General features: G+C 72.7%; 51 protein-coding genes (2 of these 51 only partly in view). 22 read left to right on the top strand and 29 right to left on the bottom strand.

The window, feature by feature from the left end; genetic code table 11:
* From AOM09_RS06255 to AOM09_RS06210, 10 genes are all read right to left on the bottom strand, one after another.
* Positions 1 to 544: the 5' end (the start) of a bifunctional 2-methylcitrate synthase/citrate synthase gene (locus tag AOM09_RS06255; protein ID WP_062385711.1), read on the bottom strand. The gene continues 632 nt to the left of window position 1, outside the view; 544 of the gene's 1,176 nt are visible here — the first part of the coding sequence; the start codon lies at positions 542 to 544; the stop codon falls past the left edge of the window.
* A 50-nt stretch (positions 545 to 594) separates the two neighbouring features.
* On the bottom strand, positions 595 to 1,497 hold the full coding sequence (gene prpB / locus AOM09_RS06250; protein ID WP_062385709.1) for a methylisocitrate lyase: 903 nt from the start codon (positions 1,495 to 1,497) through the stop codon (positions 595 to 597).
* Positions 1,498 to 1,505: 8 nt separating this feature from the next.
* Entirely contained in the window at positions 1,506 to 3,038 is a 1,533-nt protein-coding gene (locus AOM09_RS06245) for an MmgE/PrpD family protein (RefSeq protein ID WP_062385707.1), read from the bottom strand.
* Positions 3,035 to 3,691, bottom strand: a complete 657-nt coding sequence (locus AOM09_RS06240) for a GntR family transcriptional regulator (RefSeq protein ID WP_062385704.1) — start codon at positions 3,689 to 3,691, stop codon at positions 3,035 to 3,037. Before AOM09_RS06240 ends, AOM09_RS06245 begins: the two co-directional genes overlap by 4 nt.
* An 86-nt stretch (positions 3,692 to 3,777) precedes the next feature.
* Entirely contained in the window at positions 3,778 to 5,208 is a 1,431-nt protein-coding gene (locus AOM09_RS06235; RefSeq protein ID WP_082098897.1) for a cytochrome b/b6 domain-containing protein, read from the bottom strand.
* Positions 5,205 to 6,170, bottom strand: a complete 966-nt coding sequence (locus tag AOM09_RS06230; RefSeq protein WP_062385968.1) for an electron transfer flavoprotein subunit alpha/FixB family protein — start codon at positions 6,168 to 6,170, stop codon at positions 5,205 to 5,207. The genes AOM09_RS06235 and AOM09_RS06230 overlap by 4 nt, the downstream gene beginning before the upstream one ends.
* A 10-nt stretch (positions 6,171 to 6,180) precedes the next feature.
* Positions 6,181 to 6,957 carry an electron transfer flavoprotein subunit beta/FixA family protein gene (locus tag AOM09_RS06225; RefSeq protein WP_062385699.1) on the bottom strand — a complete coding sequence of 259 codons (777 nt, stop codon included), beginning with the start codon at positions 6,955 to 6,957 and terminating at the stop codon, positions 6,181 to 6,183.
* A complete protein-coding gene (locus AOM09_RS06220) occupies positions 6,954 to 7,976 on the bottom strand; it encodes a phosphotransferase family protein (RefSeq protein ID WP_062385697.1) in 1,023 nt (340 codons plus the stop codon). The genes AOM09_RS06225 and AOM09_RS06220 overlap by 4 nt, the downstream gene beginning before the upstream one ends.
* Entirely contained in the window at positions 7,973 to 9,175 is a 1,203-nt protein-coding gene (locus AOM09_RS06215) for an acyl-CoA dehydrogenase family protein (RefSeq protein ID WP_062385695.1), read from the bottom strand. Before AOM09_RS06215 ends, AOM09_RS06220 begins: the two co-directional genes overlap by 4 nt.
* A complete protein-coding gene (locus AOM09_RS06210) occupies positions 9,172 to 9,960 on the bottom strand; it encodes an SDR family oxidoreductase (RefSeq protein WP_062385693.1) in 789 nt (262 codons plus the stop codon). The genes AOM09_RS06215 and AOM09_RS06210 overlap by 4 nt, the downstream gene beginning before the upstream one ends.
* Positions 9,961 to 10,125: 165 nt before the next feature.
* On the opposite strand from AOM09_RS06210, the gene AOM09_RS06205 reads away from it, so the two are divergent.
* From AOM09_RS06205 to AOM09_RS06190, 4 genes are read left to right on the top strand one after another with little or no spacing between them, the layout of a single operon-like run.
* On the top strand, positions 10,126 to 11,313 hold the full coding sequence (locus AOM09_RS06205; RefSeq protein ID WP_062385689.1) for an acyl-CoA dehydrogenase family protein: 1,188 nt from the start codon (positions 10,126 to 10,128) through the stop codon (positions 11,311 to 11,313).
* A 26-nt stretch (positions 11,314 to 11,339) separates the two neighbouring features.
* Positions 11,340 to 12,548, top strand: a complete 1,209-nt coding sequence (locus AOM09_RS06200) for an acetyl-CoA C-acetyltransferase (protein ID WP_062385687.1) — start codon at positions 11,340 to 11,342, stop codon at positions 12,546 to 12,548.
* A gap of 12 nt (positions 12,549 to 12,560) precedes the next feature.
* Positions 12,561 to 14,750 carry a 3-hydroxyacyl-CoA dehydrogenase NAD-binding domain-containing protein gene (locus AOM09_RS06195; RefSeq protein WP_062385685.1) on the top strand — a complete coding sequence of 730 codons (2,190 nt, stop codon included), beginning with the start codon at positions 12,561 to 12,563 and terminating at the stop codon, positions 14,748 to 14,750.
* A gap of 9 nt (positions 14,751 to 14,759) precedes the next feature.
* The gene (locus AOM09_RS06190; protein WP_062385683.1) at positions 14,760 to 15,758 is read left to right on the top strand and encodes an NAD(P)H-dependent flavin oxidoreductase; all 999 of its coding nucleotides are present in this window, start codon (positions 14,760 to 14,762) and stop codon (positions 15,756 to 15,758) included.
* Here AOM09_RS06190 and AOM09_RS06185 read toward each other — a convergent pair.
* A complete protein-coding gene (locus AOM09_RS06185; RefSeq protein WP_062385681.1) occupies positions 15,733 to 16,374 on the bottom strand; it encodes a TetR/AcrR family transcriptional regulator in 642 nt (213 codons plus the stop codon). The genes AOM09_RS06190 and AOM09_RS06185 overlap by 26 nt on opposite strands.
* A 104-nt stretch (positions 16,375 to 16,478) precedes the next feature.
* Between AOM09_RS06185 and AOM09_RS06180 the strand changes: the two genes are divergently transcribed.
* Positions 16,479 to 17,981, top strand: a complete 1,503-nt coding sequence (locus AOM09_RS06180; RefSeq protein WP_062385679.1) for an aldehyde dehydrogenase family protein — start codon at positions 16,479 to 16,481, stop codon at positions 17,979 to 17,981.
* A 3-nt stretch (positions 17,982 to 17,984) separates the two neighbouring features.
* On the opposite strand, the gene AOM09_RS06175 is transcribed toward AOM09_RS06180, so the two are convergent.
* Complete coding sequence (locus AOM09_RS06175; protein WP_062385676.1) at positions 17,985 to 19,184, bottom strand: TetR/AcrR family transcriptional regulator; 1,200 nt, start codon at positions 19,182 to 19,184, stop codon at positions 17,985 to 17,987.
* 166 nt (positions 19,185 to 19,350) lie between these two features.
* Here AOM09_RS06175 and AOM09_RS06170 point away from each other — a divergent pair, with 166 nt between their 5' ends.
* The 4 genes from AOM09_RS06170 to AOM09_RS06155 all read left to right on the top strand — a co-directional run bounded on the left by AOM09_RS06170 (position 19,351) and on the right by AOM09_RS06155 (position 23,665).
* Entirely contained in the window at positions 19,351 to 20,928 is a 1,578-nt protein-coding gene (locus AOM09_RS06170; RefSeq protein ID WP_062385674.1) for a long-chain-fatty-acid--CoA ligase, read from the top strand.
* A 23-nt stretch (positions 20,929 to 20,951) separates the two neighbouring features.
* Positions 20,952 to 21,422: an acyl-CoA thioesterase gene (locus AOM09_RS06165; RefSeq protein ID WP_062385672.1), complete on the top strand. Its 471-nt coding sequence runs from the start codon at positions 20,952 to 20,954 to the stop codon at positions 21,420 to 21,422.
* Between the two features lie 36 nt (positions 21,423 to 21,458).
* On the top strand, positions 21,459 to 22,145 hold the full coding sequence (locus tag AOM09_RS06160) for a ZIP family metal transporter (protein WP_062385670.1): 687 nt from the start codon (positions 21,459 to 21,461) through the stop codon (positions 22,143 to 22,145).
* A 92-nt stretch (positions 22,146 to 22,237) separates the two neighbouring features.
* Complete coding sequence (locus AOM09_RS06155) at positions 22,238 to 23,665, top strand: basic amino acid/polyamine antiporter (protein WP_062385667.1); 1,428 nt, start codon at positions 22,238 to 22,240, stop codon at positions 23,663 to 23,665.
* An 83-nt stretch (positions 23,666 to 23,748) separates the two neighbouring features.
* On the opposite strand, the gene AOM09_RS06150 is transcribed toward AOM09_RS06155, so the two are convergent.
* Both AOM09_RS06150 and AOM09_RS06145 read right to left on the bottom strand, forming a co-directional pair.
* Complete coding sequence (locus tag AOM09_RS06150; RefSeq protein ID WP_062385665.1) at positions 23,749 to 24,813, bottom strand: T6SS phospholipase effector Tle1-like catalytic domain-containing protein; 1,065 nt, start codon at positions 24,811 to 24,813, stop codon at positions 23,749 to 23,751.
* Between the two features lie 74 nt (positions 24,814 to 24,887).
* Positions 24,888 to 25,595, bottom strand: coding sequence for a GTP cyclohydrolase II (locus tag AOM09_RS06145; protein WP_082098894.1), 708 nt, complete (start codon positions 25,593 to 25,595; stop codon positions 24,888 to 24,890).
* A 107-nt stretch (positions 25,596 to 25,702) separates the two neighbouring features.
* Here AOM09_RS06145 and AOM09_RS06140 point away from each other — a divergent pair, with 107 nt between their 5' ends.
* The 3 genes from AOM09_RS06140 (at position 25,703) to AOM09_RS06130 (ending at position 29,462) form a co-directional block, all read left to right on the top strand.
* On the top strand, positions 25,703 to 27,460 hold the full coding sequence (locus AOM09_RS06140; protein WP_082098893.1) for a glycoside hydrolase family 13 protein: 1,758 nt from the start codon (positions 25,703 to 25,705) through the stop codon (positions 27,458 to 27,460).
* 65 nt (positions 27,461 to 27,525) lie between these two features.
* Positions 27,526 to 28,560, top strand: a complete 1,035-nt coding sequence (locus tag AOM09_RS06135; RefSeq protein WP_062385660.1) for a LacI family DNA-binding transcriptional regulator — start codon at positions 27,526 to 27,528, stop codon at positions 28,558 to 28,560.
* On the top strand, positions 28,557 to 29,462 hold the full coding sequence (locus AOM09_RS06130) for a carbohydrate kinase family protein (protein ID WP_062385658.1): 906 nt from the start codon (positions 28,557 to 28,559) through the stop codon (positions 29,460 to 29,462). The genes AOM09_RS06135 and AOM09_RS06130 overlap by 4 nt, the downstream gene beginning before the upstream one ends.
* Here the strand turns inward: AOM09_RS06130 and AOM09_RS06125 are convergent.
* Genes AOM09_RS06125 through glnA form a run of 3 tightly spaced genes read right to left on the bottom strand, consistent with a single transcriptional unit; the run spans position 29,459 to position 34,678 of the window.
* A complete protein-coding gene (locus AOM09_RS06125; protein WP_062385656.1) occupies positions 29,459 to 30,334 on the bottom strand; it encodes a hypothetical protein in 876 nt (291 codons plus the stop codon). The two genes, AOM09_RS06130 and AOM09_RS06125, sit on opposite strands and share 4 nt — an antisense overlap.
* Positions 30,331 to 33,333: a bifunctional [glutamine synthetase] adenylyltransferase/[glutamine synthetase]-adenylyl-L-tyrosine phosphorylase gene (locus AOM09_RS06120; RefSeq protein WP_062385654.1), complete on the bottom strand. Its 3,003-nt coding sequence runs from the start codon at positions 33,331 to 33,333 to the stop codon at positions 30,331 to 30,333. Before AOM09_RS06120 ends, AOM09_RS06125 begins: the two co-directional genes overlap by 4 nt.
* A 10-nt stretch (positions 33,334 to 33,343) precedes the next feature.
* Positions 33,344 to 34,678, bottom strand: a complete 1,335-nt coding sequence (glnA, locus tag AOM09_RS06115) for a type I glutamate--ammonia ligase (protein ID WP_062385963.1) — start codon at positions 34,676 to 34,678, stop codon at positions 33,344 to 33,346.
* 74 nt (positions 34,679 to 34,752) lie between these two features.
* Between glnA and AOM09_RS06110 the strand changes: the two genes are divergently transcribed.
* Positions 34,753 to 36,399, top strand: a complete 1,647-nt coding sequence (locus tag AOM09_RS06110; protein ID WP_062385652.1) for an NAD+ synthase — start codon at positions 34,753 to 34,755, stop codon at positions 36,397 to 36,399.
* Between the two features lie 370 nt (positions 36,400 to 36,769).
* Positions 36,770 to 37,576, top strand: a complete 807-nt coding sequence (panB, locus tag AOM09_RS06105) for a 3-methyl-2-oxobutanoate hydroxymethyltransferase (protein ID WP_062385651.1) — start codon at positions 36,770 to 36,772, stop codon at positions 37,574 to 37,576.
* Positions 37,577 to 37,612: 36 nt separating this feature from the next.
* Here the strand turns inward: panB and AOM09_RS06100 are convergent, their stop codons facing one another.
* On the bottom strand, positions 37,613 to 37,813 hold the full coding sequence (locus tag AOM09_RS06100) for a hypothetical protein (RefSeq protein WP_062385960.1): 201 nt from the start codon (positions 37,811 to 37,813) through the stop codon (positions 37,613 to 37,615).
* 31 nt (positions 37,814 to 37,844) lie between these two features.
* Here AOM09_RS06100 and map point away from each other — a divergent pair, with 31 nt between their 5' ends.
* From map to AOM09_RS06085, 3 genes are read left to right on the top strand one after another with little or no spacing between them, the layout of a single operon-like run.
* Entirely contained in the window at positions 37,845 to 38,726 is an 882-nt protein-coding gene (gene map, locus AOM09_RS06095) for a type I methionyl aminopeptidase (RefSeq protein WP_062385649.1), read from the top strand.
* Complete coding sequence (ppgK, locus tag AOM09_RS06090) at positions 38,723 to 39,562, top strand: polyphosphate--glucose phosphotransferase (RefSeq protein ID WP_062385648.1); 840 nt, start codon at positions 38,723 to 38,725, stop codon at positions 39,560 to 39,562. The genes map and ppgK overlap by 4 nt, the downstream gene beginning before the upstream one ends.
* A 30-nt stretch (positions 39,563 to 39,592) precedes the next feature.
* Positions 39,593 to 40,195: a GNAT family N-acetyltransferase gene (locus tag AOM09_RS06085; RefSeq protein ID WP_062385646.1), complete on the top strand. Its 603-nt coding sequence runs from the start codon at positions 39,593 to 39,595 to the stop codon at positions 40,193 to 40,195.
* A gap of 22 nt (positions 40,196 to 40,217) precedes the next feature.
* Here the strand turns inward: AOM09_RS06085 and AOM09_RS06080 are convergent, their stop codons facing one another.
* Positions 40,218 to 40,871 carry a PadR family transcriptional regulator gene (locus AOM09_RS06080; RefSeq protein ID WP_062385644.1) on the bottom strand — a complete coding sequence of 218 codons (654 nt, stop codon included), beginning with the start codon at positions 40,869 to 40,871 and terminating at the stop codon, positions 40,218 to 40,220.
* Positions 40,872 to 41,119: 248 nt separating this feature from the next.
* On the opposite strand from AOM09_RS06080, the gene AOM09_RS06075 reads away from it, so the two are divergent.
* A complete protein-coding gene (locus tag AOM09_RS06075) occupies positions 41,120 to 42,931 on the top strand; it encodes an AMP-dependent synthetase/ligase (protein ID WP_082098891.1) in 1,812 nt (603 codons plus the stop codon).
* A gap of 3 nt (positions 42,932 to 42,934) precedes the next feature.
* Here AOM09_RS06075 and AOM09_RS06070 read toward each other — a convergent pair whose 3' ends face one another.
* From AOM09_RS06070 to AOM09_RS06060, 3 genes are all read right to left on the bottom strand, one after another.
* Complete coding sequence (locus AOM09_RS06070) at positions 42,935 to 43,948, bottom strand: GmrSD restriction endonuclease domain-containing protein (protein WP_082098890.1); 1,014 nt, start codon at positions 43,946 to 43,948, stop codon at positions 42,935 to 42,937.
* A 68-nt stretch (positions 43,949 to 44,016) separates the two neighbouring features.
* On the bottom strand, positions 44,017 to 45,069 hold the full coding sequence (locus tag AOM09_RS06065; RefSeq protein ID WP_062385640.1) for a zinc-dependent alcohol dehydrogenase family protein: 1,053 nt from the start codon (positions 45,067 to 45,069) through the stop codon (positions 44,017 to 44,019).
* A 24-nt stretch (positions 45,070 to 45,093) separates the two neighbouring features.
* Entirely contained in the window at positions 45,094 to 45,555 is a 462-nt protein-coding gene (locus tag AOM09_RS06060) for a MarR family winged helix-turn-helix transcriptional regulator (RefSeq protein ID WP_062385637.1), read from the bottom strand.
* An 81-nt stretch (positions 45,556 to 45,636) separates the two neighbouring features.
* Here AOM09_RS06060 and AOM09_RS06055 point away from each other — a divergent pair, with 81 nt between their 5' ends.
* Positions 45,637 to 46,074 carry a thioredoxin domain-containing protein gene (locus tag AOM09_RS06055; protein ID WP_062385635.1) on the top strand — a complete coding sequence of 146 codons (438 nt, stop codon included), beginning with the start codon at positions 45,637 to 45,639 and terminating at the stop codon, positions 46,072 to 46,074.
* 13 nt (positions 46,075 to 46,087) lie between these two features.
* Here AOM09_RS06055 and AOM09_RS06050 read toward each other — a convergent pair whose 3' ends face one another.
* Entirely contained in the window at positions 46,088 to 47,488 is a 1,401-nt protein-coding gene (locus AOM09_RS06050) for an O-antigen ligase family protein (RefSeq protein WP_062385633.1), read from the bottom strand.
* Positions 47,489 to 47,612: 124 nt separating this feature from the next.
* On the opposite strand from AOM09_RS06050, the gene AOM09_RS06045 reads away from it, so the two are divergent.
* Positions 47,613 to 48,488, top strand: a complete 876-nt coding sequence (locus tag AOM09_RS06045; protein ID WP_369346042.1) for an oxygenase MpaB family protein — start codon at positions 47,613 to 47,615, stop codon at positions 48,486 to 48,488.
* Positions 48,489 to 48,603: 115 nt separating this feature from the next.
* On the opposite strand, the gene AOM09_RS06040 is transcribed toward AOM09_RS06045, so the two are convergent.
* From AOM09_RS06040 to AOM09_RS06015, 6 genes are all read right to left on the bottom strand, one after another.
* Positions 48,604 to 49,506: an endonuclease domain-containing protein gene (locus AOM09_RS06040; protein WP_062385631.1), complete on the bottom strand. Its 903-nt coding sequence runs from the start codon at positions 49,504 to 49,506 to the stop codon at positions 48,604 to 48,606.
* Positions 49,507 to 49,726: 220 nt separating this feature from the next.
* Positions 49,727 to 50,962 (bottom strand): LCP family protein, encoded by a 1,236-nt coding sequence (locus AOM09_RS06035; RefSeq protein ID WP_228375074.1) that lies wholly within the window; start codon positions 50,960 to 50,962, stop codon positions 49,727 to 49,729.
* A 128-nt stretch (positions 50,963 to 51,090) separates the two neighbouring features.
* Positions 51,091 to 52,203, bottom strand: coding sequence for a hypothetical protein (locus AOM09_RS06030; RefSeq protein WP_062385629.1), 1,113 nt, complete (start codon positions 52,201 to 52,203; stop codon positions 51,091 to 51,093).
* A 50-nt stretch (positions 52,204 to 52,253) separates the two neighbouring features.
* Complete coding sequence (locus AOM09_RS06025; protein ID WP_062385627.1) at positions 52,254 to 53,027, bottom strand: CPBP family intramembrane glutamic endopeptidase; 774 nt, start codon at positions 53,025 to 53,027, stop codon at positions 52,254 to 52,256.
* Between the two features lie 112 nt (positions 53,028 to 53,139).
* Positions 53,140 to 53,799: a response regulator gene (locus AOM09_RS06020; protein ID WP_062385625.1), complete on the bottom strand. Its 660-nt coding sequence runs from the start codon at positions 53,797 to 53,799 to the stop codon at positions 53,140 to 53,142.
* A complete protein-coding gene (locus tag AOM09_RS06015) occupies positions 53,796 to 54,953 on the bottom strand; it encodes a sensor histidine kinase (protein ID WP_156162259.1) in 1,158 nt (385 codons plus the stop codon). The genes AOM09_RS06020 and AOM09_RS06015 overlap by 4 nt, the downstream gene beginning before the upstream one ends.
* A gap of 61 nt (positions 54,954 to 55,014) precedes the next feature.
* Between AOM09_RS06015 and AOM09_RS06010 the strand changes: the two genes are divergently transcribed.
* Complete coding sequence (locus AOM09_RS06010; RefSeq protein WP_062385621.1) at positions 55,015 to 55,746, top strand: patatin-like phospholipase family protein; 732 nt, start codon at positions 55,015 to 55,017, stop codon at positions 55,744 to 55,746.
* Positions 55,747 to 55,838: 92 nt separating this feature from the next.
* Positions 55,839 to 56,518: the 5' portion of a GTP pyrophosphokinase gene (locus tag AOM09_RS06005; RefSeq protein ID WP_082098886.1), read on the top strand. The gene runs 10 nt beyond the window's last position; only the first 680 of its 690 coding nucleotides appear in the window; its start codon is at positions 55,839 to 55,841; the stop codon falls past the right edge of the window.

Here is a 56,518-nt window from a genome sequence, read left to right as displayed (position 1 = left end):
TCGAGACGTCGAAGGCCTTCCTCACCACCTCGTCGGGCTCCTCGCCGCACGTCATCCACAGGAAGTTGGCCGCGTACCCCAGGTCCTCGCGCGGCGGGACGATGGGCAGCCCGCGCCGGTGGCGCTGGATGTACGCGACCACCGCCGGGACCTTCGCGATGAGCACGAGCGCCTTCTCGCGGATCTCGTCGGGGTCGGCGGTCCACGCCGTCGGGTCCTCGCCGCCCAGGACGCTCACCGCGGTGCGGAGCACGTCCATCGGATGGGCCGAGTCGGGAAGCCTCTCGATCACGCCCATGAGCCGATCGCCGAGGTCACGATGCGTGCGCTCGAGGGCGAGCGCCCGCTCCCGTTCCTCCGCGCTCGGCAGGTCCCCGTTCCACAGCAGATGCACCACGTCCTCGAACGAGCACATCGAGGCGAGCTCCTGCACCGGGTAGCCCCGGTAGAGCAGCGAGTTGGTCTCGACGTTGACCTGGGACACGGCGGTGCGGTCCGCGACCACGCCTACCAGGCCCTTCCTGATCTCGGGGCTGTCGCTCATGATCACTCCTTCGTGATGGGGCTCTGCGAGGGTCGGGGCGTGCGGCGCCGTCAGTCCTTGACGACGGTGAAGGTGAAGATGTCCGAGTCGAGGCGGCTGTAGCCCTCGTAGTCGAGGAGGTCGTAGAGCTCGGCGCGGTGCTGCATCTCGCCGACGTGCGGGGCGAGGGTGCCGTCGGCGTCCAGCGTGTCGAGCGCGCGCATCGCGGCGCCCATGGCGAGCCGCAGCAGCGACACGGGCCAGATCACGACGTTGACCCCGACGTCCCGCAGCGCCTCGACCGTGAACAGCTCGGACTTCCCGAACTCGGTCATGTTGGCGAGGATCGGCACGTCGACGGCGGCACGCATCGCCGCGAACTCCTCGAGCGTGGCCATGGCCTCGGGGAAGATCGCGTCCGCACCCGCGTCCACGAGCGCTCGCGCGCGGTCGACGGCCGCGGACAGCCCCTCGACCCCGCGCACGTCGGTGCGCGCCATGATGAGCAGGTTCGGGTCGCGCCTCCCGTCGACCGCGGCACGGATGCGGTTGACCGCGACGTCGAGCCCGACCACCTCCTTGCCGTCGAGGTGGCCGCAGCGCTTCGGGTTGACCTGGTCCTCGATGTGAAGGCCCGCGACCCCGGCGTCCTCGAGCTCCTGCACGGTGCGCGCGACGTTCATCGGCTCGCCGAAGCCCGTGTCGGCATCGACCAGCACGGGCAGCTCCGTCATGCGCGCGATCTGGCGCGTGCGGCCGGCGACCTCGGTGAGCGTGGTGAGCCCGATGTCGGGCAGCCCCAGGTCGGCCGAGAGCACCGCGCCCGAGACGTACACGCCTTCGAAGCCGCGCCGCTCGATCAGACGCGCGGACAGCGGGTTGAAGGCGCCCGGCATGCGCAGCAGCTCGCCCGTGGCGAGGCGCGCACGGAAGGCCTCGCGCCTCGCGGCGGGCGTGGTGGTCGCGTAGAGCATCGGTCCCCCTACAGGAGTCCGCGAGGCGCCGGCGCTGCGCCCCTGACGGCGTCGGACACGGTGAACGTGAGGTCGCCCAGCTCCTCGGGAGCGAGGGAGGGCAAACGCTGGGCGGCGTCGAGGAAGCGCTCGATCTCTGGCTCCTCGAGCACCCCCTCGGCGAGCGTGCGGAACTTCCGCACGTAGTCGGCGCGGGCGAACGGTCGGGCGCCGAGCGGGTGCGCATCGGCGACCGCGATCGAGTCCCGGTACACGCTGCCGTCCGTGAACGTCACCTCGATCGACCCGCCGAACGCCTTCTCCGCCGGATCGTGCGAGTGGTACCGCCGCGTCCACTCCGGGTCCTCGGTGGTGACGATGCGCCGCCACAGGGCGACGGTGTCGGGCCGGGCGGCGCGGTCGGGCTCGTACGAGCCCTCGTGATCGAAGCGGCCGTCCTGCAGCGCGACAGTGAAGATGTACGGCAGCGAGTGGTCGAGCGTCTCCCGGGTGGCCTCCGGCGAGTACTTCTCCGGGTCGCCCGAGCCCGAGCCGATGACGTAGTGCGTGTGGTGCGAGGTCGCGAGCACGATCCTCTGGACGCGCTCGGGATCGGCGATGTCGGGGCGCTCACGGTGGAGGCGGCGCGCGAGGTCGATCCACGCCTGGGACTGGTACTCGGCCGAATGCTCCTTGGTGTACGAGTCGAGGATGGCGCGCCGCGCCTCCCCCGCCTCGGGGAGCGACACCTCGTACGAGGCGTCGAAGCCGCCGAGCAGCCACGCGATCACGCCGTCCTCGCCCTCGTAGATGGGGGTGGGCGAGGTCTGGCCGCGCATCGCGCGGTCGACGGCCTCGATCGCGAGCTTGCCGGCCAGCGCGGGGGCGTGGGCCTTCCACGAGGAGATCTCCCCCTTGCGGGACTGACGCGTCGCCGTGGTGGTGTGGAGCGCCTGCCCGACCGACTGGAAGATCGTCTCGGTGCCCAGCCCGAGCATCGTGCCGATGCCCGCGGCCGCCGACGGCCCGAGGTGAGCGACGTGGTCGATCTTGTGCCGGTGCAGGCTGATGCCCTTGACCAGGTCGATCTGGATCTCGTACGCGGTGACGATGCCGCGCAGCAGGTCCTCCCCCGTGACGCCGCAGCCTCCGGCGTGCTGCGCGACGGCGGTCAGGGGCGGGATGTTGTCCCCGGGGTGCGAATACTCGGCGGCCAGGAACGTGTCGTGGTAGTCCAGCTCGCGCACCGCCACGCCGTTGGCCCACGCCGCCCACTCCGCGCTCACGCGCGTGCGGCGGGGCTCGCCGAAGACCGTCGCACCCCGCCCGCCGGACGATGCGCCGTGCGCGAGCGCCTGGGCCCTCGCCGCGGACGGGGCCGAGCGCGCGTACGAGGCCGCCGCGACCGCGGCGTTGTCGATCACCCGGTTGATGACCATGTCCTCGACGTCCGGGGTCACGGGCGCGGGATCCGCGGCGACCTCCGCGATCCGCCAGGCGAGCTGCTCCCAGCGAGGCAGCGCCTCGGCGGACGTGTGGGCACGGACGACGTACGTCTTCACGCGGGGTTCTCCTCGGGTCGGGCGTCGATCGAGCGCAGGATGCTGGTGAGGCTGCGGTGGAGGTGGAGCTCGGTGGCGTGCGCGGCCATGGTCGAGGAGCCCTCGATGATCGCGTCGACGATGAGCAGGTGCTCCTGCGTCGCGTCGCGCAGGCGGGACTCGTCGTCGCTCGAGATGCGGCGCAGGCGGGCGACGTGGGTGCGGACGCTGCGGAGCGCGGCCTTCAGGTAGGGGTTCGCCGCGGCCTCGTCGATCGCGGCGTCCATGCGCGCGATGAGCGCGTAGAAGTCCACGCGGGACGCGCCGGCGGACAGCTGCTCCCCCGCGCCCCGCAGCTCCTCGCGCAGGGCCTCGAACACGGCCGGGTCCCGACGCTGGGCCGCGAGGCCCGCGGCCTTGACCTCGAGCGCCTCCCGGATCTCGAACAGGTAGCGGACGTCCTCGAGCGACAGTCCCGCGACCACGAGGCCGCGTCCGCCGCGCGCCGCCACGAGCCCGTCTCCCTGGAGCCGCGAGAGCGCCTCCCGCAGCGGGGTCCTCGAGACGCCGAGGCGCTCCGACTGCTCGATCTCCGCGAGCGGGACGCCCGGCGCGAGGGTTCCGTCGAGGATCTCCCCCCGGAGCGCCTCATAGACCCGCTCGCTGGTTCTCACGCCGCCTCCTCGCGGTCAGTGGATACAGAAACCCGCCCAACGGAGCGAACATAGCACCGTTGGGCGGGTTCTGTATACAGAAACCGCTAGCGGCTCGTCACCGACCCGAAGCGGCCCGCGACGGGAGCGAGGAACAGCGGCCGCAGCGCGAACGACGCACCGGCGATGACCACGAGCGAGATCACGAACATCACCACTCCCAGCCATCCCCCGCCGTCGCTCGCCGCGTACATGTGCTGCAGGTTCGCGCGCGCACCGGTGGTGAGGACGAGCGCGACGTGACCGACGACGAAGGCCACGAAGTAGATCATCACGGGGAAGTGCAGCGCGCGCGCGACGGACTTGGGGTAGACGCGGTCCCACCGCGCTCCCCCGCGCCAGTACATGCTCATGCGCACGCCGGTCGCGATCGCGAGCGGGGCCGCGACGAACACGGCGAGGAAGTAGAAGATCTGCTGGAGCGAGTTGTAGTAGGCCCAGCTGTCGTGCGCCGGGAAGTCGAGCGACAGGTACTGGAGCACCGCGCTGACGGCGTTCGGGAAGACGTCCCAGCTGGTCGGCACGATCCTCATCCACTGCCCGGTGGCGAACAGCAGCACGAGGTACACCGCGCCGTTGACCACCCAGAAGATGTCGAGCGCCTGGTGCGTCCAGGACATGAGGCTGCTGCGGTCCTTGGGGTCGGACCGCGGCGCCCAGTACGCCTCGGGGCGCTGCTGGCGGCGCACCATGAGGCCCGTGCGCGCGATGAGCACGATGAGGAAGACGTTGAAGAAGTGCTGCCACGACAGCCACGCCGGGATCCCCACGGGCGCGTCCTCGGGCAGCGCGTACGTGCCCGGGTAGTCGGCGAGGAAGCCCTGCACGCCGTCGAGCGTCACGAGCCAGCGCGCGACCAGCACCACCGCCGCCACGACGGCGAGAAGCGCGATCAGGGCGACCGCGATGCGGCCGCCCCGACCCATGCGGCGCGGCGTCGGGATCGGGTCGGGTGCGGGGGACGATGCGGGCGCCTCGGCCAAGGCGGTCACGGGCTCGGCCTCCGGTGCGACCGCCTCGGGCGCGCTGTCGGGCGCGACGACGACCGCCCACGCCGGCGCGAAGCCTGCCGGGGGCCACGGCTCGCCGCCCTCGACGCGCGGCAAGCCGCGCCGCAGCGGCACGTCGCTGAACGCGACGGCGGGCGCCTCGATCGCCGCAGGAGCCTCGGCGGGCGCCGCTGCGGTCGTGACGACCTCCGCCGGCACTCCGAAGCGGGCGGGTGCGAAGCCCTCGGCGGGCCACGGCTCACCACCCTCGACGCGCGGCAGGCCGCGACGCAGCGGGACCTCGCTCAGGACAACGGTCGCCGGGGTGGGGACCGAAGGCGCGGGGGCCTCCTCGATCACCACCGCGGCGGTCACGGGCGCTGCCGCGCCGAACCGCGCATCGTCCACCGCGGACACGACTTCGCGCGCGGGCGGCCAGGGCTCCCCGCCCGGCACCCGCGGGAGGCCCCGCCGCACGATCCTGGTCACGACCTGCGAGCCTCGAGCGCGGCGATCAGCTGCGGCACCACCTCGAACACGTCGCCGACCACGCCGTAGTCCGCGATCTCGAAGATCGGGGCCTCGCCATCGGTGTTGACCACGACGATCGTCTTGGAGGTCTGCATGCCCGAGCGGTGCTGGATCGCGCCGGAGATGCCGAGAGCGATGTAGAGGTCGGGCGACACGGTCACGCCGGTCTGGCCGACCTGGTGCGACGAGGGCACGAATCCCTCGTCGACGGCGACGCGGGAGGCACCGACCGCCGCGCCGAGGGCGTCGGCGAGCTGCTCGACGAGCGCGAACTTCTCGGCGGACTCGAGTCCGCGCCCACCCGAGACGACCGTCTTGGCGGTGCGCAGGTCGGGCCGCGAGGACTCCTCGACGATCTGCTCGACGGAGGTGACCGTCACTGCGGGTAGACCTGAGGGCTCGATCGTGAGCTCCTCGACGGCGGGCGCGTCGACGGCGGCGGCGCGCGCGTCGATCGCGGCGGAGCGGACGGTGATGACGGGCGCGCCGAACGTGGGCGCCGCATCGACGAGGAAGGTACCGCCGAAGACGCTGTGGTGCGCGACGATGCCCTCGGCGTCACGGGACACGCCCACGGCGTCGACGGCGAGCGCGCTGCGGGAGCGTGCCGCGTAGCGGGCGGCCGCCTCGCGACCCTCGATCGAGTGGGCGGCGAGCACCGCGGCGGGGCGCACGTGCGCGGCGGCCGCCGCGAGCGCGTCGACCACGCCGACGCCAGGCGTGCCCGCGGGGGCGGTGAGCACCTGGGCGGCACCGGCCGCACCGGCCACGGTGGCGAGGTCGGCGGCGCCGTCGCCCACGACGAGCGCGACGGGCGTGCCGAGCGTGGACGCGGCGCCCATCAGCGCGGCGGCCGACGCGGCGAGGCCGCCGTCGGCGTCACGGTCGAGGAGCACTAGGATCGGAGCGTTGTCGGTCATGGTCATCCCCTCACACCAGCTTGTTCTCGAGCAGGTACGCGGCGAGCTGCTCGCCCGCGTCGCCCGTGTCGACGATCTTCACGCCGGCGACACGCGCGGGGCGCTCCTTCGCCGCGATCATGATGGAGCGCGCCTTGTCCGGGTCCTCGGCATCGACGCCCAGGTCAGCCAGCGACAGCGTGCCGATCTCCTTCTTCTTGGCGGCGATGATGCCCTTGAAGTTGGGCAAGCGAGCGCTCGGCAGCTGCTCGGTCACGGACACGAGCGCGGGCAGCGGCGCGGTGACGCTCACGGCCGCACCATCGGAGGCGCGCACGCCGCTGACGCCCTCGGCGGTGATCTCGACCGAGGCGAGGAACGTGGCGGCGGGGATCGCGAGCAGCTCGGCCATCGCGGCGGGGACGGCGCCGCTCGCGCCGTCGGTCGACGCGTTGCCGGCGACGATGAGGTCGAAACCGGCATGCCTCGCGGCCGCGGCGAGCACCTCGGCAGTAAGCATGGTGTCGGCGCCGACGAGCGCCTCGTCGACCACGTGCACCGCGTCGGTCGCGCCGATCGCGAGCGCCTTGCGGATGCTCGAGGGTGCCGACTCCGGCGCCATGGTGAGCGCGACCACCTCCGTGCCGGGGTTCGCGTCGGCGTAGGCGAGCGCAACCTCGAGGGCGCGCTCGTCGATCTCGTCGAGCACCGCATCGTCCGCCACGCGGGCGATCAGGCCCGTCTCGGCCGACAGCGACCGGTCCCGGTAGGTGTCGGGCACCACCTTCATCAGCACCAGGATCCTCATGGGCTTCCCTTCTCCATCCGTGACAGCGCCTCGTCCGCGGCGTCCGCCAGCGCGGGCACGCCGTCGGCAAGTCCTGGCGCAAACCTATCGTCGGGACGCTCCCCTGCAAGCCAGCGCGTGTACATCGCCTCGCAGAAGATCGCGGACTTCCACAGCGCGAGGGCCTCGTACCAGGCCAGCGCGGACAGGTCGGCTCCGGTACGGGCCGCGTACCGCGCCGCCAGGTCGGCGCGGGTGGGAAACCCCGAGGCCGCGGTGATGGGCGTGAGGTCCATGGGGGTCGCGGCGCGACCCCGCTCCGAGTACGTGGCGACCAGGTAGCCGAGGTCCGCGAGCGGGTCGCCCAACGCCGCCATCTCCCAGTCGAGGATGGCCGCGAGCGCACCTGGCGCGGCGAACATGAGGTTGCCGAGCCTGAAGTCTCCGTGGACCACCGTGCGCCGCCCGTCCGGCGGGAGCGTGTCGGCGAGGCGCTCGCCGAGCCGCGCGACGGCCGGCAGATCGCGGCGCGTGTTGAGCGGCCACAGCTGGGCGAAGCGCCGGACCTGGCGCTCGAGGTAGCCGTCCGGCCGCCCCAGCGCGGCGACGTCGCCCTCGAGCGGGACGGCATGGAGGTCCGCGAGCGCGTCGACCGCCGCGTCGACGGTCGCGGCGGAGGCGCCGGGCGCGTCGAACCCCGGCGGGAGCACGTCCGTGAGCACGTGGCCCTCGACGCGGTCCATCACGTAGAACGGGACGCCGAGCACCGCATCGTCCTCGCACACGGCCCGCACGCGCGGGACCGGGACGCCCGCGGCACCGACGGCCCGCACGAAGCGCGCCTCGCGCACCATGTCGTGCGCGGATGGCGGGAACGGCGGGCGCGGGCCGCGGCGCAGCACCATCGTGTGCCCGCCGCGGGTCACCTCGTACGTGAGATTGGCCTGGCCGTCGCCGATGCGCCGCCACGCGAGCTCGCCTGGGGGCACGCCGAGGCCGTCGAGGTACGCACCGAGCGGTGCGACCGGCAGCGGGATCACCGGGCTCCCTCGGGCGTATCGAGCGGGGTGGCGCCGTCCTGAACCTCGCGGCGCCTGCGCCCGACGGCGCGCCGCGCGATCGCCCACCGATGCGTCTCGCTCGAGCCGTCGTACACGCGGAACGGGCGGACCTCGTTGAGGAACGCCAGCAGGGGCAGCTCGAGCGTGACGCCGTCGCCGCCGCACAGCTGGACGGCGCGGTCGATGACCCGACCCACCGCCTCGGACACGTGGACCTTCGCGATGGACGATGCCGTCGCACCCTCGCGCCCGTCCCGCACCAGCGCCGCGGCCGCGTGGGCGATGATCGCGTCGCTCGTGGCGAGGTCGATCTCCGAGTCGGCGAGCAGGCCCTGCGCGAGCCCCAGCTCGCCCAGCGGAGAGCCGAACATCTCGCGCGAGCGCACCCGGTCCAGCGCCGTGTCCTGCGCACGCCGTGCGAGGCCGAGCCAGCGCATGCAGTGGGTGAGGCGAGCCGCACCGAGCCGCACCTGCGCGTGCCGGAAGCCCTCGCCCGGCGCCCCGAGCACATCCTTCTCGGGCACCGTCACACCCTCGAACCTCACGTGCGGATGCCCACCCGAGATCGCGGTCTCCAGGGTGCGGATCGCGTGCCCCAGCACGACGCCGGGCGCATCCATCCGCACCAGGAACATCGATGCCGCCCCGTCCCCCAGCTCGGGGGTGCGGGCCATCACGATCGCGAAGCCCGCCTCATCGGCACCGGAGATGAAGCGCTTCTCGCCGTCGAGCTGCCACCCGCCCGCCATGCGATGCGCGACCGTGGCGAGCGCGGCGGGATCGGAACCCGCGCCGGGGTGCGGCTCGGTCATCGCGAAGCAGGACCGCGTCTCGCCCGCCGCGAGCGGGGCCAGGAAGCGCTCGTGCTGGTCGGGCGTGCCGATGCGCTCGAGCAGCAGCATGTTGCCCTCGTCGGGAGCCATGCAGTTGAGCACCGCGGGCCCGAGGTGGGAGTAGCCCGCCTCCTGCAGGACGGCCGACCACGCGGTCAGCGGCAGCCCGAGGCCGCCGAACCGCTCCGGCACCGTGGGTGCGAAGACGCCCGCCGCGCGCGCCCGCGCCTGCAGCTTCGCGCGCGCGCCGGCCTCGAGCGCGATGCCGGCCGAGGGCTCGGCGGGGACCACCACGTCGCGCACGAACCGGCGCGTCCGCTCCGCGGCGCCCTCGGCGCCGCTCATGCCGCGCCTCCGGCCGCGAGCAGCCCGCCGTCGAGCGTGACCACCTGCCCCGTGATCCACGACGCCTCGGTCGAGCACAGGTACGCGGCGGCCGCGGCGACGTCCTCGGGCAGGCCGAGGCGCCGCATCGGGTACCGGGCGGCGACCTCGTCCTCGCGCCCCTCGTACAGCGCGCGCGCGAACTGCGTGCGCACCACGGCCGGCGCCAGGGCGTTCACCCTCACGCGCGGCCCGAGCTCCACCGCGAGGGTCACGGCGAGGTGCGCGACGGCGGCCTTGCTCACGCCGTACCAGCCGATCCCGGGCGAGGGCACCGCACCGGTGACGGAGGACATGAGCAGCACCGCCGCGTCAGCGCGATCGCCCAGACCGGCGGCGCACGCGGCCTGGACCCATCCCAGCGTGCCCAGCACGTTCACCTCGAACACCTTGCGCGCCGCGTCGTGCTCGAGCCCCAGCAGCGGGCCGTACACGGGGTTGATGCCGGCGTTGGCGACCAGCACGTCGATGCCGCCGAGCTCGCGCACGGCCACGTCGATCGCACGGGCGCGATGCTCCGGGTCCTGGGCCCGGCCGGCCACCAGCCTCACGCGCTCGGCCGGCATGGACGCGGCGGCCTCCTCGAGACCGTCCATGCGGCGCGCGGTGAGCACGAGCGAGGCGCCTTCGTCCGCGAGCCGCCGGGCGATGCCGAGCCCGATCCCCCGGCTGGCGCCGGTCACCACGGCGACCCTTCCCGCGAAGCGGCCGCCCGCATCGTCCCGCTGGGTACCAGGCTCCACCATCCCACGCCCCTTCGCTCGCGCTCCGTTGCGCATGCCGCTTAACGACGATTCGAATCTGCCGCCCTCAGTATGGCGGGAATCGCTCGCGACGCAAGGTCTGGCCATCGCGATTTCTAATGTGATATAAAAAATCCGTCGTCAAGATCAACGAGGATCGGAGACAGCATGACCGCCACGAGCACCCGGGCCGTGTCGACCGAGGTCGTCGGACCTCGCTCCCTCTACGAGGAGGAGCACGAGCAGTTCCGTGCGATGGTGGCGGCCTTCGTCGAGCAGCACGCCCGCCCCCACGCCGAGCGCTGGGACCAGGAAGGGAAGGTCGACCGCTGGCTCTTCACCAAGGCGGCAGAGGCCGGCATACTCGGCTTCTCCATCCCGGAGGAGCACGGCGGCGGCGGCTCCGACGACTTCCGCTTCAACGCGATCATGGGCGAGGAGCTCGCCCGCAACCCCGTGACGTCGGGCATGGCGGGGATCGCGCTGTCGAACGACATCGTCATCCCGTACTTCACCGACCTCACGGACGACGACCAGAAGGCGCGCTGGCTGCCGGGGATCGCGGCGGGCGAGCTCATCGTCGCGGTCGCGATGTCCGAGCCGGGCACGGGCAGCGACCTGGCGGGCATCCGCACCTCCGCGGTGCGCGACGGCGACGACTTCATCGTGACCGGTTCGAAGATCTTCATCTCGAACGGGCAGAACGCGGACCTGGTGGTCACCGCGGTGCGCACGGGCGAGGACCCTCACCGCGGCCTCAGCCTCCTGGTGATCCCCACCGGCTCCCCCGGCTTCTCCCGCGGACGCAAGCTCGACAAGGTGGGCCTGCACGCGCAGGACACCAGCGAGATCCACTTCCAGGGCGTGCGCGTGCCCGCCGCGAACCTGCTCGGCCCCGAGGGCAGCGGCTTCTTCGGCCTGGTGCGCAACCTCGCGCAGGAGCGCCTGTCGATCGCCGCCGCGGCCGTCGCCTCGAGCGAGGGCGTGCTCGAGCGCACGCTCCGGTACGTCAAGGACCGCTACGCGTTCGGGCAGCCCATCGGTCGGTTCCAGAACACGCGCTTCGAGATCGCGGACATGGTCACCGCCGTGCGGGTGAGCCGCTCCTACATCGACGACTGCCTGCGGCGGCTGGGGGACGGCACGCTCACCGCGGAGGACGCCGCGGGCGCGAAGTACTGGACCACCGAGCAGTACGTCGACGTGGTGGGCCGCTGCCTGCAGCTGCACGGCGGCTACGGCTACATCCGCGAGTTCCGCATCGCGCGGGACTACGAGGACGCTCGCATCACCACCATCTACGGCGGCACCACCGAGATCATGAAGGAGATCGTCGGTCGGGGGCTCGGCCTGTGACCCGGAAGGAACCGTGAGAGGAAGCCATGGCTGACGCATACATCTACGACGCCGTCCGCACCCCGCGCGGGAGGAACCGCGACGGCGCGCTGCACGGCACCAAGCCCGTCGACCTCGTGGTGGGACTGATCCACGCCCTCGAGGCGCGCAACCCGACGCTCGACCCGGGGCTCATCGACGACGTCGTGCTGGGCGTCGTGTCGCCCATCGGCGAGCAGGGCGGGGACATCGCCCGCACCGCGGCGCTGGTCGCGGACCTCCCCGAGACCGTGGCAGGCGTCCAGCTCAACCGCTTCTGCGCCTCGGGGCTCGAGGCCGTCAACACGGCGGCGCAGAAGGTCGCGAGCGGGTTCGAGGACCTCATCCTCGCCGGCGGCGTCGAGTCGATGTCGAAGATCCCGCTCGGCTCCGACGGCGGCGCCTACGTGCAGGACCCGACCACCAACTACGACCTCCACTTCGTCCCCCAGGGCATCAGCGCCGACCTCATCGCGACGCTCGAGGGCTTCACCCGCGAGGACGTCGACGCGTACGCCGTGGAGTCGCAGCGCCGCGCGGAGGTGGCATGGGCCGAGGGACGCTTCGCGCGCTCCGTGGTGCCGGTGCGGGACATGAACGGCGTCACGCTGCTCGACCACGACGAGCACCGCCGCCCCGGCGGCACCGTCGAGTCGCTCGGCGCGCTGCGCCCGGCCTTCGCCGCCGTGGGCGCCGAGGCGGGCTACGACGCGGTCGCGATGCAGCGGTACCACCACGTCGAGCGGATCGACCACGTCCACACCGCCGCGAACTCGTCGGGCATCGTCGACGGCGCCGCGCTCATGCTCATCGGCAGCGCCGAGATCGGCGAACGGCTGGGGTTGACGCCGCGGGCGCGCATCGTCGCCGCGGCCGTCACCGGCTCCGAACCGACGATCATGCTCACGGGACCGGCGCCGGCGACGCGGAAGGCGCTCGCGAAGGCGGGTCTCGGCGTGGAGGACATCGACCTCTTCGAGCTCAACGAGGCCTTCGCGTCCGTGGTGATGCGGTGGGAGCGCGAGCTCGGGATCCCGCACGCGAAGGTCAACGTCAACGGCGGCGCCATCGCGATGGGCCACCCGCTCGGCGCCACGGGCGCCATGATCCTCGGCACGCTGCTGGACGAGCTCGAGCGGCAGGACCTCACGCGTGGCCTCGCCACGCTCTGCGTGGGCGCCGGCATGGGCGTCGCGACCATCATCGAGCGGGTCTGAGAAGGGAACGCCATGAGCATCACCGACGAGAAGGCCGGCGTGGTCCACGTGTACGACTGGGCCGAGGACGTGGACGGCGTGGTCACCGTGACCATGGACGATCCGGACAGCGGCGCCAACACGATGAACGCGCACTTCGTCGCCTCGCTCGAGGCGACGGTCGAGCGGCTCGAGGCGTCGCGCGCATCCATCACCGGAGTCATCCTCGCCTCGGCGAAGAAGAGCTGGTTCGCCGGCGGCGACCTCAACCTCCTGCGCGCGGCCGATCCGTCGCGCGCCGCCGAGGAGACCGCCCACATCGACCACGTCAAGGCGCTGCTGCGGCGCCTCGAGCGGCTCGAGCGGCCCGTGGTCGCCGCGATCACGGGCACCGCGCTCGGCGGCGGGCTCGAGGTCGCGCTCGCGACACACCACCGGATCGTCGCGTCGGACGCGGCGGGCCTGCGCATCGGCCTGCCCGAGGTGTCGCTCGGCCTGCTGCCCGGCGGCGGCGGCGTCACGCGCACGGTCCGGATGCTCGGGCTGCAGAAGGCCCTCGCCGACGTCATCCTCCCCGCCACCAAGTTCACCGCGGAGGGCGCGCTCGAGGCGGGGCTCGTCGACGAGCTCGCCCCGGCCGCGGAGATCCGCGACCGTGCGAAGGCGTGGATCGCTGCGAACCCGGCGCCCGTCAAGCCATGGGACGCGCCCGGCTTCAGGCTTCCCGGCGGATCGCCGTCCTCGCCCGCGCTCGCGCCGATGCTCGCGGCCATGCCCGCGCTGCTGCGCAAGCAGACCAAGGGGGCGCCACTGCCCGCGCCGCGCGCGGCGATGGCCGCTGCGGTCGAGGGCGCGCACGTCGACTTCGACACCGCCTCCCGCATCGAGACCCGCTACCTGGTGCAGCTCACGCACACGCAGGTCGCCAAGAACATGATCAAGGCGTTCTTCTTCGACCTCGAGACCATCAACAAGGGCGCGAGCCGTCCCATCGGCTACGCGCCCACGCAGGTGCATCGTCTCGGCGTGGTCGGTGCGGGCATGATGGGCGCCGCGATCTCCTACGTGGCGGCACGCAGCGGCATCGAGGTGGTCCTCAAGGACGTGACACGCGAAGCCGCGGAGAAGGGCAAGGACTACTCGCGGATGCTCGAGGCCAAGGCGCTCGAGCGCGGGCGGACCACCCCCGAGCACAGCGCGGAGCTGCTCTCACGCATCACCACCACGGGCGACGCACGCGACTTCGGCGGCGTCGACTTCGTCATCGAGGCCGTGTTCGAGTCGGTGCCCGTCAAGCAGGGCGTGTTCCAGGAGATCCAGGACATGGTGGCGCCCGGCGCGGTGCTCGGGTCGAACACATCGACGCTGCCCATCACCACGCTCGCCGAGGGCGTGCACCGCGACGACGACTTCATCGGGGTCCACTTCTTCTCCCCCGTCGACAAGATGCCGCTCGTGGAGATCGTCCGCGGGGCGCGCACCAGCGATGAGACCCTCGCGAAGGCCTTCGACTTCGTCCTCCAGATCCGCAAGACGCCGATCGTGGTGAACGATGCGCGCGGCTTCTTCACGTCGCGCGTCATCGGCAGGTTCATCGACGAGGCGGTGGCGGCCGTCGGCGAGGGCGTCGAGCCCGCGTCCATCGAGCAGGCGGCGCTTCAGGCCGGCTACCCCGCGGGGCCCCTCCAGCTGCTCGACGAGCTGGCGCTGTCGCTCACCCAGAAGATCCGCGACGAGACCCGTGCCGCCGCCGAGGCGGACGGCGAGACCTGGGTCGCCCACCCCGCCGAGCCGGTGGTCGACTGGATGGTCGACGAGCAGGAGCGTCCCGGCCGCAAGGCGGGCAAGGGCTTCTACGAGTACGACGAGAACGGGCGCCGCACCCGCATCTGGCCGGGCGTGCGCGAGCGCTACGGCTCGGGACGCCTCGAGCTGCCGCTCGTCGACCTGCAGGAGCGCATGCTCTTCGCCGAGGCGCTCGATGCGATCGACTGCCTCGACTCGCATGTCCTCACGTCGGTGGCCGATGCGAACATCGGGTCGATCCTCGGCATCGGCTTCCCCGCGTGGACAGGCGGCGTGCTCCAGTACGTCAACCAGTACGAAGGCGGGCTGCCCGGCTTCGTCGCGCGGGCCCACGCGCTCGCCGACGCCTACGGCGAGCGTTTCCGGCCGCCCGCCTCGCTCGAGGCGCGCGCGGCCGCCGGCGAGATCTACGAGTAGGAGGCCGCCATGCTGTCCACGCGCTTCACCGAGGCGATCGGCATCGAGCACCCGATCGTGCAGGGCGGGATGATGTGGGTCGGCCGCGCCGAGCTCGCCGCCGCCGTGTCGGAGGCGGGCGGGCTCGGGATCATCACCGCGCTCACGCAGCCCACGCCCGCGGACCTGGTCGAGGAGATCGCGCGGGCGCGCTCTCTGACGTCCAAGCCCATCGGGGTGAACCTCACGATCCTCCCGTCGATCAACCCGCCGCCGTACGACGCGTACCGGCGCGCGATCATCGACGCGGGCGTGACCATCGTCGAGACCGCGGGCTCCAACCCCGAGCCCCACATGGACATGTTCCGCTCGCACGGCGTGCGCGTGATCCACAAGTGCACGAGCGTGCGGCACGCCCTCAAGGCCGAGGCCGTGGGCGTCACCGCCGTGTCGATCGACGGCTTCGAGTGCGCGGGGCACCCGGGCGAGGACGACGTCCCGGGCCTGGTGCTCATCCCCGCCGCCGCCGACCGCCTCACCATCCCGTTCATCGCCTCCGGCGGCTTCGCGGACGGGCGGGGCCTCGCTGCGGCGCTCGCGCTCGGGGCGGACGGCATCAACATGGGCTCGCGCTTCATGTGCACCCAGGAGTCGCCTGTCGCGCCCGTGGTGAAGGAGCGCATCGTCGCGGCCACCGAGCTCGACACCAACCTCATCTTCCGATCGCTGCGCAACACGGCCCGCGTCGCGAAGAACGCCGTGAGCGACGAGGTGGTCGAGATCCTCGCGCGGGGCGGCCGGTTCGAGGACGTGCGCGCGCTCGTCGCCGGCGCCCGCGGGCGCAAGGTGTTCGAGGACGGCGACCTCGATGCGGGCATCTGGACGGTGGGCCAGGTCCAGGGCCTCATCCACGACGTCCCGCCCGCGGGCGAGGTGGTGCGGCGCATCGTCGCGGCCGCCGAGGAGATCCTCCGTGCGCGGCTGGCGCTCTTCGGCGGCTCGCTCAGCGAGCCGCTGCTCCGTTCCTGACCATCGCCTGGGCCGTCGCGACCAGCTCGTCGAGCGACCGCGTGCGGGGGTTCCACCACTCGACCACCCAGTTCATCGCCCCGAGCAGGAGCAGGCGGAACACGTTGACGTCGAGATCGGCGCGGACCTCGCCCGCCTGCTGCGCCGCGACGAAGAGGTCGCGCCAGAGCCTGCTGTAGAGCGCCTCCTCCGCTGCGGGCCGCACGCGCAGCTGCTCGGGGACGTGGCCCGCGTTGCGGATCGACGCCGTCGCGTAGTCGGACAGCTGGAGCTCGAAGCGCAGGTGCGCATCGACCGCCACCATGAGGTGGTCCATCATCGGGGTCGCGTCGGGCAACGCCGCGAGCACCTCCTCGACGTGCAGGCGGACCAGATGCGCCCCCACCCACATCACCTCCTCGACCAGGTCGTCGCGCGAGGAGAAGTAGTAGTAGATCGCGGGCGCCTGCACGCCCGCGACCGCGGCGACATCGGCCAGCCGGGTGCCGGCGTAACCCTTCCGCGAGAGCACCTCGGCGGCCGCGTCGAGGATGCGCTGACGCGTCTGCGCCGACTTCGAGGTGGCGGTGGCGGGCGCATCGTCCGGGCGCTCCGTCGCTGGCGCGGGGGTCTCCATGTTTCTAAATCCTATTAGATTTCACCTTGCGCGCGACAGCACCCCGTCCTAGCATGTGAAGCGCGATTCACTTATCTGCTCAACGGAGAGTAGGAGACCCGGCGATGACCATCCTCGACCAGACCCCCGCCGCCACGACGCTGACCACGCGGAACCCGGTGGACGGCACGCCCGTCGCGACGTATCCGATCGCCGGTCCCGCCGAGCTCGCCGCCGCCGCGGCACGGGCGCGCGCCGGCGCCGGGTGGTGGCACGGCCTGGGCTTCGACGGGCGCCGCGCGCGGCTGCTCGCCTGGAAGTCGGCGATCGCCCTGCGCGCCGACGAGCTGGCCGGCATCATCGCCGCGGAGACCGGCAAGCCGCATGGCGACGCGGTGCTCGAGGTGATGCTCACGCTCGGCCACCTCGACTGGGCGGCGAAGAACGCGAAGCCGGTGCTCAGGCGCCGCAAGGTCAAGGCGGGCCTGGTCAACTACAACCAGCACGCGACCGTCGGCTACGAGCCCTACGGCGTCGTCGCCGTGATCGGACCCTGGAACTATCCGTTCTACACGCCCATGGGCTCGATCTCGTACGCCCTCGCCGCCGGCAACGCCGTCCTCTTCAAGCCCAGCGAGCTCACCCCCGGGCCGGCGGTGTGGATCGCGGAGCGCTGGGCCGAGGCCGTCGGGCACGACGTCCTCACGGCGGTCACGGGCGACCGCGGCACCGGGGCCGCACTGGTCGCCGCCGACGTCGACAAGATCGCCTTCACCGGGTCGACCGCCACCGCGAAGAAGGTGATGGCGGCCGCCGCGGAGCGGCTCGTGCCCATCGTCGCGGAGTGCGGCGGCTCCGACGCGCTGCTGGTCGCCGCGGACGCCGACCTCGACGCCGCGGCCGACTTCATCGTGTTCGGCGGGCTCGGCAACGCCGGCCAGACCTGCGCGGGCGTCGAGCGCGTCTACGTGGTCGACACCGTGCGCGACGCGCTCGTGGCGAAGGTCAAGGAGCGCGCGGACCGCGTGCGCACCGACGGGCCCGACGCCCAGTACGGCCCCATGACGCTGCCCGGCCAGGTCGACGTGGTCCGTCGCCACGTGGACGACGCCCTCCGGACCGGCACCGCCGTCGTGGGAGGGCGCGACAGCATCGGCGAGCGCATCGTCTCCCCCATCGTCATCACCGACGTGGCCGAGTCCTCGCTCGCCGTGCGCGAGGAGACCTTCGGGCCGCTCGTGGTCATCAACCCTGTCGCCTCGATGGACGAGGCCGTGCGCCGCGCCAACGCGGTCGAGTACGGGCTGACCGCCGCGGTCTTCACGCGCGACAAGACCGTCGCGAACCGCGCGGCGGCGGCGCTGAGGGTCGGCGCCGTCTCGATCAACTCGGTGCTCGGCTTCGCGGGCGTCGCCGCGCTCCCGTTCGGCGGCGTCAAGTCCTCGGGGTTCGGGCGGATCCACGGCGCCGACGGGCTGCGGGAGTTCTCCGTGGTGAAGTCGATCGCGCGCCAGACCCGGGGCGCCATGCTCGACCTGCTCACCCTCGAGCGCACGGAGAAGGACCTGCACACCGCGACGCGGATGATCCCGATGCTGCACGGCCGCTCGAAGCCCCCGAAGCCGTAGCGCTCAGACGCCGAGCACGGACTCCAGCACCGGCGCGATCCACTCCTCTGCCACCTCGGGCGCCGAGCGGCGCAGCGCGACGCTGAGGTCTGCGACCACATTGAAGCCGGCGTGCACGAGGCATCGCGCCTCGCGCGCCTCCAGCTCGGGACGCACCCTCATGAGGAGCTCCACCCAGTCGTCGACGTGCTCGCGCTGCAGACGGCGCAGGCGACGCTGGTCGTCGGGGTCGAGCGCGCCGACATCGGCGGCGTAGACGTCCATGAGCTCGCGATCGTCGACCGCGAAGCGGATGTACGCGCCTTCGAGGATGCGCAGCGCGGCCCGCGGGTCGTCGTGCGAGAAGGCCTCGGCGGCCGACGCGTCCAGCGCCGCGGCGGCGCGCCCGCACGCGGTCAGCAGGATCTCGGCCTTCCCTGTGAAGTGACGGTAGACGCCCGAGGGCGTGAGGCCCACCGCGGCCGCGATCTCCTCGAGGCGGACGTCGTGATAGCCGCGCTCCGCGAACAGCGCGATACCCGCCTGCGACAGCTGATTCTTGCGCCGCCGCGGCCGGGGGACGGGCTCCGGCTCGCCGCCGGGCTCCGGCGCCGGGGACCGCGCCTCGAGAAGCACCCTGACCGCCGCATCGTGCAGCACGGCACGCAAGGCGGCGGCGGGCATGGCGGTCCGATGCGTCGTGACGCTCGCGATGGCGCTGAGCGCCGCATACGCCGCGAGGTCGAGCGCGGCGGGCTCGAGATCGGCCCGCAGCACGCCCGCCGGCTCGGCGAGCCGGCGGCGCAACGCCACGAACCGGTCGCGCAGCGCGCGCCGGTCCTCGGGCTTCAGGCAGCGGCTCTCCCACCGGTAGATGCCGCCCGTCGCGCGCATGCCGATGGTCGCGCCGGCGACGGCGTCGAGGAGCGCGTCCACGGCCTCGCGCGCCTCCTCGACCGACGTCGGGGCGCCGCCGCCCACGTCCCGGGTCGCCTCGTCGAGGCGCCCGATGAGCCCCATCGCGACCTCTCGGAAGAGGTCGTACTTGGTGTCGAAGTGGCGGTACAGCGCCGCGGCGGAGATGCCGACCACGTCCGCGACGTCCTGCATCGCCACGCGGTGGTAGCCGTGCTCCGCGAACAGCGAGGCGGCGGCCGCCTCGATCGCCTGGCGCCGATCGCGCGGGCGCCTCCGGACCGGCTCCACCGCCGTCGTCTCGCTCACCCGAGTCACCCTAACGCCCCGCGACTTTCGGCGAAAGCGCTGGCGCACAAATGTGAATCGTGAGTAACATGCTGCTAGCTGGTCCCCACCGATGGCCGGCAGCGGAAGACGGGACGAGGCAACGGCGCCTCCCCCGGAGAGCTCGACGTACGAAGAGGTGCATGTCATGAGCGAGGCCACGCACGGCATCCCCGCGGGGATCCGCCGCCACCACTGGATGAACCAGGTCCTCACGCACGCCGCGATGAGGCCCGACGCGACCGCCTTCAAGCACCGCGGGGAGGTGACGACGTGGGCCGACGCGGCACGCCGGATGGACATCCTCGCCGCGGCCCTCGAGCGCCGCGGGGTCCGCTTCGGCGACCGCGTGCTCATGCTCACCCTCAACCACCCGCTGGTCATCGAGAGCGTCTTCGCGATCAACCGCCTGGGCGCGATCGCGGTGCCCATGAACATCCGCCTCTCCCCCGCGGAGCTGGCGTACATCATCGACGATGCGGATGGGGACATCGTCATGGTCGACCAGCCGCTGGCGCCGCTCGTGACGGCGGCGGGTCAGCTCACCACCCGCGTGAAGCAGGTCATCGTCTTCGGCGAGCCCGGCGAGGGCCAGGAGGGCATCGCCGACCTGCTCGCGGAGCCCATCGGCAGCTTCGAGGCGCCCGACGTCCCCGAGGACTCGACGTGCCTGATCATGTACACGTCCGGCACCACCGGGAAGCCCAAGGGCGCCATGCTCGACCACGTCAACATGGCCGCCCAGTCGCTCACCGTGCTGCGCGTCAACAGCATCTTCGATGAGAGCGACGTCTCGTTCCTCACCGCGCCGCTGTTCCACATCGCGGGGCTCGGCTCGATCGGCGCGAACTTCATCGTGGGCATCCCCACCGTGCTGCACCCGCTCGGCGCCTTCAACGCGGAGGAGATCATCGACGCGTGGGAGCGCGAGGGCGCGACCATCGTGTTCAACGTGCCGCAGCAGTGGCAGGCGATCTGCGCGGTACCGGGCATCCGCGACCGCGACCTCAGGCTGCGCGTCATCAGCTGGGGCGCAGCGCCGGCCTCGGACACGCTGCTGAGGACCATGTCGGAGACGTTCCCCGACGCGCTCAACGTCGCCGTGTTCGGCCAGACGGAGATGTCGCCCATCACGTGCGCGCTGCGCGGCGAGGACGCGATCCACCACCTCGGGTCCGTCGGGCGCCCGGTCCCCACGGTGCAGTGCCGCATCGTCGACGCCGATCTCCGCGACGTGGCCCCGGGCGAGGTCGGCGAGATCGTGTACCGCGGCCCCAACCTCATGAAGGGGTACTGGCGCAAGCCCGCCGAGACCGCCGCCGCTTTCGAGGGCGGCTGGTTCCACTCGGGCGACCTGGTCCGCCAGGACGAGGACGGCTTCGTGTGGGTGGTGGACCGCCTCAAGGACATGATCATCTCGGGCGGCGAGAACGTGTACTGCGCTGAGGTGGAGAACGCGCTCTTCGCCCACCCGGCCATCGTCGAGGCCGCCGTGTACGGGCGCGCCGACGAGCGCTGGGGCGAGGTGCCCGTCGCGGCCGTCGTGATGCGCCCCGGCGAGACCCTCGAGGTCGCGGAGCTCCAGGAGTGGCTGGGCGACCGCCTCGCGCGGTTCAAGCAGCCCAAGGACGTGGTGCTCGTCGAGGCGCTCCCCCGCAACGCGGCCGGCAAGGTCAACAAGGTCGCGCTGCGCGGCGCGGACCGCGTCACGGTGGGGGCGCCCTAAGGCGCCGGGGACCGGAGCACCGCATGCCGCGCCTGACCGTCCCCGTCGACCTGCGGTTCTCGGACCTCGACCTCAACGGCCACGTCAACAACGTCGCGTTCCTCACGATCCTCGAGGAGGTCCGCATCCGCGCGCTGCATCCGCTCATCCGCGCCGTCGCGGATACGAGCGGAGCGCTGCGGCGCACCGGATCGCCCGGCGTGGTGGTCGCGCGCCACGAGGTCGAGTACCTCGCGCAGATGCCGTGGTCCCCCGAGCCGATCCTCGTGGACCTCTGGGTGCCGCGCGTGGGCGGGTCGAGCTGCGAGGTCCACCACGTGCTGCGCTCCGGCACGCCCGGCGAGGATCTCGCGTTCGCCCAGGCCTCGACGGTGCTGGTCTACCTCGATCCCGCGACCCAGCGGTCGCGGCGCCTCACCGACGCGGAGCGCGCCGCGTTCACCCCGGTGCACGATGCGCCGCTGCGCTTCCGCCACGCGACGGTGCCGGCCTGAGCCACCCGCCGCGCCCGTCCGACCTAGGGTGGGCGTATGGGCGACGCGCTGATCGTCGGCATCGTGACGCAATCCTCGCTGCTGCTCGCGTGCCTGGTGGTCTACCGCGTCACGCTGTCCGACCGCGCGATCGGGTCCCTCGCGGGGCTCGGCTCGGGCGCGCTCCTGGGCGCCGCGTCCTTCCAGCTGGTGCCGCAGGCCCTCGCGTCGCTGGGCAACCTCGAGATCGGGCTGTGGCTCGTCGCCGGAGGCGCCGTCTACGTGGTCGCGGACCGCCTCGTCGAACGCCGGTTCGGCGAGTCGGGCGCGATGGGCATCGTGGTCGGCAACATCATCGACGCGCTGCCCGAGTCGCTCATCTTCGGCATCCAGCTCGCGGCGGGCCTCGCGGTGAGCCCCGCGCTCGCTGCCTCGGTCTGGGTCTCGAACATCCCGCAGGCCCTCGCACCGGCGGCCGACATGCGCGCGAGCGGGTGGCCCGCGCTCAAGCAGGTGACGCTGTGGGGCTCCGTGGTCGTGGTCGCGGGCGTGTGCGCGGCCCTCGGGTTCGCGGCGGCGGACGCGATCCGCGACGTCGACGGTGCGCGTCTCGCGGCGTTCACCACCGGCGCGCTCGTGACCATGCTCACCACCTCGATGATCCCGTTCGCCTACCGCAAGGCGCACGTGGCCGCGGGGATGTGGGCGGTGGTGGGATTCGGGCTCACGCTCGCCGGATCCTGAGCGGAGCCCCGAGCGTCCCGAGCCCGCGGGAGGCCCGCCCGGCGCATCGTCCCTGGCCTTGCTAGGTTTCGAGAGGGACGGGAGGAGGGCCGATGGCGGGGACCCCCGGGCGCGTGCCGGTCAAGCTGTCGCTGCTCACCATGACCACGATGGTGATCGGCACCATGGTGGGCGCGGGCGTCTTCACCCTCCCCCAGCGGTTCGCCGCGGCCACCGGCGTGAGCGGCGCGCTCATCGCCTGGGCCGTCGCGGGCTTCGGGACGCTCATGCTCGCCCTCATGTTCCAGGCCCTGGGCAACCGCAAGCCGCACCTCGACGCCGGCATCTACGCGTACGCGAAGGCCGGCTTCGGCGAGTACCTCGGCTTCTTCTCCGCCTTCGGCTACTGGGCGACCACATGCGTGGGCAACGTGTCCTTCTGGGTCCTCATCATGTCGACGATGGGCGGGCTGTTCCCCGCGCTCGGCGAGGGCGACACGGTGCTCGCGGTGATCCTCTCCAGCGCCGGGCTGTGGGGCTTCTACCTGCTGGTGCGCCAGGGCGTGAAGGAGGCGGCGGCCATCAACCGCATCGTCACCATCGCGAAGCTGGTGCCGATCATCGTCTTCATCGTGATCGTGCTCTTCTACGTGGACCCGCAGGTGTTCGTGGGCAACATGGCGGGCGCGTCCGGGCTGCCGCTGTTCGACCAGGTCAAGGAGACGATGCTCGTCATGGTCTTCGTCTTCCTCGGCGTCGAGGGGGCGAGCATGTACTCGCGGCACGCGCGCCGCCGCGAGGACGTGGGGCGCGCGACGGTGCTCGGGTACCTCAGCGTCTTCGCGATCTTCGCCTCGGTGACGATGGTCTCGTACGGCGTCATGCCCGCCGCCGAGATGGCCGAGCTCCGCCAGCCGTCGATGGCGGGCGTGCTCGAGTCGGTCGTGGGCGGCTGGGGATCGGCGTTCGTGAGCGTGGGGCTGATCGTGTCGATCCTGGGCGCCTACCTCGCGTGGACGCTCATCGCGGCGGAGCTGCTGTTCGTGGCCTCGAAGGACCACGACATGCCGCGCTTCCTCGGCCGCCAGTCCGACCGCGACGTCCCCACCACGGCGCTGCTCACCACCTCGGTGCTCACCCAGGCGATGCTGCTCGTGGTGCTGGTGTCCGCAGACGCCGTCAACTTCATGGTGGACCTCACGAGCGCGCTCTCGCTCATCCCGTTCCTCTTCGCCGCGGGCTACCTGCTCAAGATCGCGGCGCTGCGCGACGGCTACACCGAGGCGCAGGAGCGACGGCGGGAGCTCGCGCTGGGCGTGCTCGCGACGGCGTACGTGGTGTTCCTGCTGTTCGCCGCCGGGCTGACGTTCGTGCTGGTCTCATCGATCATCTACGCGCCCGCGTCGATCCTGTTCGTCATGGTCCGGCGCGAGCAGGGGCGGCGCTGGTTCAGCCCGCGCGAGCTGGTGATCCTGGCGGTGTCGCTCACGGCCGCGGTGGTCGGCGCGGTGGGCGTGGCGACCGGCTGGCTCACCATCTGAGGCGTGCCGCTCCTGCGAGGTTCCCGGTGCCCGTGTGAGCCGGATCCGGGCGCTCAGCACCTCACAGGGTGCCACCGAGGCGCTCAGACCTCCGTGACGCGGTGCGGCGCGGCGAGCGCGTCGATGAGGTTCTGCGGGTGATCCGTCGGTCGAGCGGCGTGACGGGCCACGGCGCTCGAGGACAGCGACTCCTGGCCGTCCTGCGCCTTGCCGATGGGCCTGATGAGCGCCTTCCACAGCTTGAAGAAGCCCGAGCGCGAGTTGCCGATGGTCCCCAGCGGGTCCGGCGCGAAGGGCACGGACACCGCGTCGCCCGCGCGCATGATGCCACCCTCGACGAACGCCTCGTCCGCGAAGACCAGGCCCTGCGCGGTCGCGCGCTGCGCCATCCAGCGCATCGTGATGTCCGACAGCGCCGTCCCGTCTCCCCCGCCCCCGCCGACGTTCGAGTGGCAGCCCGCGAACCACACCTGCTCGAGGATCTGGCCCGGCGCCGGCTCGGGAAGGTTCCACAGCGTCGGCGCGAAGGTGGTGCGCTGCTCGTCGATCGCCACCGCGTGGTGGGCCGCCTTGACCGAGCGCGACAGCTGGGTGTCGTGGAAGCTCCAGCGCCGGTTGAACCACTCGATCACGGGGATGCTCGTCCCGGGGATGCCGAGCGAGCCCACCGTGTCGAACACCCCGACGAACCGGATCTCGAGGACGTCGTGCGAGTAGCTGCGGCGGAACAGCTCCGCCTTGCGCGCTCCCGGCGCAGTGGTCTTCGATCGCGAGCGGTAGAGCGCGTAGGCCTCGCCCAGGCGACCCAGGTGCTCGGGCTTGAGGATGCCCGCGTTGCGCAGGAAGCCCGCGATCGATCGCGCGGTGTAGGCGCCGCGGCTGTAGCCGAACAGGTAGATCTCGTCGCCCGGCTCGTACTCCTCGGCGATGCGCAGGTAGCCCTCGCGGACGTTCTCGGACAGCCCCCAGCCGAACGCGCCGCCGAGCAGCTTGGGGCCCTCGGTGCCGACGCCGGCGACGTAGTGCACGTGCTGCGCGGTGTCGCCGTCGGCGGGAGCGACCGCCAGCGCCAGCTTGACGATGTTGGTCGGGTTGCCCTGGTCCGCCTTGCTCCATGTGCCGTCGCAGCACACCACGATGCGCTTCATCGCACCCCTCCCCGGGTCGCCTCAACGTCTCAATGAAACGCCTGGTGAGGGGGCACGTCAAACGGTGTGGGAGGTCACCCGAGCCCCGGCAGCACGAGGGTGTGCGCGGTGTGCTCGACCTTGGTCGCGAGGTAGCGCGCGTTCGCGTCGCTCAGGTGCACGCCGGTGGGGACGCGCTCCTCCACGGACACCCCGAGCAGCTCGAGCTGCGCAGCCTTGTCGGGGTTGTTGCTCAGCAGCCGGATCCGTCCGGCGCCGACGGCGGCGAGCATCTGCGCGGCGGGCGCGTAGTCGCGCTCGTCCTCGCCGTGGCCCAGTGCGACGTTCGCCTCGTAGGTGTCGAGGCCCGCGTCCTGCAACGCGTAGGCGTCGAGCTTGGCGTAGAGGCCGATGCCCCGGCCCTCCTGCCGGAGGTACAGCAGGAATCCGCCGACCTCGGCGATCCGCTCCACCGCCTCGCGCAGCTGCGGCCCGCAATCGCAGCGCTCGGAGCCGAGCACGTCGCCCGTGAGGCATTCCGAGTGGGGCCGCACGAGCGGCGCGTCGCCGCCGTCCGCCGAGCGTGCGAGCGCGCCCTCCCAGTCGCCGAGACCGATCGCGAGGTGCTCCTTGCCGTCGACGAGGCCGTCGAACGTCATGGCGCGACCCGTGGCCGCGAACCCGTCCGCGAATCGCAGCGGCACGGTCACCGCGGTGCGGACCGATGCGGCCGGCGGGTCGAGCGGGCGGGCGTCGGGAGCATCGTCCCGCGCCTGGCGGCGGCTGGGGCAGATCGCGGTCATGTGCGGCTCCTCGCGTGCGGGCGCCCACGTCCGGGCGCGATGGTTGACGCAACAACAACGTGCGGCGCAGGATTCCCGCGCCCTGGGGCTCGGTTTGCACGCGCCGGATGCAACCGCTTACATTGGGCGGCATCGCCGCCGCGGGACCCGCGCGCGGACCCGCGCACCACCGAGAGGACACCGTGGCCCAGACCGACGCCGCAACGCTCACCCCCACCGCGACCCGGCGCGACGAGTGGTGGCGGTCCTCCGTCATCTATCAGATCTATCCGCGCTCCTTCGCGGACTCGAACGGCACGGGCGTGGGCGACCTGCGCGGCATCACGCAGCGCCTCGACTCGCTCGCGGACCTGGGCGTCGACGCGGTGTGGCTGTCGCCGTTCTACCGCTCGCCGCAGAAGGACGCCGGCTACGACGTCTCGGACTTCCGCGACGTGGACCCGCTCTTCGGCACGCTCGCCGACTTCGACGCGATGGTCGCGCGCGCCCACGAGCTGGGCCTGCGCGTCATCGCGGACATCGTGCCCAACCATTCGAGCGATCAGCACCCCTGGTTCCAGGCCGCCCTGGCGGCGGGCCCGGGCTCGGCGGAGCGCGAGCGCTACATCTTCCGCGACGGCAAGGGCGAGAACGGCGAGGTGCCTCCGAACAACTGGGAGTCCGTCTTCGGCGGGCCCATGTGGACGCGCGTCACCGAACCCGACGGCACCCCCGGCCAGTGGTACCTGCACATCTTCGACACCTCCCAGCCCGACTTCAACTGGGAGCTCGAGGAGGTTCGCGCGGAGTTCGACGGCGTCCTGCGCTTCTGGCTCGACCGCGGCGTGGACGGCTTCCGCGTGGACGTCGCCCACGGCCTCATCAAGGCCGACGGCCTCCCCGACTTCGTCCAGTCCGACGAGGAGGCCTCGATGGGCGGCGCCGCCTCGGACGCCTCCCCCTACTGGGCGCAGGACGGCGTGCACGAGGTGTGGCGCCGGTGGCGTGCCGTGATCGACGAGTACGAGGGCGACCGGATCCTCGCCGCCGAGGCCTGGGTGTACCCGCTCGACCTCATGGCGAACTGGGTGCGCCCGGACGAGATGCACCAGACGTTCAACTTCGGCTACATGGAGACCCACTGGGACGCCGCGGACCTACGCGCCGTGGTCAACGACTCGATCGCGACGTTCGGCGCGGTGGGGGCGCCGTCCACGTGGGTGCTCTCCAACCACGACATGATCCGCCACGCCACGCGCCTCGCGCTCAGCAAGGACACCCCGCAGGGTCACGGCGTCGGCCCCGCGAGCCGTGGCCTGCCTGACGTCGACGAGGGCATCCGCCGCGCCCGCGCCGCCTCGCTCTTCATGCTCTCGCTGCCCGGCGGCGCCTACCTCTACCAGGGCGAGGAGCTCGGCCTGCCCGAGGCCATCGACATCCCGGACGATGCGCGCCAGGACCCGACCTGGTTCCGCACCGAGGGCGAGCGGTACGGCCGCGACGGCTGCCGCGTCCCCCTGCCGTGGGAGAAGGACGCGCCCGCCTACGGCTTCTCCCCCGTCGGCGAGTCCTGGCTGCCGCAGCCCGCGGTGTACGGTGCGCTCGCGCGTGACGCCCAGGCGGGCGTGGCAGGCTCGACGCTCGAGATGTACCGCGACGCCCTGCGCCTGCGCCGCGAGCACGGCCTCGGAACGGGCGTCGGCGAGGTGCGCTGGGAGGACTCGCCCGAGGGCGTCCTCATCCACAGCGTGGGCGGCCTGCGCGTCATCGCGAACGTGTCCGGCGCGCCGGTGCCGGTCGACGGCGAGGTGCTCGTGTCATCGGCGCCCCTGGTCGACGGCGCGGTACCCGCGGACGCGACGGTCTGGGTGCGCGTGCGCGGGTAGGATTCCCGCAGGTACCGGCTCCCGGCCCGCGCTCGCGGACGGGGCCGCGACGGAAGGAGCCGAGGGTGGCGACGATCCAGGGTGTCGCCGAGCTCGCGGGCGTGTCCACCGCCACCGTCTCCCGCGCGCTCGCCGGCAAGTCGACCGTCTCGGACACGACGCGGCGGAAGGTCGAGGACGCCGCACATCAGCTCGGCTACGTGGCCTCGGCCACCGCATCGTCTCTCGCCTCGGGCCGGACGCGGAACGTCGGCTTCGTGCTGCCCGTGCTGGGCAGCTGGTACTACGGGAGCGTCCTCAAGGGCGCGAACCGCGCGCTCGCGGACGCGGGCTACGACATCACGCTGTACCACCTCGAGGACACCGACCGGCATCCGGAGCGCCGCGAGCGGCTGTTCGCGGAGTTCCTCCAGCGCAAGCGCGTCGACGCCTTCATCGCGGTGTCGGTCGAGCTGACGGAGGCCGAGCTCACGCGCATCCACGGCCTTCGCAAGCCGATGGTCGGCGTGGGCGGCCCGCTCGCGGGCGTCACCACGTTGAGCCTCGACGACCGCGCGGTCGCCCACCTCGCCACCTCGCACCTGACGTCGCTGGGCCACCGCAGCATCGGCTACATCGGCGGCGAGGAGGCGGACAACCTCGACTTCCAGCTCCCCCGGCACCGCCGCGAGGGCTACGAGGCGGCTCTCGCGGAGGCGGGGATCTCCGCCGACCCGCGTCACCGCGCGATCGCGGACTTCACCATCCAGGGCGGCTACGAGGCCGCGAAGCAGCTGCTCGGCGACCCCCGCGTGCATCCCACCGCGATCTTCGCCGCGTCGGACGAGATGGCGATCGGCGCGATCCTCGCCGCCCGCGACCTGGGCCTGCGCGTGCCTGAGGAGCTGTCCGTCATCGGCATCGACGGGCACGAGCTCGGCGAGTTCTTCGAGCTCACGACCGTGGACCAGCACCCCGTCGAGCAGGGGCGCCTCGCCGCCGCCGCGCTCCTCGCGGAGCTGCGCACCGGCGCCGCCGGTGCCGCCGGCGTCGCCCTGGAGCTGCCGTACGAGCTCAAGGTGCGCCGCAGCACCGCGGTCCCCCCGGGCGAGCGCGCGTGACCGACCTCGACGTGCTCGTGGTCGGGCCGACCAGCGAGAACCTCATCGTCGCGCTCGACCGCCTCCCGCGTCCCGAGCCGCACACGGTGGTCGCCGAGTCCTCGACCACGGTGCTCGGCGGCACCTCCGCGGGCAAGGCGCTCCACCTCGCCGACCAGGGCGTCGCGGCGGCGTTGCTCACCACGCAGGGCGACGATGCGACGGGCGAGTCGCTCGTGGCGGTCCTGCGCGCGTGCGGGGTCGACGTGCGCGCGGTCCGCACGTCCGGGCCGAGCGAGCGTCACCTCAACCTCATGTCCGCCCGCGGCGAGCGGGTGTCGATCTACCTGCACGCGGCGGCCGAGGTCGACGACGAGGAGATGCGCCGCGCGCGAGCGACCGCGCGCGAGGCCCTCGCCCACGCGCGCGCCGTGTTCCTCGACCTCGCGGACCTGTCGCGGGCGCTCATCCCCGAGGTCACCGCGCTCGCGCGCGAGGTGTGGGTCGACGTCCACGACTACGACGGTGCCGAGGCGTACCACCGACCGTTCATCGAGGCCGCCGACGTGGTGCTGATGAACGGCGACCGCATGACGAACCCCTCGGTCTATCTGCGCGGCCTGGTCGAAGGCGGCAAGCGGCTCGCCGTCTGCACGCTCGGCTCGCGCGGGGCGATCGCGGTCGGCTCCGACGGCTCCTTCGCGCGCGTCGAGGCGCCCCGCGTCGACGTGGTCGACCCCAACGGTGCGGGCGACGCGTTCGCCGCCGGGGTGATGGCGCACGCGCTGAACCTCGGCGGTGCGGCGTCGCTCACGGGAGACGCCCTGTGGGAGGCGCTCGAGGCGGGATCCGCGCAGGCCGTGCGCGCGCTGGGCAGCCGCCAGCTCTCGCCGCTGCTGGAGCAGGCGCCGCCGGTCTCCTAGGCGTCCCGCCGGCGCGTGAGGAGCGCGAAGGCGAGCGCCAGCGCGCACACGGCGAGCCCGACCAGCGCGACCACGCCCAGGCGCGCCTCGAGCACCGCCATCGTCTCGTCGGTGACGATCTCGAGGAGGGCCGCGCCGGCGGAGCCGTCCGCTCCGCCGGGCAGCGCACGCGCGAACCCCTCGACGCCCCACCACTGGAGCAGCAGCCACAGCCCGCCGGCGATGACGCCGACGGCGAGACCCGCCTTCGCGACGAACCACCGGGTCCGATGCGTGACCACCAGCCCGACGACGATGCAGGCGATGCCCGCCACGAGCCCCCACGACTGCGCGAGCTGCGCGTACCTGTATCCCGTGCGCACGGTGTCGAAGGCGTCCGCGCTCATGACGCGCACCGGGATGGGTGCGACCACGACGTCGGGCGCCCGCTCCCCCACCACCGGGACGTCGTCGATCCGGCCGTTGACGTAGTCGGAGACGTCGACGTCGATGAGCAGCGGAGCGGACGCGCGGTCCTCGGCGGTGACCTCGGCCTCGAACTGCGCACGCGCGCCGTCGATCTGCGCGAGCACGGCCGCGTGGAAGTCGTCGGTGCTCGCCTCGTCCTCGAGCAGCCCCCGCACCGCGCCGTCGAGGCCCAGCCGCTCGAGGTCGACGCCCGCGTCCGCGAGCGCCTCGAGCGCGCCGTCGGCGACCGCACGGGCGATTCGCGCGGACACCGCGTCGTCATCGAGCGCGCGCTGGGCGATGCCGTGCACCACGGTGCCGTCCTCGACGGCGCGCACCACCACCCCGCTGACCGCCCACAGCGCGATGAGCGACGCGCCGAGCACGATGAGGAAGGCCGCGGCGACGGTCCGCAGCCCTCTCATCGCGCGTCCTCGTCCCACCCGAAGAACAGCCGCTCCGTGACCGCGCGGGCGCGCCTCGCGTTGCGTGAGTACTTCTCGTCGAGCTCGGAGCCCGTGAGCGAGGTGCCGAGGATCTCCGCGAGCACGCCGAGCTCGCGCAGGTCCGGCGGCAGCACATCGGTGTCCCGTGCGTTGCCGCGCAGCGCGAGCGCCCCCCGCAGGTCGGTCGCGAGCACCCATGCGGAGCGCAGCCGGGTCGCGTCCGGGCGCGCGATGAGGTCGAGCCGGGCCGCCGCCTCGAGCGCGTCGAGGGTGATGGTGGTGCGGAGCTCCGGGTGGGCATGGCCGTGCCTCAGCTGCGTGAGCTGGACCACCCACTCGACGTCGGAGAGCCCTCCCGGACCCAGCTTGAGGTGACGGCGCGGGTCGATGCCGCGCGGGAGCCGCTCGGCCTCCATGCGAGCCTTGAGCAGGCGCATCTGCTTGAGCGCGGTGGCGGGCAGCTCCACGGGGTAGCGCACCCCGTCGATCATCGCGAGGAACGCCTCCCGCAGCTCGAGGTCGCCCGCGCACGGGCGTGCCCGCAGCAGCGCCTGCGCCTCCCAGGGGTCCGACCAACGGCCGTAGTACTCGGCGCACGAGCGCAGCGAGCGCGCGAGCGGCCCGTTGCGGCCCTCCGGGCGCAGATCCGCGTCGATCGCGAGCGGAGGCTGCGGTCCCACCTTCTGCAGCAGGGTACGGATCTCCTGCGCCATCTGGACCGCGATGGCCTGGCCGTCGGGGGTGTCGCCGTCCCACACGAACTGGACGTCCGCATCGGAGGCGTAGCCCATCTCGAGGCCGCCGTAGCGCCCCATCGCGATCACGGCGAAGCGGATGGGGAGCTCGTCGAGGCCCCGCGCCTGGGCGACGGTGTGGCGCGCGACGCGCAGCGCCCCCTCGATGAGCATGTCCGCGCTGTGCGACACCGCGAGCGCGGCCGCCGAGGAGTTGATGAGGCCGAGCGTGTCGGCGGCCGCGACGCGCGACAGCTCGCGCCGGCGCAGGCCGCGCAGGGCCGTGAGAGCCTGCGCCGGGTCGTTCGACCGCCGCAGCACGGCGTCCGCCTCGCCCCACAGCCGCGCGTAGTCGCGCGGGACCAGGTCCTCGTCGCGGTCGAGCCACGTCACGGCCTCGCCCCCGGAGGCGAGCAGCGCCCGCGCCACGTACTGCGAGGTCGACAGCAGGCGGGCGAGCCGCTCCGCGGCCGTGCCCGAGTCCCGCAGCAGCTTGAGGTACCACTGGGAGGAGGACAGCTGCTCGGAGAGCTGGCGGAACGCGAGCAGGCCCGCGTCCGGGTCCGCGCCCTGCGCGAACCAGCCGATGAGCGCCGGCATCAGCTGACGCTGGATCGCGGTCGAGCGCGACACACCCTCGGTCAGCGCCTGGATGTGGCGGTACGCGCCCGCCGGGTCGACGAAGCCGACGGCCGCGAGGCGGGCCTTGGCCGCCGCATCGTCCAGCCGCGCCTCGTCCGCGCTGAGGCGCGCCACCACCGGCAGGATGGGCCGGTAGAACATCTCGAGGTGCATCGCGCGCACGTCGCGCCGGATGTCGGTCCAGACCTCGTCCATGTACTCGACCGTCGCGAAACCGCTCGCGCGCGCGAGCACGCGGCGATCGTGCGCGTCGTCGGGCATGAGGTGGGTGCGGGTGAGCTTGCGCAGCTGGAGACGGTGCTCCCACACGCGGAGCTGGCGATACGAGCGGTCCATGGTCGCCGCCTGCGGCCGGCCCACGTAGCCGCCGGCGCGCAGGCGTGCGAGGGCCTCGAGGGTGCCGCGCACGCGCAGCGACTCGTCGGCGCGGCCGTGGACCAGCTGGAGCAGCTGGATGGTGAACTCGACGTCGCGCAGCCCGCCGGGTCCGAGCTTGATCTGCCGGCCCGCCTCCGCGGCGGGCACGTGCTGCTCGACGCGCCTGCGCATCGCCTGCGCCGACTCGACGAAGCCCTCGCGCTCGACCGCGTTCCACACCATCGGGTGGAGCCGCGCGACGTACTGCTCTCCCACCTCCGGGTCGCCCGCCACCGGACGCGCCTTGAGCAGCGCCTGGAACTCCCACGTCTGCGCCCAGCGCTCGTAGTAGGCCACGTGGCTCGCGAGGTTGCGCACCAGCGGACCGTCGCGGCCCTCGGGTCGCAGGTTGGGGTCGACCTCCCACAGCGCGGGCTCGACGCCCATGCCCGAGCACGCCTTCGCGGCGGCCATCGCGAGGCGCGTGGCGACCTGCAGGGACCGCGCGTCCTCGACGCCGTCGGCGGGCTCGGCCACGTAGATGACGTCGACGTCGGACACGTAGTTGAGCTCGCGCGCGCCGCACTTGCCCATCGCGATGATCGCGAGCCGGGTCGCCGCGTGATCGGGCTCGTCGTGTCGCGCGATCGCGAGCCCGGCCTCGAGCGCGGCCCCCGCGAGGTCCGCGAGCGCGGCGCCCACCGCCGGCATGAGCGTCGGGGGCGTGCTCTCGTACAGGTCCGCGGCGGCGATGCGCATGAGCGCCCGCCGGTACGCGATCCGCATCGCGGCGTGCCCGTCGGCGCCGCCGACCGTCGCGACCGGCGCCGCGTCGCCGGGGTCCGCGCCGACGGCCTCGAGGAGCGCCGCACGCGTATCGACCACGGTGAAGGGTTCGTCGGCGGGCCACGCCTCGAAGTCGGCGACCAGCTCCGGGTGGCGGACCAGGAAGTCGCCGAGCGCGATCGAGCCGCCCAGCAGCACCCCCAGCCGCGCGCCCGCCGGGGACGATGCGAGGCGCACCAGGGTGTCCAGGCTCCCGTGGGCGCGCGCGGACTCGGCGAGGCGCAGCAGTTGCAGCAGCCCCGTGTCCGGGTCCGCGAGGTACGAGACCGCCGTCGCCGGGTCCTCGAGCTCGATGCCTGTGAGCTCGAGGATCTCGGCGACGAGCCGTTCGGCGCGCGCGGGGTCGTCGACCCCGGCGCGCCTCAGCTTGGTGGTGAAGGAGACCTCGCGTGCGCTCACGGCGCTCCTGTCAGAGCACCGACAGGTACGTGTCGAGCTCGTACGGCGTCACCTGGGCCCGGTACGCCTCCCACTCCGCGCGCTTGTTGCGCAGCACGAAGTCGAAGACGCGCTCCCCCAGGGTCTCGGCGACCAGCTCGGAGCGCTCCATCTCGACGATCGCCTCGGCGAGCGACGTGGGCAGCGGCTCGTAGCCGAGCGCACGACGCTCCGCGTTGGACAGCTCCCACACGTCGTCCTCGGCGCCGTCCGGGAGCTCGAGACCCTCCTCGATGCCCTTGAGCCCGGCGGCGAGCAGCACCGAGAAGGCGAGGTACGGGTTGGCGGCGGAGTCCATGGCGCGGTACTCGACGCGCGCCGACTGGCTCTTGCCCGGCTTGTGCACGGGCACGCGCACCAGCGCCGAGCGGTTGTTCGAGCCCCAGCACACGTAGGACGGCGCCTCGGCGCCTCCCCACAGCCGCTTGTAGGAGTTGACGTACTGGTTGGTGATCGCCGTGATCTCGGGCGCGTGCCGGAGCAGGCCCGCCATGAACTGGCGCGCCGTCTGCGACAGCCCCATCTCCGCGCCCGCCTCGTGGAACGCGTTGCGGTCGCCCTCGAACAGGCTCATGTGGGTGTGCATGCCCGATCCGGGCGCCTCGAAGAGCGGCTTCGGCATGAAGGAGGCGAACACGCCCTGCTCGAGCGCGACCTCCTTGATGACCGTGCGGAACGTCATGATGTTGTCCGCCGTGGTGAGCGCGTCGGCGTACCGCAGGTCGATCTCGTTCTGGCCCGGGCCCGCCTCGTGGTGGCTGAACTCCACGGAGATGCCCATGTTCTCGAGCATCGTGATCGCCTCGCGGCGGAAGTTGTGCGCCGTGCCGCGGGGCACGTTGTCGAAGTAGCCGGCGCGGTCGACGGGGACCGGCTGCTGGCCCTGCTCGAACTGCTTGAACAGGTAGAACTCGATCTCGGGGTGCGTGTAGAAGCTGAAGCCCTGATCCGACGCCTTGTCGAGCGTGCGCTTGAGCACCTGGCGAGGGTCGGACAGCGCGGGCTCGCCGTCGGGCGTGTAGATGTCGCAGAACATGCGCGCCGCGCCCTGGCGCTCGCCGCGCCACGGCAGGATCTGGAAGCTCGCGGGATCCGGCTTCGCGATCATGTCCGCCTCGTACACGCGCGTGAGGCCCTCGACCGCCGAGCCGTCGAAGCCGATGCCCTCGGCGAACGCGTTCTCGAGCTCCGCCGGCGCGATGGCGACCGACTTCAGGATGCCGAGCACATCCGTGAACCAGAGCCTGATGAAGCGGATGTCGCGCTCCTCGACGCTGCGGAGCACATATTCCTGCTGCTTGTCCATGGCGCCCATCTTGCCCCATCCGTGTGTCGATCGTGTGTCCTGGCGGCGCGCGCCGCGCACCCTACGCTTGACCCATGTCCGACCTTCGCATCGCGCTCGCCCAGATCAACACCTGCGTGGGCGACATCGCTGGTAACGCTTCGCTTGTGCTCGACCGCTGCCGCGCCGCGCACGCGCTCGGCGCGCACGTCGTGGCGTTCCCCGAGATGACCACCACCGGCTACCCGATCGAGGACCTCGCGCTGCGGGAGAGCTTCCAGCGCGCGGCGGCACGGTCCGTCGAGGACATCGCCGCCGCGCTCGTCTCCGAGGGGCTGGGCGGGCTCACGGTGATCCTCGGGACGCTCGGCGTCTCGCGCGCCGGCCGGCCCTTCAACCAGGCCGTCGTCATCACGGGCGGCGCGGTCGCCGCGCGCTACAACAAGCACCACCTGCCCAACTACGGCGTCTTCGACGAGCGGCGCATCTTCGCCGCGGGAGAGGACCCGTGCATCGTCGCCCCCGGCGGCTCCCCCGTGGGCGTGGCGATCTGCGAGGACATCTGGCAGGACGGCGGCACGGTCGCGCAGCTCGCCGGCAACGATCTGCGCCTGCTGGTGGTGCTCAACGGCTCGCCCTTCGAGGAGGGCAAGGGCCACACCCGCGTCGAGCTCGCCGCGCGACGTGCGCGCGAGGTGGGCGCACCCGTCGCGTACGTCAACCTGTGGGGAGGTCAGGACGATCTGGTGTTCGACGGCCACTCGTTCATCGTCTCCGCCGCAGGCGAGGTCGTGGCCTCGGCGCCGGGCTTCACCGACGCGATGATCCTGTGGGACGTGCCGGCGGCGGGCGAGCCCGCGGCGCCGTCGGGCATCGCGCCCCGCGAGGACCTCGACGAGCAGACCTACTGGGCCTGCGTCACGGGCCTGCGCGACTACGTGGTGAAGAACGGCTTCCGCTCCGTGGTGCTGGGCATGTCCGGCGGCATCGACTCGGCGCTCACCGCGGCGATCGCGGCCGATGCGATCGGCGGCGAGAACGTCGTGGGAGTGTCGATGCCGTCCGAGTTCTCCTCCGAGCACTCGAAGGACGATGCGGCGGACCTGGCCAAGCGCCTGGGTGCCGACTACCGGGTCGAGCCCATCGGGCGGCTCGTCGACGCGTTCCAGGACCAGCTGGCGCTCACCGGTGTGGCCGAGGAGAACCTTCAGGCGCGGCTGCGCGGCGTCATCCTCATGGGGCTGTCCAACCGCGAAGGCCACCTGGTGATCGCGCCGGGGAACAAGAGCGAGCTCGCCACCGGGTACGCCACCATCTACGACGCGGGCTCGATCGGAGGGTTCGCACCGCTCAAGGACCTCGACAAGACGCGCGTGTGGCAGCTCGCGCGCTGGCGCAACGCCTATGCGGCCGCGCGCGGCCAGGTGGAGCCCATCCCGGAGAGCTCGATCACCAAGCCGCCGAGCGCCGAGCTGCGCCCCGGACAGACGGACCAGGACTCGCTTCCCCCGTACGAGGTGCTCGACGAGGTCCTCGACGCCTACGTCGAGCACGCCGAGGGCCGCGAGGAGCTGCTCGCGCGCGGCTTCGACCCCGCCGTGGTCGACCGCGTGCTCGCGCTCGTCGACCGGGCCGAGTGGAAGCGCCGCCAGTACCCGCCGGGCCCCAAGGTCACGGCGCTCGCCTTCGGCCGCGACCGTCGCCTGCCGATCACGAGCCGCTGGCGCGAGCTCGAGGCGTAGCCGCCACCCGGCCGCCCCGCCCCACCTCGCCACCCCGCCCCCTCGCCCGCCCTCCCTCGCCCGCGACCCTCGCCCGCCCTCCCTCGAAATGGGGCGTTCTCGGTCGCTTTCGCTTGCCCCCTGCGCGCCATGGGGCATCCGCGGACGCACGCCCCGTCGACGCGCGGCCCGTCGGTGTCCGCATCGCGTCCGAGTTCTTCACTCTCCGCTGAAGCACGCACGTTGTGCCGCCGCGCGCACGCCCACCCGCATCGTGGTCCCGACCCGCGATTCAGCTCACGCTGAACAAGCGGATCAGCGCGCACACCATCCCCCGCGGCGCCGCCCGCCCGAGGACCACCAGGGTCTCGCCTCGTGAGAAGGTGGGCACATGACTCGCAAGAAGGTCCGGATCCACCACTTCAAGGAGATGAAGCAGCGAGGCGAGAAGATCGCCATGCTCACCGCCTACGACTTCCCCACCGCGCGAGCGTTCGACGTCGGCGGCGCGGACATCCTGCTGGTGGGCGACTCGCTCGGCGACAACATGCTCGGCATGGACTCGACCGTCCCCCTCACGCTCGACGAGATGATCCCGTTCGCGCGCGCCGTCGTGCGCGGTGCCGACCACGCCTTCGTGGTCGCCGACCTACCGTTCGGCTCCTACGAGGTCTCCCCCGAGCAGGCCGTCGAGTCCTCGATCCGCATGGTCAAGCTCTCCGGGGCGCACGCGATCAAGTTCGAGGGCGGGCGCCGGATCGCGCGCCAGGTCAAGGCCGTCACCGACGCGGGCATCCCGTTCTGCGGCCACCTGGGCTTCACGCCGCAGTCCGAGACGGCGCTCGGCGGACGCCGCATCCAGGGCCGCGGCGAGCACGGCGTCGAGGAGCTCGTGGCCGATGCGCTGGCGCTGCAGGAGGCCGGCGCCTTCGCGGTGGTCCTCGAGATGGTCATCGCGCCGGCCGCCAAGGCCGTGACGGAGGCGCTCGACATCCCCACCATCGGCATCGGCGCGGGCCCGGACACCGACGGCCAGGTGCTCGTGTGGCTCGACATGGCCGGCGTCGGCGACTGGCACCCGCGCTTCTCGAAGCAGTTCGGCACGGTCGGCAAGGCGATGACCGATGCGGCGGCCGCCTATGTGGGCGAGGTCAAGGACGTCTCCTTCCCCGCCGCCGAGCACACCTTCGACAGCTGACGTCGCCGCGCATCGTCCTGCGCCTGTGCCGGGAGGCTAGGAGCGGCCACCCCAGCGGTCGTCATCGTCGTCCCAGGACTCGCTCCGATGCTTCGCGATCTCGAGGGCGCCGGCCGCCTCCTCGGCGGTCGGATAGGGGCCCATGAGGTGCTCCCACGAGCTCTGCCGGCCCTTCTCGACCTTGCCTGTGGTGGTGTTGAACCAGTACTCAACCGGGTCGTCCGCTCCGTTGGACATGCGCATCGCCTCCGTGAATAGACTGCCAGGCATGAGCCCTGTACGCGAGAAGGTCACCAAGGGCGCCGTGTCCCCGTGGCGTGAGGTCCCCCAGTCCATCGCCCGTCCCGAGTACGTCGGCAGGAAGCGCGCCGCGGAATGGCGCGGAGGCGACGTCCACTCCGCCGAGACCATCGAGAAGATCCGCATCAGCGCGAAGATCGCCGCGCAGGCGCTGGCCGAGGTCGGCCGCCACGTCGTCCCCGGCGTCACCACCGACGAGCTCGACCGCATCGGCCACGAGTTCGTCCTCGACCACGGCGCCTACCCGTCGACGCTCGGCTACCCCGGCGCCGCCGGTCGCCCGCCCTTCCCCAAGGCGCTGTGCACCTCCGTGAACGAGGTCATCTGCCACGGCATCCCCGACTCGACCGTCATCGAGGAGGGCGACATCGTCAAGGTCGACATCACGGCCTTCAAGAACGGCGTCCACGGCGACAACTGCGGATCGTTCATCGCGGGCGAGGGCTCCGCGGAGGCGCAGAAGCTGGTCGAGGTTACGCACGAGGCCATGATGCGGGGCATCAAGGCCGCGCAGCCGGGCCGCCAGGTCAACATCGTCGGCCGCGTGATCGAGAAGTACGCCGCACGGTTCGGCTACGAGTCCGTCCGCAGCTACACCGGTCACGGCGTGGGACCCGCGTTCCACACCGGCCTGATCATCCCCCACTACGACGCCGCGCCCCACCACGACGACGTCATCGAGGTGGGCATGACATTCACCGTCGAGCCGATGCTGTGCATGGGCTCCGAGGAGAGCCACGAGTGGGACGACGGCTGGACCGTGGTCACCGACGACGGCTCGTGGGTCGCGCAGTTCGAGCACACCATCGTCATCACGGAGACCGGACCGGAGGTTCTGACGCTGCCATGAGCAAGAACATCGCGATCGGAGTGGACATCGGCGGGACCGGCATCAAGGCCGCACCCGTCGACCTCAAGACGGGCGAGTTCACGGAGGACCGGTACCGGATCCCCACCCCGCAGCCGTCCACCCCGGACGCGATCGCGCGCACCGTGGCGAAGGTGATCGCGAAGTTCAACCCGCCCAAGAAGGTCCCGATCGGCGTGGCCTTCCCCGGCGTGGTGCAGCACGGCATCGTCAAGACCGCGGCCAACGTCGACGACTCGTGGATCGGCACCGACCTGCGCGCGATCATCCGCGACTACGCGGGCCACGATGTCCACGTCCTCAACGATGCGGACGCCGCGGGCTACGGCGAGTACAAGTTCGGCGCCGCGCACGGCCGCAGCGGCTCGATCCTCATGACCACGCTCGGCACGGGCATCGGCACCGCGATGATCGTCGACGGCACGCTGGTGCCGAACCTCGAGCTGGGCCACATCATGATCGACGGGCACGATGCGGAGGACCGGGCGGCCGAGTCCGCGCGCGACCGCTACGGCTACGACTGGGACCAGTGGATCGAGCAGCTCCAGAAGTACTACTCGGAGCTCGAGCGGCTGCTGTGGCCCGACCTCATCATCGTCGGCGGCGGCGTGTCGAAGTCGCACCACATGTTCCTGCCGAAGCTGCGCCTGCGGGCGCCGATCATCCCGGCGGACCTGCTCAACGGCGCCGGCATCGTGGGCGCGGCCGCCGCGGCCGCCGCCGAGGCGCGCCGCGAGAACGAGGAGGCCAAGGCCGTCGAGAAGGCCAAGAAGAAGGCGGAGAAGCGCGCCGCGAAGAAGGCCTCTGCGTCGACGTGACGATGCGCGGCAGGCCCTAGGCTCCCAGCCATGGCCTTCCACGACGCTCCCCTGCTCGAGCACCCGCTGGTGCGTCTCGAGCCGCTGTCACCCGCGCATCGTGACGACCTCGCGGCCGCGGTCGCCCCGGGCGAGCTGTGGCGGACGTGGTACACGCGCATCCCCTCGCCCGAGCAGATGGGCGAGGAGATCGAGGCGCGCCTCGCGGCCCACGCCGAGGGCCGCATCGCCGCGTGGGCGGTGATGGACACCGCCGCGGGCCGCGCCGTCGGCATGACCACGTACCTCAACCTCGACCCGGTCAACGGCCGGCTCGAGATCGGCAGCACGTGGCTGGGCCGCGAGGCTCACGGCACGGGAGTGAACCCGGCGATGAAGCTGCTCCTCCTCGCGCGGGCGTTCGACGATCTGGGCTGCGTCGCCGTCGAGCTGCGCACCCACTGGCACAACCACCAGTCGCGCGCGGCGATCGCCCGCCTCGGGGCGCACCAGGACGGCGTGCTGCGTCAGCATCAGCGCTGGCACGACGGCACGCTGCGCGACACCGTGGTGTTCTCGATCCTCGACCGCGAGTGGCCGGCGGTGCGCAGCGGGCTCGAGGCGAGGATCGCGCCGCGCCTCGAGACGCTGTGACGGGGACGATGCCCGGGTCGGCTCAGCCCGCGTCGTCGGCGAGCAGGCGGTAGAGGTCGCGGCGGGCGGCCGCGAGGATCGCCACCGCCTTGTCCGCGAGCTCGCCGTCACCGTGACGCGTCACGTGGATCGCCGCGTCGCGCAGGCCGCCCATCTCGCGGCGCAGCGCGATGTCGCGCTTCTCCCGCTCGTCGACCTCGAAGAGCGCGTCGAGCTCCGCGGCGTGCTCCTCGGTCCAGGCCGTGCCGGCGTCGGTGAGCGCCGCGGTCTTGCGACCCTCGACCACCTCGATCGTCACGAGACCTTCGTCCTCGAGCGCCTGGAGCGTCGGGTAGATCGAGCCGGGGCTGGGCACCCAGGCTCCCCCGCTGCGCTCCTCGATCGCGCGGATGAGGTCGTAGCCGTGCCGCGGCTGCTCCGCGAGCAGCAGCAGGATCGCGGCGCGGATGTCGCCGCGCGGACGGCCGCCGTGACGGCCTCGTCCGCGCCCGCCCGGTCCCGGGCCGGGACCGCCGTGACGGCGACCGCGCGGGCCGGGGCCCTCCGCATCGTCCGGGTGGCCGAACCCCCCGCGACGTCCCATGGCGCGCCCGCCGCGGGCCTCGGGCATCTCGGCCCACTCCGGGCCGAAGCCGCGCATCCCGCGCGGCGAGTGGTGCTGGTGCGTGCTCCTCATGAGCCGCTCCTCTCGTTCGTTCCTATCGTTGCTCGATCACGATATATCGCGACATACGAGAACGCAAGCCCATGACTCCGCCGGCGGGCGCGGAACCTGCCGCGACACGCCGCGGATGGCGGCACGATGCGGGGCTCGGCGGGTGCGCCGACGCACGCTCCGTGCGCGGTCGAGAGGGGCGCGAGGACACGTCGCGACATAGGACCTACGGTGCCGTAACTTACGTTTCCGTAGCCTACGATCGTCCTATGAGCCAGTCCCCCCTCGCGGAGTCGACAACGCCGTTGATGATCCGCACCGCCGACGACTACACGTTCACCTCGCTCCTGCGCGACCGCGTCGAGGCGGACCCCGAGCGCACGTTCGCCGAGTACAAGGACGAGTCGGGCGCGTGGGTGAAGGTCTCCCGCGCGCGCTTCCAGGCCGACGTCTCCGCCGCTGCCAAGGGCCTCATCGCGATGGGCGTCGCGCCCGCGCAGACGGTGGGCCTCCAGGCCAACACGCGCTACGAGTGGACGGTCCTCGACTTCGCCATCCAGGCGGCCGGCGCGATCACGGTCCCGGTGTACCCGAGCTCGTCGGCGCACCAGCTCCAGTGGATGTGCGACGACGCGGGGCTGACGTTCCTCATCGTGGAGACCGAGGCCATGGCGCAGGTCGCCCGCGACCTCGAGGGCACCCGCCGCCTGCTCGTCATCGACGGCGACGAGGAGCCCGCGCTCGACGTGCTCGCCGAGGCCGGCGCGACGGTCGACGACGCCACCCTCGCCGCCGCCACCGCGGACGTGCGCGCGGACGACGTCGCGACCATCGTCTACACGTCAGGCACCACGGGCCGGCCCAAGGGCGTCGCCCTCAACCACCGCGCCTTCGTGGAGCACGCGCTCAACGGCGCCGCGCACCCGGACCTGGGCACGCTCGCCCACAACGACGCACGCATCCTGCTGTTCCTGCCCCTCGCGCACGTCCTCGCGCGCCACGTCGAGGTGCTCGCGCTCGCATGCGAGGCGGTGCTGGGCTTCGCGCCGACGCACAAGACCCTCGCGAGCGACCTGCGCACCTTCAAGCCCACGTGGCTCATGGCGGTGCCGCGCGTGCTCGAGACCTTCTACAACGTGGTCGACGAGCGCACCGGCGGCGGCGTGAAGCAGAAGCTCTTCCGCTGGAGCGCGTTCGTCGCGCGCAAGGTCGACGAGGCCCGCGGCCGCGGCGGCCACGGCATCGTCCTGCGTGCCCAGCTCGCGATCGCCGACGCGCTGGTGCTCAACAAGGTCCGCGACGCGCTCGGCGGCAACCTGCGCCACATCGTGTGCGGCGGCGCCCGTCTGGTGCCGCGCGTGTCGCACTTCTACGGCGGCCTCGGCATCGCCGTGATGGAGGGCTACGGCACCACCGAGATCGCCGGCCCCATGACCATCAACCCGCCGTCCGACGTCCGCGTCGGCACCGTCGGCTTCCCGTACCCCGGCGGCACCGTGCGCATCGCCGAGGACGGCGAGGTCCTCGCGCAGGGCCCGAACCTCTTCGTCGGCTACTGGAACAACCCCGAGGCCACCGCCGAGGTGGTGACCGACGGCTGGTACCACACCGGCGACCTGGGCTCGATCGACGCCGACGGCTACCTCAGCATCACCGGTCGCAAGAAGGAGATCCTGGTGACCGCGGGCGGCAAGAACGTCCAGCCCGCGAGCCTCGAGGACGCGATCCGCCCCTACGCGCTCATCCAGGAGGTCGTGGTGGTGGGCGACGGCAAGCCGTTCATCGGCGCGCTGCTGTCGATCGACGAGACGATGCTGCCCGGGTGGCTCAAGTCCAAGGGCCTGCCGTCGATGACCGCCGCGGAGGCCGCCGAGCACGCGACCGTGCGCGAGCACCTCCAGCACATCATCGACCAGGCGAACGCCCTGGTGTCGCGCGCCGAGGCGATCCGCGAGTGGCGCGTGCTCCCCCGCGAGCTGTCCGAGCACTACGAGGAGATGTCCGCCTCGCTCAAGGTGCGCCGCAAGCAGGTCGAGGAGCACTTCGCCGACGTCATCGCCGGCATCTACGCGAAGGCCTGAGCCTCACCGCTCGCACACGATGCCGTCAGAGTCGCCATCGCGGTACCACGCGTACTCGGGATCCTCGCCCTGGACGTACGGGCCGTAGCCGGCCGCGATGGCGTCCTTGCAGTAGGGGAACTGCGGATCGGTGGACGATGCGGCGGGCGCCTCAGTCTTCCGCGGCGCCGGCTCGGCGCTCTCCGCGGGCTGCGGCCCGTCGCCCACGCCCGTGGCGATGACGGGCTGATCGCCGGGCTCCGGCAGGGCCTGCTCCGGGCAGGTGTCGAGCACCAGGAGCATGGCCTCGAGCTCGGCCTGCGTGACCCACAGCCCGTACTTGGTCTTCACCGCCACCTGACGCGCGACGTACTCGCAGCGGTAGGCCTTGTGCGACGGGAGCCACGAGGCGGCGTCCGCGTCGCCCTTCTGCCGGTTCGCCCCCGCGTCCACGGGCTCGAGATTGAGCGGGTCGTTGGCGAGCGCGACGCGTTTCGCATAGGGCCACCTCGAGGCACCTTTCTGCCACGCATCCGACAGCGCGACCATGTGGTCGATGTCGACCTCGCTCGCTCCCCCGCGCTCGAAGCGGATGAGCGTCCCCGTGTACGGATCGTCGAGGTCGCCCGACAGCACGGTGCAGGCGCCGTCCAGGACCGTGTCCGTGAGCCGCAGCTGGAGCATGTCGTTCCTGGTGTCGCACCCGTTGTGATCGACGTCCGCCCACGCCGCGCCGAACTCCTCGCGCGAGTAGCCGGTCTTCGCGGCGCGCCCCTTCACCGTGAGGGCGAGCGCCGCGTTGTACGCGGTGCCCTGGGTGATGCGGCTCGCGGTCGGGCTCGCCGAGGGCGCGGCGGAGGCGCTCGCGACGGCGCTCTCCCCCGGTGCCGGCGCGGCGGTCACCGTCGCGCTGGGCGACGCGGTGGCGCTCGGGACGCCCGGCAGCGTGCCCGTGTCGGCGGGGCCCGCGCACGCCGCGAGCAAGGCCGCCGCGGCGGCGAGCAGGACGATGCGGCGCGGGCGCGTGACGGCTGCCATGAGACTCCCTCGGCGTGGTGGCGGTGCCCGCGACCCTACCGCGCGGCCACGGCGCCGCCCTCGAGGCGCTACGGGCGCAGCAGCACCTTGGTCGCGGTCCGCTCGTCCATCGCGCGGTACGCGTCGCCGGCGCGTTCGAGCGGCAGCTCGAGGTCGAAGACCGCCCCGGGCTCGATGCGTCCGTCCATCACCTCAGGCAGGAGCTCGTCGATGTAGCCGCGCACGGGCGCGACGCCGCCGCGCACGCCCACGTTCGTGTCGAACATCCGGCGCACGGGGAGCTCGGGGCCGCCGTTGGGCACGCCCACGAACCCGACCTGCCCTCCCGGCCTGGCCGAGCGCAGCGCCTGGTCCATCGACTCCTTGGTGCCGACGCATTCGAGCACCACGTCGGGACCGATCCCGTCGAACATGTCCTTGAGTCGCGCGATGCCCTCGTCGCCCCGCTCGGGCACGATGTCGGTCGCGCCGAAGCGTGTCGCGAGGGCCTGCCGCGCCGCGTGGCGCGACATGGCGACGATGCGCCCCGCGCCGAGCCGCTTCGCGGCGATCACGGCGCAGAGGCCCACCGCCCCGTCGCCCACCACCGCCACGGTCGACCCCGCGGTGACGCCGCCGGAGATCGCCGCATGATGACCCGTGCCCATGACGTCGGAGAGGGTGAGCAGGCCCGGCACCAGCGCATCGTCCGGCATGCCGCCGGGCACCACGGCGAGCGTCCCGTCCGCGAGCGGCACGCGCACGCGCTCGCCCTGACCGGCGTCCGCGAAGCCCAGCGTCGCGGTCTCGCTCCCCCACCACCCGCCGTCGAGGCAGTGGACCGTCATGCCGTTGCGGCAGTTCACGCACGTGTTGTCGCACTGGTAGAACGGCGCGATCACGAAGTCGCCGGGCCTGACGAGCGCGACCCGCTCCCCCACCTCCTCGACCACGCCGACGAACTCGTGCCCGATGCGTCGCGGCGCCGCGACCGCGGTGACGCCGCGGTAGGGCCACAGGTCGGAGCCGCACACGCACGCGGCGACCACGCGCACGATCGCGTCGAGGCCGGTGCTGAGCACCGGATCCGGGACGTCCTCGACGCGGATGTCCCGCTCGGCATGGATGAGGGTGGCGCGCATGGGTGCTCCTGTGTCTCGTCGTGTCTAGGGTCGGGGGGTTCCCGCGAGCCGGGCGAGGCCCGCGCGCAGCGCGTCGACGGGCTGGTCCCCCCACGCCTCGCGCCACTCGAGCTCACGCCCGCGCATCACCTCCGTCGCGCGGGCGCAGAACGCGGCGCCCGCCTCGGTGAGGGCGACCAGGGACGCACGGCGGTCGGCCGGGTCGGGCCGCACCGCGACGATCCCGGCCGCCTCGAGGTCGCGCACGAGCGCGGCGACCGCCTGGCGCGTGTGGCCGATGCGCGGGGCGAGATCCGCGACACGGCTCCCGCCCGCGTCGAGCGCGGCGATCACCGGCACGTGGGCCGCGCGCACGCCCGAGGCGCCGTCGGGATCGATCCGTGCGAGCGCATCGTCGGTGACGGCGCGTGCGGCCTCCACGAGCAGCCGACCCAGGTCGTCGTGCGCGGCAGCGGCGAAGGCGGCCAGCTCGGCCTCGTACGTCAACGCGCCTCCCGCGACATCGGAATAGGCAACCCGCCTGCCTTGTTGCGCAGGTTGCTTGCCCATCTAGCGAACGGAGTTCCGATGACCACCCTATCCGCGCCCCTCGCGCCCGGCGACGCGCTCCCCCGCCTCTCCCTCGTGTCGCCCGCGGGCGAGGCCGTCGCGCTCGACGCGATCGCCGCATCGTCCCCGCGGACGGTGTTGTACTTCATGCGGACCTCGACCTGCCCGGTATGCCACCAGCACCTGCGGGCGATCTCCCGCATGGGGCTCCCCGTCACGGTGATCGTGCCCGGCGGCGCGGCCGAGGCCGATGCGGTGGCGCGGCGTCATCCCGCGCTCGCGTCGCGCATCGTCGCCTCCGAGACGGCCCATGCGGACGTCGGGCTGTTCGTGAGGCACGGCCTGCAGCAGTCGGGGACGTTCGTGGTCGCGGACGGGCGCATCGTCCACGCGCGCCACGCGACGGTGCCGCTCGGCGCGTTCGACGCCGGCGAGGTGCGCGCGGCGCTCGAGTGAGGCGCGGGCGCCGTCAGACCGGCGGGCGCGTGAGGACGGTGACGGGGTCCTCCGCCTGCGCCACGTCGTCGGACGGCGCGCCGGTGCGCACGAGCGCGGGATCCACGATGGTCAGCGTGAAGACGCCCGGGCCCGAGACGAAGAGCACCACGAGGAGGAACCAGCCGCCCTCGACCAGCAGGCGCGACTCCGTGAGCGCCTGCAGCGCGAGCGCGGCCGTGAGCAGCGCCCAGCCGAGCGGGATGTAGGTGTCGCCACGGCTCGCGCGCTCGACCAGTCGCCAGGCGCTGCCGAACGACAGCACCACCATGACGATGAGGAGGACCAGGCCGATGAGCCCGAGCTGGAGCCACGCGTCGAGGAAGGCGTTGTGCGCGTGCGCCGCGACCACGCCGGCCTTGTCGACGATGGTCGAGTACGGCTCCTCCCAGATGGGCCAGTAGCCGACGTACCCCCACCCCTCGGGACGGTCCCAGGCGAACTGCACCACCTGGTCCCAGATCGCGGTGCGATGGGTCGCGTCGGGGCCGCGGTCCACGAGCGCGAAGATCTCCTCGCGGAACTTGAGCGTGAGCACCGCGACCACCGCGGTGACCGACAGCACCGCGAACGACAACCGCCGTTTGTTCGACGGTCGCGCGCGCCGGATCATGAGCGCCGCGACGGTAAGGCCCGTGAGGTAGACGGCGGCGACCGAGACCGTCGCGGAGTCCGTCAGGAGGTGCACCACCAGCGCGAGCGCGAGCGTGAGAACGCCGTCGAGCACGCGGATGCGGCGCTCGAGCAGCAGGATCACGGCGACGATCGCCGTGAACAGCGCGAGCGCGGCGAAGGGGTTGCGGTTGCCGACGAAGCCCTGGATGGGTCCGCCGACGAGGAGGTTGTCGCGCGACCACGTGATGGGCTCGCCGCCGCCGTCGACCTTGGCGATGCTCGACAGGTCCGTCGCGAGCGGCGTGAGGTCGTGGCGCACGACCAGCGCGACGAACAGCTCGAACAGCATGCCCCCGACGAGGCTCGCCTGGAGGCCGCGGTAGAAGAAGGCCATGAACTGGCCGCGGGACGTGCCCCGTGCGATGAGCACCGCGATGAACGTGGTCGCCGCGAGGACCACCACGGCGAGCACCGAGACGGCCGGCGTCGCCGACCACAGGATGCTGAGCGCCGCGAGCGCGACGAACGTGCCGATCAGCGGCGGCACCCGCAGGCGCCCCACGAAGCGGCGGAAGCTCACGGTCACGGCCGCGATGGTGAGCACGCATAGCAGCGAGTACAGCGGCACCCCGAGGAGGTAGCGGAAGCCCTGGCCGGAGAACAGGAGCACCACGGTCCACACCGTGACCCACGCGCGGGCGCGCTGGGAACGGGTCCGCGCGTACAACGTCGCGACGTCGGCCGTGGTCGGCTTGCGCATGCACTCTCCTGTTCCGGGGACGGGTGGTGATCCCGCGACGGCGGCGCGCATCGGCCGCCCTCGTGGTCAGCTCACAGCTGAGCGAGACCGGCGCGCCATCCTAACGCGGGGCGATACTGACAGCGTGACCCCCACCACCCGTCCCGTCGAGCGCGTGCGCGCGCGGATGGGCGCCGCGCTGTTCGCGAAGGTGGGCGGCGACGACGGCCCCGCGATCCGCGCGCGGGTCCACGAGACGCCCGGGCCGCGGTGGTTCCCGCCCGGCTCCGCGATCCGCGCCGTGCATGGCGACGCGTCGATGTACGTCGGCGGGGTGCGCGCGCTCCTGCTCCAGTCCCTGCATCCGCTCGCCATGGCCGGCGTGGCCGGACACTCCGGCTACCGCTCCGATCCGTGGGGCCGGCTCACGCGCACCGCGACATTCCTCGCGTTCACCACGTTCGGCACCGTCGCGGACGCGGAGGAGACGGTCGCGCGGATCCGCGCGGTCCACGAGCGCGTGCGCGGGCGCCTGCCCGACGGGCGCGAGTACCGGGCGTCGGACCCGCACCTGCTGCGCTGGGTCCACATCGCCGAGGCCGACTCGTTCCTCGCCGCGCACGACCGGTACGGGCTCCATCCGCTGACGGCCGCGCAGCGCGACGAGTACGTCGCTCAAGTCGCGGAGGTGGGTCGCCGGCTCGGCGCGGGCGTGCTCCCGGCGACGGTCGCGGAGCTCGCCTCCGCGCTCGAGGCGTACCGCGGGGAGCTCGAGGCGACGCCGGCGGCGCTCGACGCGGCGCGGTTCCTGCTGCGCGAGCCTCCCGTGTCGCGCGCGCTGCGCCTGCCGTACGGGATGCTCGCGTCCGGCGCGGTGGCCCTGCTGCCCGAGTGGGCCCGGGCGGCGCTGGGCCGCGACCGGTGGTCGACGCGGACCCTGGGACCGCTCGGCGGAGGGATCGCGACGCGCGCGATCCGGTGGTCGGCGCGCGCGACGCGCCCCACGCGCAACGTGGACTGAGAACCCGGTCACCCGGCCGTCCTGCGCACCCCGGCTCCGGCCCCTCTCCACCCCGGCTCCGGCCCCTCTCCACCCCGGCCACCCCGAACCTGGCGGAATCGTGTCGGCCGCGACCTCAGGAACCCGGCAACCTGGACGGATCGTGCGCCGCGCGGCGCTCCAGCACCGCCAGCACAGTGGCACGACACCACGCAGGCCGCCGCATCACGTCGTTGTAGCTCAACCGCACCGTCTGGATTCCCAATGTCGCGAGGTCAGCGTCGCGCCTGATGTCCTGTTCCCGCTGCTCGCCGGGCTCATGGAACTCTGACCCGTCCAGCTCGACCGCGGTGCGGGTATCCGGGTCGTACATGTCGAGGTGCGCCACCCTCCCGCGCACGACGACCCGATGCTGACGCACGAAACGCGCGAACTCGCGAGCAGCGAAGGTCGAGGTCAAGCCCTCATGCTCGAGAAAGCTGTGAGCCCCGGCCTCGAACGCCTCGACCAGCGCGATCAGGCCGGCCCGGTCCCGAATCCTCGGCGTGCCCTCCATCGCGCTCCGCAGCTCCGCCGGACTGGTGACCCGGCGTTGAAGCGCTCGCAGCACACCTCCGACCCGGTCGCGTTCGCGGCCCCGGCACCACAGGTCGATCGCCGCGTGCGCCGGCATCGCGATGTCGAGCTCTCGCCAGCGGACCGCGGGCGGCGGGTGCGGCCGACGGACGAACCCGAGCCACTCGACATCGAGTCCGTGGCGTGCCTCGGGGATCACGAGGTCGATACGCGCGGGCGGCCGCCCGCCAGCACCTGCGAGGAACAGCGCCGCCGCGCCGGTGATGACGCCGTGCGTCGCTGCGACCGCGGCGTGGGTGCGCGCCAGCCACGATTCGGCATGTGCCGCCGAGGCATAGCGGCCCGGCAGGACCGCGACGATCTCGCCCGTGGCGATCGCGGTGCGCACCTTCGCGCTCGTGGTCATGGCGATCAGCTCCCCGCGCGTGAAGGTCGCGGCGCCCGCGTGGACGCGGTCGGGCATGCGGGCGAGGATCCGTGGTTCACGCATGCGCGAAGTGAAGCGCGCCGCCGGGCTCCCCGGCGGGGTGTTGCCGACGCACGGGGAATGGGAGGTCGTCGCAGAGGGCTGGGGGCCACGGCGGCTCACACGATCGGACCAGATTCAGCCCACGCCCGCGCCAGAATCGACACGCATGATCCAGGTTCTGCTCGGGTCGCGAGACCCGCGCCCGGCTTCGGCGCTACTCGACCCCGCCGACCTCCGTGCCGGGCTCGTAGGCACCCTCGCGGATGTCCTCCCAGAACTGCGGCGACAGATCCGGGTCGAGCAGCACGGTGGAGCCCACCCCGGCGACGCTGTAGCCCATCGACGCGATCGGCGGCGTGCCGCGCACCGCGTCGCCGCCGCGCCCGGAGTTGAACGCGAAGGCCACCTGCGCGAGGTCGAACGGTCCGGCCTCCTCGTCCACACGGAAAGCGTCGAGCCCGGCGCCCACCACGGGGACCAGCTGGAACGGGTTGAGGATGGTCGCGGGGCTCAGGATCTCGTCGGCGACCTTGGCGACCACCTGCTGCTGCCGCTCGGCGCGGCCGATGTCGCCCAGCGGATCCGAGTACCGCATGCGCGCGAACGCCAGCGCCGTGTCGCCGTCCGCGACGTGGCAGCCGGCCTTCCACTTGAGGCGGCTGAGCTTGTCATTCACCGTCTCGTCGTAGCACAGGCGCACGCCGTCGAGGGCGTCGACGATGTCCGCGACACCCGTGAACCCCACCTCGAGATAGCGGTCAACCGTGAGCCCGGTGAGGTCCTCGACCGTCTCGACCAGGAGCTGGGGGCCTCCCCAGGCGAACGAGGCGTTGATCTTGTTCGCACCGTTGCCGGGGATCTCGACATACGAGTCGCGCGGGATGCTGATGAGCGCGGTGGGGCCGGACTCCGGCTTGTGCAGCACCATGATCGTGTCGGTGCGGGCGCCCTCGGTGCCGTCGTCGTCCCAGCCCTCGCGCGAGTCCGAGCCCACGATCAGCGTGGTCAGGCCCGGGGTGTCCGGCGCGCCGCTCAGCGCGTCCACGTGGTTGATCTGCGAGTCGACCCAGAAGTAGAAGATCACCAGCAGCGTCGCGAGGATCGCGAGCAGCGCGAGGAGCGTGTTGCGCACCGGGTGGCGCTTGCGGCGGCGCGTGGCGGGCGCGGGTGCCGGCGCCGATGGCGCCGTTCGCTGCGGAGCGGACGATGCGGGACGCGCCTGGGCGGGCGCGGCCTGAGCTCGCGCTGCCTCCCCGCGCCCCGGCAGCGACTGCGGTCGCGTGCTCGGCAGCGGGGCGCGCTGCCCGGCCGCGGGCCGCGTGGTCTCGCGACGCACCGGCTGCGCAGGCCGCGCCGTCCCGGGGCGCTCCTGGCCGCTGCGGGGCTGGATCGAGGGCGGCATGCGGCGATCGTTCGCGCCGCCGGGGTTGCCGTCGCGGTCGTCTGTCACGTTGCGTAGGGTATCCCGTTCGCGCCTGCAGACCCGGTACCTGGGCCGACCCGCGCCCGGATGCGCGGCCGCGCGCACGGGCGCCCGCGGGGTCTCCCTCCCCCGCGGGCGCCTCGAGATCGGTCGGCTCAGGCCTTCACGCGACGCACCGCCAACAGCCCCGCGCCCAGCAGGATCGCGCCGATCCCAGCGCCGCCGAGCGCGAGCGTCGATCCGTCCACGCCGGTGAAGGACAGCGACTCGATCGGGGTGACCGCGTGCGGAGCACCGGAGTCGGCGGCCGCGGAGGTCAGCACCGGCTCGGCGTCGGTGACGACGGCGCCGGCATCGCCGGTGACGCTCTCGGAGGTCACGATCGGCGCGTCCGTCGCGACGGCGTCGGCGTCGACCGCGATCGGCGTCGGCGTGCCCTGCACCAGCGGCGTCGGCTCGGGCCGCAGCGACGGCACCGCATCGTTCGTGATCACGGTCTGCGGCACGGGAGCCACCTCGACCAGGCTGGTCGCGTCGGGCATCGCCTGCGGCAGCACCGGCGGCACCGCCACCGTCACCGTCTCCTGCACCGGGAGCGGCTCGGGCGTGCCCTGCACCAGCGGCGTGGGGTCGACCACCGCCGCCGGCGACTCCTCGGTCACCGTGTCCTCCGCGACCGTGCGAGGCCGGGTGTCGGGCTCGAGCTGGCGCACGGGCTCCGGGGCGAGCACCACACCCGCGGCGCGCAGGATCGCGATCGCCGACTGCACGCCGACCGCGGTCCCGCCGAACGACACGGTGAGATCGCCGCGCGCCACAGCCGCCTCGACCAGGTGCGTCGCGGTGGCGAGGCCCACCGCCGTCCCACCGAACGAGACGGTCTGCGGAGCATCGACGGTGGGCACCGCCTGCGGGAGCACCGGCGGCACCGCCTCGGTCACCGTCTCCGGCACCGCCACCGGCTCGGGCGTGCCCTGCGCCTCGGCCATCGGGGTGGTCGGCACCACCGCATCGGGATCGAAGTTGATGAGCTCAGGGTTGATCTGGTGCACGGCCTCGGGGACGGTGATCGCCTCCGCGGCAGAGCAGAGCTCGGGGTGCGGGCCGCTGGTGAGAAGCGCGCTCGGCTGGCCCTTGACGTGATCGCAACCGGCGATGGGTCCGGAGGGCGCCGCGAAGGCCGCGTTCGGGATGAGGACCGCGCCAGCGGCGAGCCCGAGGGTGGCGATGCCGGGGACGATCCTGGCGGCGAGGGTGGACGAGGACATGGTGATGCTCCTTCAGCGAGGTGGGGTGGGTGGTCGGCGATCCGACCGGATCAGATGAGCGCGGCGGGGAGGACCATCGCGACCGAGAACATGGCCCAGTCGTTGACGATGTGCGCCCCGGTGGAGACCCAGATGTTGCGGGTCACCACGTACGCCAGAGTGAGGAAGAGGCGGGCCACGGCGATGTACGCGAGGCACTGGAGGACGTTCCAGCCGTAGGTCGGCAGGTGCAGCAGCCCGAACACCACGGCGGTGGCGACCCAGGCGATCGCGAGGGCCGCGGTGCGCGACCAGCCGAACCGCCGCACCAGCACGGACAGCAGCGCGAGCAGCGGCAGGATGGTGATGAGCTCCTCCCCCAGCAGCTGGGGGATGGTCGCGGCGAGGAAGTTGAGGCGCTCCGGTCCGGTGGCCTCGGCGAGCGTGCCGGCCGCCGGGTTCGCGGCTCCGCCGATGACCCCGTTGAGCGTGACCGCGATGGCGACGCTCACGCTGATGTTGAGCACCCCGAAGCCGATCATCTGGGCGACCTGGCGGATCCGGACCGTGCGGAACAGCGCCGTCCAGCCCCGCGGCGCCGCCCACGCGAGCGCGACGAGCGGGATGAGCGCGAACAGGATCGAGTGGACCCACATCTCGAGCTCGCCGCCCACCGGGATCGGCAGCAGCGTGAGCTGGCCGTAGGCCACCGCGCACGCCGCGATCACCACGAGCCAGCGGCCGCCGGTGATCGCGAAGGGGCCTGCGTAGAACGGCAGATCCGGCTTCGACGGCGCGGATGCGCGCCCGTCCTGGAGCGGTGAGGTGGGGACCTGGGTGCTCATGTCATCTCCTTGTGCGTCGATGACTTCAGCCTTGTGGAAGGCCCCTCGGCGCACATCGTCCCCGCGCAGTCATCTCCGACTACCACGGGCGCGGTACGCGCCTCGCGCTATCTCATGTGCCCGCGAGTCCCGCCTGGTAGGCGGCCACCACGAGCTGCGCCCGGTCGCGCGCGCCGATCTTGGTCATGGCGCGGTTCACGTGGGTCTTCGCCGTGAGCGGCGACAGGAACAGCTTCTTCGCGATGTCATCGTTGCTGAGGCCCTGCGCCACGAGCAGCACCACCTCGCGCTCGCGCTCGGTGAGGTAGCGGAACAGGTCGCCCTCGACCGAGGGCTGCGCGCGGTCCGCCGCGACGTGCGCGATGACGGCGCGGGTCGCGGCCGCCGAGAGCAGCTCCTCACCCGCCGCGATGGTCCGGATGGCGCCGAGCAGCTCGGCCGGTCGCACGCTCTTGCCGAGGAAGCCGCTCGCGCCGCCGCGCAGCGCGCGCAGCACGTAGCCGTCCTCCTCGAACGTGGTGAGGACCACGATGCGCACGTCCGCGAGCGCGGGGTCCGCGGCGATCCGCTCGGTCGCCTCGAGCCCGTCCACTCCCGGCATGCGGATGTCCATGAGCACCACGTCGGGGCGCAGCTCGCTCACGAGCCGCACCGCCTCGGCGCCGTCCGACGCCTCCCCGACCACCTCGATGTCGTCGACGGTCCCGATGATCGCGACGAAGCCGCCGCGGATCAGCTCCTGGTCGTCGACCACCACCACGCGAATCGTCATGCGCCGTTCCTCCTTCGTGCCGGCAGCGTCGCGTGCACCACGAACTCGCCGCCCTCGATCCCCGTGCTGACCTCGCCGCCGGCGGCGGCGGCACGCTCGCGCATCCCGAGCAGCCCGAACCCCGAGCCCTGCGCCGCGGTGTCGCCGACCGCGTTGCGCACCTCGACCTCGACGGCCGAGGCGCCCGCGGACACCGCCACGCGAGCCGCGCCGGTGCCGTACCGGCGTGCGTTGGACAGCGCCTCCTGGACGATGCGGTAGGCCGCCTGGTCGCCGGCGTCCGGCAGGTTCGGCAGCCCGGGCACCATGTCGAGCTCGACCTCGAGGCCCGCGTCGCGCGCCTGGGCGACGAGCTCCGCGAGCGCTGCGACGCCCACCGACGGACCCGAGTCGTCGTCGCCCTCCTGGCGCAGCACCCTCAGCATCACGGGCAGCTCCTCGAGCACGCGCGCGCCCGCCTCCTGGACCCGCTCGAGCGCTTCCGCGGCCCGCGCGGGGCTCGACTCGAGCAGCGCCTCCGCCACCCCCGCCTGGACGTTCATCACGGCGACGTGATGGCCCACCGCATCGTGAAGCTCGCGCGCGATGCGGATGCGCTCCTCGGCGACGCGCCCGCGCGCGAGCGCCTCGCGCGTCTCCTCCGCCTGCCGTGCACGCGCGCGTTCCTGGGCGACCGAGCGCCGGTAGAGGCTCATCGCGATGCCGACGGCGGTCACCAGCGCCATCCAGATCTCGGCGGAAACCACCACCGGGTCGTCCCCGGCGCGCTCCGGACCGATCGCCAGCACCGCCCCCACCCCGACCGCCGCGAGCGCCCCGATCGCGACGCCGATCGGGATCTGCGGGGCCCGCGACACCGCGGTGTAGAGAGCCACGACGAACGGCACCAAGGCGATGGACGCCTCGCCGGCCGCCACCGTCGCGCCCAGGAACGTCACCGCCGCGACGAGCAGCACCACCACCGGCGCGGCGCGGCGCCACGCGAGCGCCGCCGCGGCTCCCAGGCCCGCCAGGAGGTCGGGCTCGGCGAGCCCGCCGAGCCCGCCGTCGGACAGCCCGATCGCCACGATCGCCACCGCGACCACGCCCGCGCCCACCGCGTCGCGGCCACGCTCCGTCACCGGTCGAGGCACGCGGCTCCAGACGGACGTCATGCCCGCCAACCTAGCGCGCCGGCGCCCTGGCCCAGGGTCTCACCGCGCCTAGAGTGGGACCGTGATCGACCTGCGCCACGCGCCCGCGCTGGGGCTGAGCCTGGGCGGCGGCGGCACGCTCGGCGGCGCGCACGTCGGGGTGCTGCAGGTGATGCATGAGCGGGGCATCGTTCCCGACGTCGTCGTGGGCACCTCCGCGGGCGCGCTCGTGGGCGCGGCGTACGCGATGAGCATCGACCCCTACCGGCTCGAGGAGCTGCTGCTCGACGTGCGCTGGACCGATGTGGCGACCGTCCCCCGGCGCCCCGGGATGGGCCTGCTGGACGCCGAGGCGCTGCGCGCGTCGGTGACCGAGCTCATCGGCGGCGACGTGCTCATCGAGGACATGCCCATGCGCTTCGCCGCCGTCGCCACCGATCTGATCTCGCGCGACGTCGCGATCATCGACCGCGGCTCGCTCATCGACGCGCTGCGCGCCTCGATCTCGGTGCCGGGGATCTTCCGGCCGGTCACGCTCGGCGGGCGCCGCCTCGCCGACGGCGGGCTCAAGAACAACCTCCCGATCCAGGCAGCGCTGGACCTCGGCGCGACCCCGGTCATCGGTGTGCGCGTCGCCCCCGAGTGGGACGTCCCCGGGTTCTCGAGCTCCGCGGAGCTGCGCGCGCTCGAGATCCGGCCCGACGTGCTGGTCCTCTCCCCCGTGCTGCGGGGCCGGACGTGGTGGCAGACCAAGGGGCTCGGGAGCGTGGTCGCGGCCGGGCGCGCGGCGGCGGAGGCGGCGCTGCCGCGCTGAGCGACGCGAGCGCGCCGGGAACCCCCGACGCCCCGCGCACGTCAGGACTGTGGAGGGGCGCCCGCGCCCCGCGGAGCAACGGCAGGAGAACGATGACGGAGTCGACGGCGCTGGAGACCATCGCGCAGGCAGGAGGCGAGGTCACGGCCCCGTTCTCCCCGGACCAGGTCCGCGCGCTGCGGCACGAGATCCAGCGGTTCCTCCTCCAGTACGAGTTCGGCCTGCGCGAGATCGAGACCAAGCTGTCGATCCTGCGCGACGAGTTCCTCGAGCTGCAGGACTACAACCCGATCGAGCACATCTCGAGCCGCGTCAAGTCCCCGGAGAGCCTGCTCGACAAGGTTGCGCGCAAGGGCATCGGCCGCGACCTCGACACCATCCGCACGCACATCACCGACATCGCGGGGATCCGCGTGACGTGCAGCTTCGTCTCGGACGTCTACCGGCTGTTCGACCTGCTCACGCGGCAGGACGACGTCACGGTGCGCACCGTCAAGGACTACATCGCCGACCCCAAGCCCAACGGCTACCAGAGCCTTCACGCCGTGGTCGACATCCCCGTGTTCCTGTCCTCGGGCGCGGTCACCGTGCCGGTCGAGGTCCAGTTCCGCACGGTCGCGATGGACTTCTGGGCGAGCCTCGAGCACAAGATCCACTACAAGTACCGCGCCGCGGTCCCCGCCGGCCTCACGGACGAGCTCCGCGAGGCGGCCGCGACGGCCGCGGAGCTCGACGCGCGCATGGCGCGCCTGCACCGCGAGCTCCACGGCAC

The organism is Demequina iriomotensis (assembly GCF_000971395.1).
GTDB lineage: Bacteria > Actinomycetota > Actinomycetes > Actinomycetales > Demequinaceae > Demequina > Demequina iriomotensis.
This window is presented reverse-complemented; position numbering and strand designations above follow the sequence as displayed.

Bases quoted from the DNA above. Each gene is read 5' to 3' on its own strand.
- AOM09_RS06200 (WP_062385687.1), top strand. From the start codon at position 11,340: ATGGCTGACGCATACATCTACGACGCCGTCCGCACCCCGCGCGGGAGG.
- AOM09_RS06140 (WP_082098893.1), top strand. From the start codon at position 25,703: ATGCAACCGCTTACATTGGGCGGCATCGCCGCCGCGGGACCCGCGCGC.
- AOM09_RS06125 (WP_062385656.1), bottom strand. From the start codon at position 30,334: ATGAGAGGGCTGCGGACCGTCGCCGCGGCCTTCCTCATCGTGCTCGGC.
- AOM09_RS06230 (WP_062385968.1), bottom strand. From the start codon at position 6,170: ATGACCGACAACGCTCCGATCCTAGTGCTCCTCGACCGTGACGCCGAC.
- AOM09_RS06085 (WP_062385646.1), top strand. From the start codon at position 39,593: ATGGCCTTCCACGACGCTCCCCTGCTCGAGCACCCGCTGGTGCGTCTC.
- AOM09_RS06150 (WP_062385665.1), bottom strand. From the start codon at position 24,813: ATGAAGCGCATCGTGGTGTGCTGCGACGGCACATGGAGCAAGGCGGAC.
- AOM09_RS06165 (WP_062385672.1), top strand. From the start codon at position 20,952: ATGCCGCGCCTGACCGTCCCCGTCGACCTGCGGTTCTCGGACCTCGAC.
- AOM09_RS06180 (WP_062385679.1), top strand. From the start codon at position 16,479: ATGACCATCCTCGACCAGACCCCCGCCGCCACGACGCTGACCACGCGG.
- AOM09_RS06025 (WP_062385627.1), bottom strand. From the start codon at position 53,027: ATGAGCACCCAGGTCCCCACCTCACCGCTCCAGGACGGGCGCGCATCC.
- prpB (WP_062385709.1), bottom strand. From the start codon at position 1,497: ATGCTCTACGCGACCACCACGCCCGCCGCGAGGCGCGAGGCCTTCCGT.
- AOM09_RS06100 (WP_062385960.1), bottom strand. From the start codon at position 37,813: ATGTCCAACGGAGCGGACGACCCGGTTGAGTACTGGTTCAACACCACC.
- AOM09_RS06185 (WP_062385681.1), bottom strand. From the start codon at position 16,374: ATGGAGACCCCCGCGCCAGCGACGGAGCGCCCGGACGATGCGCCCGCC.
- AOM09_RS06195 (WP_062385685.1), top strand. From the start codon at position 12,561: ATGAGCATCACCGACGAGAAGGCCGGCGTGGTCCACGTGTACGACTGG.
- AOM09_RS06020 (WP_062385625.1), bottom strand. From the start codon at position 53,799: ATGACGATTCGCGTGGTGGTGGTCGACGACCAGGAGCTGATCCGCGGC.
- AOM09_RS06205 (WP_062385689.1), top strand. From the start codon at position 10,126: ATGACCGCCACGAGCACCCGGGCCGTGTCGACCGAGGTCGTCGGACCT.
- AOM09_RS06080 (WP_062385644.1), bottom strand. From the start codon at position 40,871: ATGAGGAGCACGCACCAGCACCACTCGCCGCGCGGGATGCGCGGCTTC.
- AOM09_RS06170 (WP_062385674.1), top strand. From the start codon at position 19,351: ATGAGCGAGGCCACGCACGGCATCCCCGCGGGGATCCGCCGCCACCAC.
- AOM09_RS06160 (WP_062385670.1), top strand. From the start codon at position 21,459: ATGGGCGACGCGCTGATCGTCGGCATCGTGACGCAATCCTCGCTGCTG.
- glnA (WP_062385963.1), bottom strand. From the start codon at position 34,678: ATGGACAAGCAGCAGGAATATGTGCTCCGCAGCGTCGAGGAGCGCGAC.
- AOM09_RS06215 (WP_062385695.1), bottom strand. From the start codon at position 9,175: ATGAGCGGCGCCGAGGGCGCCGCGGAGCGGACGCGCCGGTTCGTGCGC.
- AOM09_RS06050 (WP_062385633.1), bottom strand. From the start codon at position 47,488: ATGCGCAAGCCGACCACGGCCGACGTCGCGACGTTGTACGCGCGGACC.
- AOM09_RS06145 (WP_082098894.1), bottom strand. From the start codon at position 25,595: ATGACCGCGATCTGCCCCAGCCGCCGCCAGGCGCGGGACGATGCTCCC.
- AOM09_RS06030 (WP_062385629.1), bottom strand. From the start codon at position 52,203: ATGTCCTCGTCCACCCTCGCCGCCAGGATCGTCCCCGGCATCGCCACC.
- AOM09_RS06155 (WP_062385667.1), top strand. From the start codon at position 22,238: ATGGCGGGGACCCCCGGGCGCGTGCCGGTCAAGCTGTCGCTGCTCACC.
- AOM09_RS06075 (WP_082098891.1), top strand. From the start codon at position 41,120: ATGAGCCAGTCCCCCCTCGCGGAGTCGACAACGCCGTTGATGATCCGC.
- AOM09_RS06040 (WP_062385631.1), bottom strand. From the start codon at position 49,506: ATGCCCGACCGCGTCCACGCGGGCGCCGCGACCTTCACGCGCGGGGAG.
- AOM09_RS06190 (WP_062385683.1), top strand. From the start codon at position 14,760: ATGCTGTCCACGCGCTTCACCGAGGCGATCGGCATCGAGCACCCGATC.
- AOM09_RS06065 (WP_062385640.1), bottom strand. From the start codon at position 45,069: ATGCGCGCCACCCTCATCCATGCCGAGCGGGACATCCGCGTCGAGGAC.
- ppgK (WP_062385648.1), top strand. From the start codon at position 38,723: ATGAGCAAGAACATCGCGATCGGAGTGGACATCGGCGGGACCGGCATC.
- AOM09_RS06070 (WP_082098890.1), bottom strand. From the start codon at position 43,948: ATGGCAGCCGTCACGCGCCCGCGCCGCATCGTCCTGCTCGCCGCCGCG.
- AOM09_RS06110 (WP_062385652.1), top strand. From the start codon at position 34,753: ATGTCCGACCTTCGCATCGCGCTCGCCCAGATCAACACCTGCGTGGGC.
- AOM09_RS06055 (WP_062385635.1), top strand. From the start codon at position 45,637: ATGACCACCCTATCCGCGCCCCTCGCGCCCGGCGACGCGCTCCCCCGC.
- map (WP_062385649.1), top strand. From the start codon at position 37,845: ATGAGCCCTGTACGCGAGAAGGTCACCAAGGGCGCCGTGTCCCCGTGG.
- panB (WP_062385651.1), top strand. From the start codon at position 36,770: ATGACTCGCAAGAAGGTCCGGATCCACCACTTCAAGGAGATGAAGCAG.
- AOM09_RS06225 (WP_062385699.1), bottom strand. From the start codon at position 6,957: ATGAGGATCCTGGTGCTGATGAAGGTGGTGCCCGACACCTACCGGGAC.
- AOM09_RS06015 (WP_156162259.1), bottom strand. From the start codon at position 54,953: ATGACGTCCGTCTGGAGCCGCGTGCCTCGACCGGTGACGGAGCGTGGC.
- AOM09_RS06210 (WP_062385693.1), bottom strand. From the start codon at position 9,960: ATGGTGGAGCCTGGTACCCAGCGGGACGATGCGGGCGGCCGCTTCGCG.